At 44.4% G+C, this 56,072-nt stretch carries 58 protein-coding genes and 5 pseudogenes (1 of these 63 running past the window's edge); 33 read left to right on the forward strand and 30 right to left on the reverse strand.

What is annotated here, in order from left to right:
• From LGZ99_RS13305 to LGZ99_RS13330, 6 genes are all read left to right on the forward strand, one after another.
• Positions 1 to 313 (forward strand): RNA-guided endonuclease InsQ/TnpB family protein (locus LGZ99_RS13305; RefSeq protein ID WP_262979190.1); only part of this gene is annotated, 313 nt, incomplete at its 5' end.
• 155 nt (positions 314 to 468) lie between these two features.
• Entirely contained in the window at positions 469 to 1,791 is a 1,323-nt protein-coding gene (ftsY, locus tag LGZ99_RS13310) for a signal recognition particle-docking protein FtsY (RefSeq protein WP_036837464.1), read from the forward strand.
• Positions 1,792 to 1,796: 5 nt separating this feature from the next.
• Positions 1,797 to 2,462 carry a cell division ATP-binding protein FtsE gene (gene ftsE / locus LGZ99_RS13315; RefSeq protein WP_021324319.1) on the forward strand — a complete coding sequence of 222 codons (666 nt, stop codon included), beginning with the start codon at positions 1,797 to 1,799 and terminating at the stop codon, positions 2,460 to 2,462.
• Positions 2,455 to 3,429 carry a permease-like cell division protein FtsX gene (ftsX, locus tag LGZ99_RS13320; protein WP_036837465.1) on the forward strand — a complete coding sequence of 325 codons (975 nt, stop codon included), beginning with the start codon at positions 2,455 to 2,457 and terminating at the stop codon, positions 3,427 to 3,429. The genes ftsE and ftsX overlap by 8 nt, the downstream gene beginning before the upstream one ends.
• A 247-nt stretch (positions 3,430 to 3,676) precedes the next feature.
• A complete protein-coding gene (gene rpoH, locus LGZ99_RS13325) occupies positions 3,677 to 4,534 on the forward strand; it encodes an RNA polymerase sigma factor RpoH (protein WP_021324317.1) in 858 nt (285 codons plus the stop codon).
• Between the two features lie 108 nt (positions 4,535 to 4,642).
• The gene (locus tag LGZ99_RS13330) at positions 4,643 to 5,782 is read left to right on the forward strand and encodes a glycerate kinase (protein WP_262979191.1); all 1,140 of its coding nucleotides are present in this window, start codon (positions 4,643 to 4,645) and stop codon (positions 5,780 to 5,782) included.
• On the opposite strand, the gene panM is transcribed toward LGZ99_RS13330, so the two are convergent.
• A complete protein-coding gene (gene panM, locus LGZ99_RS13335; RefSeq protein WP_036837466.1) occupies positions 5,770 to 6,168 on the reverse strand; it encodes an aspartate 1-decarboxylase autocleavage activator PanM in 399 nt (132 codons plus the stop codon). The two genes, LGZ99_RS13330 and panM, sit on opposite strands and share 13 nt — an antisense overlap.
• 389 nt (positions 6,169 to 6,557) lie before the next feature.
• Here panM and LGZ99_RS13340 point away from each other — a divergent pair, with 389 nt between their 5' ends.
• From LGZ99_RS13340 to livF, 5 genes are all read left to right on the forward strand, one after another.
• Positions 6,558 to 7,670, forward strand: coding sequence for a branched-chain amino acid ABC transporter substrate-binding protein (locus LGZ99_RS13340; RefSeq protein WP_036837467.1), 1,113 nt, complete (start codon positions 6,558 to 6,560; stop codon positions 7,668 to 7,670).
• Positions 7,671 to 7,731: 61 nt separating this feature from the next.
• Positions 7,732 to 8,658: a high-affinity branched-chain amino acid ABC transporter permease LivH gene (gene livH / locus LGZ99_RS13345; RefSeq protein WP_021324313.1), complete on the forward strand. Its 927-nt coding sequence runs from the start codon at positions 7,732 to 7,734 to the stop codon at positions 8,656 to 8,658.
• Positions 8,655 to 9,941: a high-affinity branched-chain amino acid ABC transporter permease LivM gene (locus tag LGZ99_RS13350; RefSeq protein WP_036837468.1), complete on the forward strand. Its 1,287-nt coding sequence runs from the start codon at positions 8,655 to 8,657 to the stop codon at positions 9,939 to 9,941. The genes livH and LGZ99_RS13350 overlap by 4 nt, the downstream gene beginning before the upstream one ends.
• Complete coding sequence (gene livG, locus LGZ99_RS13355; RefSeq protein WP_036837469.1) at positions 9,938 to 10,711, forward strand: high-affinity branched-chain amino acid ABC transporter ATP-binding protein LivG; 774 nt, start codon at positions 9,938 to 9,940, stop codon at positions 10,709 to 10,711. The genes LGZ99_RS13350 and livG overlap by 4 nt, the downstream gene beginning before the upstream one ends.
• 2 nt (positions 10,712 to 10,713) lie before the next feature.
• Positions 10,714 to 11,415: a high-affinity branched-chain amino acid ABC transporter ATP-binding protein LivF gene (livF, locus tag LGZ99_RS13360; protein ID WP_031280519.1), complete on the forward strand. Its 702-nt coding sequence runs from the start codon at positions 10,714 to 10,716 to the stop codon at positions 11,413 to 11,415.
• Positions 11,416 to 11,760: 345 nt separating this feature from the next.
• Here livF and LGZ99_RS13365 read toward each other — a convergent pair whose 3' ends face one another.
• Complete coding sequence (locus LGZ99_RS13365; protein ID WP_021324308.1) at positions 11,761 to 12,240, reverse strand: helix-turn-helix domain-containing protein; 480 nt, start codon at positions 12,238 to 12,240, stop codon at positions 11,761 to 11,763.
• Between the two features lie 131 nt (positions 12,241 to 12,371).
• The gene (locus tag LGZ99_RS13370; protein ID WP_036837474.1) at positions 12,372 to 13,151 is read right to left on the reverse strand and encodes an AraC family transcriptional regulator; all 780 of its coding nucleotides are present in this window, start codon (positions 13,149 to 13,151) and stop codon (positions 12,372 to 12,374) included.
• A gap of 104 nt (positions 13,152 to 13,255) precedes the next feature.
• Between LGZ99_RS13370 and LGZ99_RS13375 the strand changes: the two genes are divergently transcribed.
• Both LGZ99_RS13375 and LGZ99_RS13380 read left to right on the forward strand, forming a co-directional pair.
• Positions 13,256 to 14,419: a multidrug effflux MFS transporter gene (locus LGZ99_RS13375; RefSeq protein ID WP_036837526.1), complete on the forward strand. Its 1,164-nt coding sequence runs from the start codon at positions 13,256 to 13,258 to the stop codon at positions 14,417 to 14,419.
• A 530-nt stretch (positions 14,420 to 14,949) separates the two neighbouring features.
• Positions 14,950 to 15,177, forward strand: coding sequence for a hypothetical protein (locus tag LGZ99_RS13380; protein ID WP_023043560.1), 228 nt, complete (start codon positions 14,950 to 14,952; stop codon positions 15,175 to 15,177).
• Between the two features lie 118 nt (positions 15,178 to 15,295).
• Here LGZ99_RS13380 and fis read toward each other — a convergent pair whose 3' ends face one another.
• The 7 genes and pseudogenes from fis to LGZ99_RS13415 all read right to left on the reverse strand — a co-directional run.
• Positions 15,296 to 15,592, reverse strand: coding sequence for a DNA-binding transcriptional regulator Fis (gene fis / locus LGZ99_RS13385; protein WP_010847912.1), 297 nt, complete (start codon positions 15,590 to 15,592; stop codon positions 15,296 to 15,298).
• Between the two features lie 25 nt (positions 15,593 to 15,617).
• Positions 15,618 to 16,583, reverse strand: coding sequence for a tRNA dihydrouridine synthase DusB (gene dusB / locus LGZ99_RS13390; RefSeq protein ID WP_036837529.1), 966 nt, complete (start codon positions 16,581 to 16,583; stop codon positions 15,618 to 15,620).
• A gap of 283 nt (positions 16,584 to 16,866) precedes the next feature.
• Complete coding sequence (gene prmA, locus LGZ99_RS13395; protein WP_036837476.1) at positions 16,867 to 17,757, reverse strand: 50S ribosomal protein L11 methyltransferase; 891 nt, start codon at positions 17,755 to 17,757, stop codon at positions 16,867 to 16,869.
• A gap of 40 nt (positions 17,758 to 17,797) precedes the next feature.
• Positions 17,798 to 19,243, reverse strand: coding sequence for a sodium/pantothenate symporter (panF, locus tag LGZ99_RS13400; protein WP_036837478.1), 1,446 nt, complete (start codon positions 19,241 to 19,243; stop codon positions 17,798 to 17,800).
• Positions 19,233 to 19,475, reverse strand: a complete 243-nt coding sequence (locus tag LGZ99_RS13405; RefSeq protein WP_021324300.1) for a YhdT family protein — start codon at positions 19,473 to 19,475, stop codon at positions 19,233 to 19,235. The genes panF and LGZ99_RS13405 overlap by 11 nt, the downstream gene beginning before the upstream one ends.
• Before the next feature lie 240 nt (positions 19,476 to 19,715).
• Positions 19,716 to 20,183, reverse strand: coding sequence for a nucleoside deaminase (locus tag LGZ99_RS13410; RefSeq protein WP_021324299.1), 468 nt, complete (start codon positions 20,181 to 20,183; stop codon positions 19,716 to 19,718).
• 186 nt (positions 20,184 to 20,369) lie between these two features.
• Positions 20,370 to 20,573, reverse strand: a pseudogene (locus LGZ99_RS13415) (cyanase); the annotation flags it as partial.
• A gap of 191 nt (positions 20,574 to 20,764) precedes the next feature.
• Here LGZ99_RS13415 and cynR point away from each other — a divergent pair.
• Positions 20,765 to 21,652: a transcriptional regulator CynR gene (gene cynR / locus LGZ99_RS13420; protein WP_023043555.1), complete on the forward strand. Its 888-nt coding sequence runs from the start codon at positions 20,765 to 20,767 to the stop codon at positions 21,650 to 21,652.
• Positions 21,653 to 21,656: 4 nt separating this feature from the next.
• Here cynR and LGZ99_RS13425 read toward each other — a convergent pair whose 3' ends face one another.
• Positions 21,657 to 21,848, reverse strand: coding sequence for a zinc ribbon domain-containing protein (locus LGZ99_RS13425; RefSeq protein ID WP_262979192.1), 192 nt, complete (start codon positions 21,846 to 21,848; stop codon positions 21,657 to 21,659).
• 424 nt (positions 21,849 to 22,272) lie between these two features.
• Between LGZ99_RS13425 and LGZ99_RS13430 the strand changes: the two genes are divergently transcribed.
• From LGZ99_RS13430 to LGZ99_RS13450, 5 genes and pseudogenes are all read left to right on the forward strand, one after another.
• The gene (locus LGZ99_RS13430; protein WP_021324296.1) at positions 22,273 to 22,398 is read left to right on the forward strand and encodes a hypothetical protein; all 126 of its coding nucleotides are present in this window, start codon (positions 22,273 to 22,275) and stop codon (positions 22,396 to 22,398) included.
• Between the two features lie 6 nt (positions 22,399 to 22,404).
• Complete coding sequence (locus LGZ99_RS13435; protein WP_262979193.1) at positions 22,405 to 23,196, forward strand: hypothetical protein; 792 nt, start codon at positions 22,405 to 22,407, stop codon at positions 23,194 to 23,196.
• Positions 23,197 to 23,279: 83 nt separating this feature from the next.
• Positions 23,280 to 23,798 (forward strand): annotated as a pseudogene (locus tag LGZ99_RS13440) (IS110 family transposase); the annotation flags it as partial.
• Between the two features lie 383 nt (positions 23,799 to 24,181).
• Positions 24,182 to 24,631, forward strand: coding sequence for an Ati1 family type III secretion system chaperone (gene ati1, locus LGZ99_RS13445; RefSeq protein WP_036837479.1), 450 nt, complete (start codon positions 24,182 to 24,184; stop codon positions 24,629 to 24,631).
• 42 nt (positions 24,632 to 24,673) lie between these two features.
• Positions 24,674 to 26,167, forward strand: a complete 1,494-nt coding sequence (locus tag LGZ99_RS13450; protein WP_262979194.1) for a VPA0450 family T3SS effector inositol phosphatase — start codon at positions 24,674 to 24,676, stop codon at positions 26,165 to 26,167.
• A gap of 111 nt (positions 26,168 to 26,278) precedes the next feature.
• On the opposite strand, the gene LGZ99_RS24845 is transcribed toward LGZ99_RS13450, so the two are convergent.
• Complete coding sequence (locus LGZ99_RS24845) at positions 26,279 to 26,482, reverse strand: hypothetical protein (RefSeq protein ID WP_390894015.1); 204 nt, start codon at positions 26,480 to 26,482, stop codon at positions 26,279 to 26,281.
• On the opposite strand from LGZ99_RS24845, the pseudogene LGZ99_RS13455 reads away from it, so the two are divergent.
• Positions 26,384 to 26,641 (forward strand): annotated as a pseudogene (locus tag LGZ99_RS13455) (IS1-like element transposase); the annotation flags it as partial. The gene LGZ99_RS24845 and the pseudogene LGZ99_RS13455 overlap by 99 nt on opposite strands.
• A gap of 182 nt (positions 26,642 to 26,823) precedes the next feature.
• Here the strand turns inward: LGZ99_RS13455 and LGZ99_RS13460 are convergent.
• Positions 26,824 to 27,015 (reverse strand): annotated as a pseudogene (locus LGZ99_RS13460) (hypothetical protein); the annotation flags it as partial.
• Between LGZ99_RS13460 and LGZ99_RS13465 the strand changes: the two are divergent.
• From LGZ99_RS13465 to LGZ99_RS13480, 4 genes and pseudogenes are all read left to right on the forward strand, one after another.
• Positions 26,952 to 27,227, forward strand: coding sequence for a toxin C-terminal domain-containing protein (locus LGZ99_RS13465; protein WP_262979195.1), 276 nt, complete (start codon positions 26,952 to 26,954; stop codon positions 27,225 to 27,227). The pseudogene LGZ99_RS13460 and the gene LGZ99_RS13465 sit on opposite strands and share 64 nt — an antisense overlap.
• Before the next feature lie 3 nt (positions 27,228 to 27,230).
• Positions 27,231 to 27,686: a hypothetical protein gene (locus tag LGZ99_RS13470; RefSeq protein ID WP_036837482.1), complete on the forward strand. Its 456-nt coding sequence runs from the start codon at positions 27,231 to 27,233 to the stop codon at positions 27,684 to 27,686.
• Between the two features lie 56 nt (positions 27,687 to 27,742).
• On the forward strand, positions 27,743 to 28,072 hold the full coding sequence (locus LGZ99_RS13475) for a hypothetical protein (protein WP_262979196.1): 330 nt from the start codon (positions 27,743 to 27,745) through the stop codon (positions 28,070 to 28,072).
• A gap of 366 nt (positions 28,073 to 28,438) precedes the next feature.
• Positions 28,439 to 28,636 (forward strand): annotated as a pseudogene (locus LGZ99_RS13480) (DUF2569 family protein); the annotation flags it as partial.
• Between the two features lie 1,481 nt (positions 28,637 to 30,117).
• On the opposite strand, the gene accC reads toward LGZ99_RS13480, so the two are convergent.
• From accC to acuI, 4 genes are all read right to left on the reverse strand, one after another.
• Positions 30,118 to 31,467 (reverse strand): acetyl-CoA carboxylase biotin carboxylase subunit, encoded by a 1,350-nt coding sequence (accC, locus tag LGZ99_RS13485; protein ID WP_046975268.1) that lies wholly within the window; start codon positions 31,465 to 31,467, stop codon positions 30,118 to 30,120.
• A 12-nt stretch (positions 31,468 to 31,479) separates the two neighbouring features.
• Positions 31,480 to 31,950 carry an acetyl-CoA carboxylase biotin carboxyl carrier protein gene (accB, locus tag LGZ99_RS13490; protein ID WP_023044069.1) on the reverse strand — a complete coding sequence of 157 codons (471 nt, stop codon included), beginning with the start codon at positions 31,948 to 31,950 and terminating at the stop codon, positions 31,480 to 31,482.
• 25 nt (positions 31,951 to 31,975) lie between these two features.
• Positions 31,976 to 32,431: a type II 3-dehydroquinate dehydratase gene (gene aroQ, locus LGZ99_RS13495; protein ID WP_021323548.1), complete on the reverse strand. Its 456-nt coding sequence runs from the start codon at positions 32,429 to 32,431 to the stop codon at positions 31,976 to 31,978.
• A 208-nt stretch (positions 32,432 to 32,639) separates the two neighbouring features.
• The gene (acuI, locus tag LGZ99_RS13500) at positions 32,640 to 33,617 is read right to left on the reverse strand and encodes an acrylyl-CoA reductase (NADPH) (protein WP_036837486.1); all 978 of its coding nucleotides are present in this window, start codon (positions 33,615 to 33,617) and stop codon (positions 32,640 to 32,642) included.
• 645 nt (positions 33,618 to 34,262) lie between these two features.
• Between acuI and mreB the strand changes: the two genes are divergently transcribed.
• From mreB to tldD, 8 genes are all read left to right on the forward strand, one after another.
• Positions 34,263 to 35,306: a rod shape-determining protein MreB gene (gene mreB, locus LGZ99_RS13505; RefSeq protein ID WP_021323550.1), complete on the forward strand. Its 1,044-nt coding sequence runs from the start codon at positions 34,263 to 34,265 to the stop codon at positions 35,304 to 35,306.
• A 110-nt stretch (positions 35,307 to 35,416) separates the two neighbouring features.
• Positions 35,417 to 36,451, forward strand: a complete 1,035-nt coding sequence (gene mreC, locus LGZ99_RS13510; RefSeq protein ID WP_036837535.1) for a rod shape-determining protein MreC — start codon at positions 35,417 to 35,419, stop codon at positions 36,449 to 36,451.
• Positions 36,451 to 36,939 carry a rod shape-determining protein MreD gene (gene mreD / locus LGZ99_RS13515; RefSeq protein WP_021323552.1) on the forward strand — a complete coding sequence of 163 codons (489 nt, stop codon included), beginning with the start codon at positions 36,451 to 36,453 and terminating at the stop codon, positions 36,937 to 36,939. Before mreC ends, mreD begins: the two co-directional genes overlap by 1 nt.
• Before the next feature lie 199 nt (positions 36,940 to 37,138).
• On the forward strand, positions 37,139 to 37,726 hold the full coding sequence (locus LGZ99_RS13520) for a Maf family protein (RefSeq protein ID WP_021323553.1): 588 nt from the start codon (positions 37,139 to 37,141) through the stop codon (positions 37,724 to 37,726).
• Positions 37,723 to 39,192: a ribonuclease G gene (gene rng / locus LGZ99_RS13525; protein ID WP_021323554.1), complete on the forward strand. Its 1,470-nt coding sequence runs from the start codon at positions 37,723 to 37,725 to the stop codon at positions 39,190 to 39,192. The genes LGZ99_RS13520 and rng overlap by 4 nt, the downstream gene beginning before the upstream one ends.
• Before the next feature lie 47 nt (positions 39,193 to 39,239).
• Entirely contained in the window at positions 39,240 to 43,046 is a 3,807-nt protein-coding gene (gene yhdP / locus LGZ99_RS13530) for an AsmA2 domain-containing protein YhdP (RefSeq protein WP_036837487.1), read from the forward strand.
• Positions 43,043 to 43,894 carry a deaminated glutathione amidase gene (gene nit1 / locus LGZ99_RS13535; protein ID WP_021323555.1) on the forward strand — a complete coding sequence of 284 codons (852 nt, stop codon included), beginning with the start codon at positions 43,043 to 43,045 and terminating at the stop codon, positions 43,892 to 43,894. Before yhdP ends, nit1 begins: the two co-directional genes overlap by 4 nt.
• A 12-nt stretch (positions 43,895 to 43,906) precedes the next feature.
• Positions 43,907 to 45,352, forward strand: coding sequence for a metalloprotease TldD (gene tldD, locus LGZ99_RS13540; protein ID WP_023044065.1), 1,446 nt, complete (start codon positions 43,907 to 43,909; stop codon positions 45,350 to 45,352).
• 110 nt (positions 45,353 to 45,462) lie between these two features.
• Here tldD and yjgA read toward each other — a convergent pair whose 3' ends face one another.
• A complete protein-coding gene (yjgA, locus tag LGZ99_RS13545; protein WP_021323556.1) occupies positions 45,463 to 46,002 on the reverse strand; it encodes a ribosome biogenesis factor YjgA in 540 nt (179 codons plus the stop codon).
• Positions 46,003 to 46,204: 202 nt separating this feature from the next.
• On the opposite strand from yjgA, the gene pmbA reads away from it, so the two are divergent.
• Positions 46,205 to 47,545 (forward strand): metalloprotease PmbA, encoded by a 1,341-nt coding sequence (gene pmbA, locus LGZ99_RS13550; protein ID WP_262979197.1) that lies wholly within the window; start codon positions 46,205 to 46,207, stop codon positions 47,543 to 47,545.
• Between the two features lie 54 nt (positions 47,546 to 47,599).
• Here the strand turns inward: pmbA and rnk are convergent, their stop codons facing one another.
• The 12 genes from rnk to LGZ99_RS13610 form a co-directional block, all read right to left on the reverse strand.
• Positions 47,600 to 48,010, reverse strand: coding sequence for a nucleoside diphosphate kinase regulator (gene rnk, locus LGZ99_RS13555; protein ID WP_021323558.1), 411 nt, complete (start codon positions 48,008 to 48,010; stop codon positions 47,600 to 47,602).
• A gap of 186 nt (positions 48,011 to 48,196) precedes the next feature.
• Positions 48,197 to 48,469, reverse strand: coding sequence for a PTS phosphocarrier protein NPr (gene npr, locus LGZ99_RS13560; RefSeq protein WP_021323559.1), 273 nt, complete (start codon positions 48,467 to 48,469; stop codon positions 48,197 to 48,199).
• The gene (gene rapZ / locus LGZ99_RS13565; RefSeq protein ID WP_021323560.1) at positions 48,469 to 49,320 is read right to left on the reverse strand and encodes an RNase adapter RapZ; all 852 of its coding nucleotides are present in this window, start codon (positions 49,318 to 49,320) and stop codon (positions 48,469 to 48,471) included. Before rapZ ends, npr begins: the two co-directional genes overlap by 1 nt.
• Before the next feature lie 77 nt (positions 49,321 to 49,397).
• A complete protein-coding gene (gene ptsN / locus LGZ99_RS13570; RefSeq protein WP_036837490.1) occupies positions 49,398 to 49,865 on the reverse strand; it encodes a PTS IIA-like nitrogen regulatory protein PtsN in 468 nt (155 codons plus the stop codon).
• A 124-nt stretch (positions 49,866 to 49,989) separates the two neighbouring features.
• Complete coding sequence (hpf, locus tag LGZ99_RS13575; RefSeq protein ID WP_015835763.1) at positions 49,990 to 50,277, reverse strand: ribosome hibernation promoting factor; 288 nt, start codon at positions 50,275 to 50,277, stop codon at positions 49,990 to 49,992.
• Between the two features lie 23 nt (positions 50,278 to 50,300).
• Positions 50,301 to 51,740, reverse strand: a complete 1,440-nt coding sequence (rpoN, locus tag LGZ99_RS13580; protein WP_036837491.1) for an RNA polymerase factor sigma-54 — start codon at positions 51,738 to 51,740, stop codon at positions 50,301 to 50,303.
• 27 nt (positions 51,741 to 51,767) lie between these two features.
• A complete protein-coding gene (lptB, locus tag LGZ99_RS13585; RefSeq protein WP_036837493.1) occupies positions 51,768 to 52,493 on the reverse strand; it encodes an LPS export ABC transporter ATP-binding protein in 726 nt (241 codons plus the stop codon).
• Between the two features lie 6 nt (positions 52,494 to 52,499).
• Complete coding sequence (gene lptA, locus LGZ99_RS13590) at positions 52,500 to 53,033, reverse strand: lipopolysaccharide ABC transporter substrate-binding protein LptA (protein WP_021323565.1); 534 nt, start codon at positions 53,031 to 53,033, stop codon at positions 52,500 to 52,502.
• Complete coding sequence (lptC, locus tag LGZ99_RS13595; protein ID WP_023044062.1) at positions 53,014 to 53,592, reverse strand: LPS export ABC transporter periplasmic protein LptC; 579 nt, start codon at positions 53,590 to 53,592, stop codon at positions 53,014 to 53,016. The genes lptA and lptC overlap by 20 nt, the downstream gene beginning before the upstream one ends.
• Before the next feature lie 20 nt (positions 53,593 to 53,612).
• Positions 53,613 to 54,176: a 3-deoxy-manno-octulosonate-8-phosphatase KdsC gene (gene kdsC, locus LGZ99_RS13600; RefSeq protein ID WP_021323566.1), complete on the reverse strand. Its 564-nt coding sequence runs from the start codon at positions 54,174 to 54,176 to the stop codon at positions 53,613 to 53,615.
• Positions 54,177 to 54,193: 17 nt separating this feature from the next.
• Positions 54,194 to 55,162: an arabinose-5-phosphate isomerase KdsD gene (kdsD, locus tag LGZ99_RS13605; protein ID WP_021323567.1), complete on the reverse strand. Its 969-nt coding sequence runs from the start codon at positions 55,160 to 55,162 to the stop codon at positions 54,194 to 54,196.
• A gap of 23 nt (positions 55,163 to 55,185) precedes the next feature.
• Positions 55,186 to 56,072, reverse strand: partial view of a calcium/sodium antiporter gene (locus tag LGZ99_RS13610; RefSeq protein ID WP_036837495.1) — the 3' portion only. It continues 88 nt past the right edge of the window; the window shows 887 of its 975 coding nt (coding positions 89-975); its start codon lies beyond the right edge, outside the window — the gene reads right to left on this strand; its stop codon occupies positions 55,186 to 55,188.

Below are 56,072 nucleotides of genomic sequence, written 5' to 3' on the forward strand. Positions count from 1 at the left end.
GGATCAGGGCTGGTATGAAATGCGCCGTCAGCTAGAATATAAGCAGCGCTGGCGCGGCGGTCAGGTACTGGCAGTCCCTCCGGCATACACCAGCCAGCGGTGCGCATGTTGTGGTCATACAGCAAAAGAGAACCGCTTGTCACAGAGTAAATTCGTGTGCCAGGTGTGTGGATATACCGCGAACGCCGATGTAAACGGCGCTCGTAACATTTTAGCGGCAGGACATGCCGTGCTTGCCTGTGGAGGGACGGTGCAGTCAGGCCGCCCGTCGAAGCAGGAACCAGACGCAGAGCGATCAGCCGTCGCCCACTAACGGGGATCCCCCTCTTGAGTCACGAAGTGCGAAAGTGGGGGAGGATGTCAAGATTGATATGTGTTGCGCTACTACGAAAATGTTAGACTGCGTCTAATTTCGTTATTATTCACTGTTATAACGCCATGATTTAACCTTGAGGAGTGTAGTGGCTAATGGCAAAAGAGAAAAAAAAAGGCTTTTTCTCCTGGTTCGGTCGTGGCCGTCAGGAAGAACAGCAAAAAGAAGAACAATTGGCAGCAGAGCAGGCGGAGCAACAACGTCTTGTTGAAGAGGCTGCAAAATTAGCCGCGGAACAGGCGGAACAAAAACGCCTTGTTGAAGAAGCTGCAAGATTGGCGGCAAAGCAGGCGGAACAACAACGCCTTGTTGAAGAAGCAGCAAGATTGGCAACAGAGCAGGCAGAACAACAGCGTCTTGCTGAAGAGGCTGCAAGATTAGCCGCGGAACAGGCAGAACAAAAACTCCTTGTTGAAGAAGCCGCAAGATTAGCTGCACAACAGGTACAAACTGAACAGTCAAAGCCTGCTGTATCAAAAGAGCAAGAGCGTCCCACTAAAGAGGGCTTTTTCACTCGCTTGAAACGCAGTCTGGTTAAAACGCGTCAGAATCTGGGTTCCGGCTTTCTCAGCCTGTTCAGTGGTAAAAAGATCGACGATGATCTGTTTGATGAATTGGAAGAGCAGTTATTGATTGCTGATGTTGGTGTTGATACTACCCGCAAAATCATTGGCAGTCTGACGGAGCATGCCAGCCGTAAAGAGCTGAAAGATGCGGAAGCATTGTATGCCAAATTGAAAGAAGAGATGTCTGGCATTCTGGCTAAAGTTGATAAGCCGCTGGATATTGAAGGAAAAACACCGTATATCATTCTAATGGTTGGTGTTAATGGTGTTGGTAAAACGACAACAATTGGTAAGTTGGCACGTCAGTTTCAGGCGCAAGGTAAATCTGTCATGCTGGCGGCCGGGGATACTTTCCGTGCAGCCGCAGTTGAACAGTTACAGGTGTGGGGGGATCGCAACCATATTTCGGTGGTGGCGCAGCATACTGGCGCTGATCCCGCTTCCGTGATTTTCGATGCTATTCAATCAGCTAAAGCTAAAGGTGTAGATGTACTGATTGCCGATACCGCAGGTCGTTTGCAAAATAAATCTCACCTAATGGAAGAATTGAAGAAAATTGTCCGGGTGATGAAAAAACTGGACGAAGATGCGCCACATGAAATTATGCTGACATTGGATGCCAGCACCGGCCAGAATGCGATAAGTCAGGCTAAATTGTTCCATGAAGCTGTTGGGCTGACAGGTATCTCACTGACAAAACTGGATGGGACTGCCAAAGGCGGGGTGATTTTCGCCATTGCTGATCAGTTTGAAATTCCTATCCGTTATATTGGTGTCGGTGAAGGAATTGAAGATCTACGACCATTTAAGGCAGACGATTTTATAGAGGCACTTTTTGCCCGAGAGGATTAATTACCATGATTCGCTTTGAACAGGTCAGTAAAGCTTATCTGGGGGGACGGCAAGCCCTACAAGGGGTGAACTTTCATTTGCGCCCTGCGGAAATGGCATTTCTAATTGGTCACTCAGGGGCAGGTAAAAGTACCTTGCTGAAACTCATCTGTGGCATTGAGCGACCTAGCGCCGGACATATCTGGTTTTCAGGTCATGATATCAGCCGGTTAAAGAGTCGTGAGGTGCCTTTCCTGCGTCGCCAGATTGGTATGATTTTCCAGGATCACCATCTGCTGTTGGATAGGACGGTATACGATAACGTGGCAATGCCACTGGTTATTTCAGGTGCGAGTACGGAAGATATCCGTCGCCGGACTTCTGCGGCATTGGATAAAGTGGGTCTGCTGGACAAAGCGAAAAATTTTCCGATTCAGCTTTCGGGTGGTGAACAGCAACGTGTCGGTATTGCCCGGGCAGTTGTGAATAAGCCAACTGTTTTGTTGGCGGATGAACCGACTGGTAATCTTGATGGTGAATTGTCAGAAGGCATTTTACGGCTGTTTGAAGAGTTTAACCGGGTAGGGGTGACGGTGCTGATGGCGACCCATGATATGTCACTGATTGAACGACGGAAATATCGTATTCTGACTCTGAGCCAGGGCCGTATGGCGGGAGAGCATCATGGTTAAAAATGTGCGTAAGGCAGCGGGGAAAGTAACAAGATCAAAAGGTAAAGCTCTGCAAGGGGGATGGCGTGAACAGTGGCGTTATGCCTGGATGAATGTGCTGACAGATATGCTGCGTCAGCCACTGGCAACTCTGCTGACGATTATGGTTATTGCGATATCTCTGACATTACCAAGCGTTTGTTACATTGTTTGGAAGAATGTCAGCCAGGCTGCGGAAAAATGGTATCCCACCCCTCAATTGACGGTGTATCTCGATAAATCACTGGATGATAACAGTGCTCAAAAATTAATAAGTGAGCTGAAAGCACTTGATGGTGTGGATAATGTTAATTATCTCTCACGTCAGGAAGCAATGACAGAGTTCCGCACTTGGTCTGGTTTTGGCAGTGCGCTGGATATGCTGGAAGAGAATCCACTACCCGGGGTTGCTATCATTACACCGAAAATCGATTTTCAAAGCTCACAGACGCTGACTACGTTGCGTGACCGGGTTTCTCAGGTCAAAGGTATTGAAGAAGTTCGGATGGATGATAGCTGGTTTGCCCGTTTGGCGGCGTTGACGGGGCTTGTCGGGCAAATTGCGGCAGTGATTGGTATTCTGATGGTCGTGGCGTTATTTTTGGTTATCGGTAACAGCGTGCGTCTCAGTATTTTCAGCCATCGTGACACGATTAACGTGATGAAGCTGATTGGTGCGACTGATGGTTTCATTTTGCGTCCATTCCTCAATGGCGGCGCTTTGTTAGGGGGGCTTGGTGCGATGTTATCATTGATATTCTCTGCCCTGTTGGTGTGGAAGCTCTCTGATGTTGTCACACAGGTTGCCAGCGTGTTTGGTACGACATTTAATTTGCATGGGCTTTCATGGGATGAATCCCTGTTGTTAGTTTTGATCTCCGCGATGATTGGTTGGGTAGCTGCCTGGTTGGCGACAACCCAGCATTTGCGCCACTTTACGCCAGAATAATTGAATTAATGCTTGTTATGGCTGGTACAAATAAAGTTACTTGCATAAATATAAAACAATCTGTTATTTTTTGCTCCGTGATTCCACGGTGGATGTTATCTATCCTGAAATTATTACAACCCCACGCATCTGTAACTTGAATATGCACATTCTGGTGATAGACTGTACCGCTGTATGTTGAGCATTGGTTTATAAACACTGATGTAATCTGTACTAACGATTTGAGCCTTAATTTGAGAGGATTTGAATGGCCAAAGAAATGCAAACCTTAGCGTTAGTTCCTCAAGGAAGTCTAGAGGGCTATATTCGCGCCTCTAATACCTACCCGATGCTGACAGCGGAGGAAGAGAAGGAACTGGCTGAAAGGCTGCATTACCAGGGAGATCTGGATGCAGCTAAGAAGCTGATTCTGTCTCATCTGCGCTTCGTTGTTCATGTCGCTCGCAGTTATGCTGGTTATGGCCTGCCCCAGGCGGATTTAATTCAGGAAGGGAACATTGGCTTGATGAAAGCAGTACGTCGTTTCAACCCGGAAGTGGGGGTGCGTCTGGTTTCTTTTGCTGTTCACTGGATTAAAGCTGAAATCCACGAATATGTACTGCGTAATTGGCGTATTGTTAAAGTTGCGACAACTAAAGCGCAGCGCAAGCTGTTCTTTAATCTGCGCAAAACTAAACAGCGTTTAGGTTGGTTTAATCAGGACGAAGTGGAAATGGTCGCCAAAGAACTTGGTGTGACCAGTAAAGATGTGCGTGAGATGGAATCTCGTATGTCAGCACAGGATATGGCGTTTGATATGTCTGCTGATGATGATAGTCAGGAAGGCTTGCCGATTGCCCCAGTTCTGTATCTTCAGGATAAAGCTTCTGATTTTGCAGACGGCATTGAAGAGGACAACTGGGAAAACCATGCCGCTGATAAATTGTCGGTAGCGATAGAAGGCTTAGATGAGCGCAGTCAGGATATTATCCGTTGCCGCTGGTTGGATGATGATAACAAATCTACCCTGCAAGAGCTGGCTGATAAATATGGTGTTTCTGCGGAGCGTGTACGTCAGCTTGAAAAGAATGCCATGAAAAAACTGCGTGTAGCAATTGAAGCATAAATAAAGTGATTTTGCGTTAACGCATTCACAATGAATAAGTTAAGAGGGCGATAATGATTTATCGCCCTTTTTGTTCCTTCTTTCAGAGTTTTCAACCAAACTAATCCGATGAAAATTGTTATTGCACCTGATTCATTTAAAGAGAGCCTTGGTGCCTTGCAGGTTGCTGAAGCGATAGAACAGGGATTTCGTGAAATCTATCCACGAGCTGAATACATTAAACTGCCGATGGCAGATGGTGGTGAAGGTACGGTTGAATCAATGGTAGCCGCCACCGATGGGCAAATTATCCACTTGTCTGTTACCGGCCCGTTAAATCAGCCGGTGGATAGTTTTTTCGGTGTACTGGGTGATGGAAAAACTGCGGTTATTGAAATGGCGGCGGCTTCTGGCTTACATCTGGTTCCGATGGAAAAACGTAATCCGCTGATAACCACGACGTATGGTACCGGAGAGCTGATACTGGCTGCTGTAGATAAAGGTGTCAGTAAGATAATCCTCGGTATTGGTGGTAGTGCGACTAATGATGGTGGTGCCGGTATGATGCAGGCATTGGGTGCTCGCCTGCTTGATGATTGTGGTGAAGAACTGAGGGCTGGCGGGGCCGCATTAAGTCAGCTTGCTGAAATCGATCTCTCTGGTTTGGATTCCCGTTTGGGTCAGACTGAAATTATCGTCGCCTGTGATGTATCTAACCCGTTATGTGGTGAGTTTGGTGCATCTGCTGTTTTCGGACCACAAAAAGGGGCGACCCCAGAGATGGTGAAAGAATTGGATGCTGCTTTACGCCATTACGGTGAAAAAATTGAATTCCTGACAAAAGTGAAGGTCATTGATGTACCGGGTACGGGAGCCGCAGGTGGTATGGGAGCGTCTTTACTTGGTTGGCTTAAAGCGAAATTAAAACCGGGAATTGATATTGTTATCTCCACGTTGGAATTGGAGAAAGTGGTACAAGGTGCTGATTTGGTTATTACTGGCGAAGGTCGGATGGATAGCCAGACTGTTTACGGTAAAACACCAATCGGCGTTGCCCGTGTCGCTAAAAAGTATGCTATTCCAACCATTGCATTGGTTGGTGGTATGAGTCAAGACTATAACGTCGTTCATGAGCATGGATTGGATGCTGTTTTCTCAATTATGCCCGGCGTTTGTTCTCTTTCGGATGCTCTTGCTTGTGGGCATCCGAATTTGCGGGTGACAGCCCGCAATGTGGCTGCCGTCTGGAAGATGAGTCAGCCCAAATAGTAGTTTGAAGTGGTATCATAACGAAAACCACAGGCATTCATAAAACCTTGTAACGCCGGTTCGTTAGCATCAGGGAAACCCGCGAGACTTAGCTTCCATTGTTTAACAGCAGGATGCCGGGTCTTTACTTCATTTATCAGATATAAACCCACCCCCCGGCGACGTGTTATTTCACGAACACATAAATCTTCAAGCAGGCCGGATTGATTACTGAGAGTGATTTTTACTGCGGCTAACAATCTGTCATTAAAACGGGCAGCAAACAGTTTCTTGCCGTTTTTTAGATGGATTTGCCATTGTTCTGGCGTTTGCTGAGGCCAGATTTTTCCCAAATCAATCATATCTTGTGCTGATAAAACAGTCAGTTGTTCGATAGTTAACTTCATGATTTTTCCATATCCATTGTAGATGAATAAACAGTCAGAATGTTGTGTGACTATTTTTATACGTTACTGGAAAAAATGTTTTTAACACGATCGATCTTTCGAGTTAAAGATTGCTTTACTAATATTTAACCAGAATATCACACCATGATTAGTCTAAATTACAACCATTTCTGGTGGTATTTTATTCTGTATTTGATGCTTTTTACTACCTTGCCAATTTGATTTTAAGCATGAAATGCTATTTTAATAACATGAAAAATAAAATCTTATTAATAAAAACCGCTTTATCTAATCATTAATCACAAACGGTCATGATTTCCAGCCAGATAATGAAAGATCTTAAAGGCAAATACAAGCAATCAGACCAATAACAACACGGGGATAAATAAATGAAAATCGTAACAGGTAAGGCATTATTAACCGGTTGTATTGCCATGGTAATGAGTTATTCACTGTGGGCAAAAGAGATTAAAGTAGCAATTGTGGGGGCGATGTCCGGCCCAGTTGCTCAGTATGGAGATATGGAATTTACTGGTGCACGTCAGGCGATTGCGGATATTAATGCCAAAGGCGGCATTAATGGCGATAAGCTGGTGGGTGTTGAATATGATGATGCCTGTGACCCAAAACAGGCTGTAGCAGTAGCTAACAAAGTGATTAATGACAACATTCGTTATGTTATCGGTCATCTTTGCTCTTCATCGACTCAGCCGGCATCTGATATCTATGAAGATGAAGGTGTCATTATGATTACGCCTGCGGCAACTAATGCTGATCTGACAACCCGTGGTTACCAAATGATTCTGCGTACTACTGGGCTGGATTCTGATCAGGGTCCAACGGCAGCGCAATATATTGTTGAAAAGATCAAACCTCAACGGCTGGCAATTGTTCACGATAAACAGCAGTACGGTGAAGGGTTGGCACGTTCTGTTCTCGATAAACTGAAAAAAATGGGAGTCAATACGGTATTGTTTGAAGGTGTTACTGCTGGTGATAAAGATTTCTCAGCACTAGTTGCCCGCTTGAAAAAAGAAAATGTGGATTTTGTCTATTTCGGTGGTTACTACCCTGAAATGGGACAAATTCTGCGCCAGGCTAAACAAGCGGGTTTGAATATCCGTTTTATGGGGCCGGAGGGTGTCGGTAACTCTTCGTTATCTAATATTGCCGGTGCTGCTTCTGAAGGAATGTTTGTAACATTGCCTAAACGATACGATCAAGCTCCGGCAAACAAAGCTATCGTTGATGCAATCAAAGCTAAGAAAGAGGATCCAACGGGCCCATTCGTCTGGACAACCTATGCCGCCCTGCAATCTCTGACAGCGGCAATGAGCCGTACCGGCAGCATGGAACCTGCTGATTTGGTGAAAGACCTGAAAACTAATCCGGTCGATACCGTGATGGGAACACTGAGCTGGAATCAGGCTGGCGACCTGAAAGGGTTTGAGTTCGGCATTTTTGAATGGCATGCAGACGGTTCTTCTACTTCTGTGAAGTAAAGCCATCCGAATGGCCGTCAGCCCCTGCTTGACAGGGGCTGCTATTCCAAGGGTACAGGATATGTCAGAGCAATTTCTCTATTTTTTACAACAGATGTTAAACGGGGTTACCCTGGGTAGCACTTATGCATTGATTGCCATTGGCTATACGATGGTTTACGGCATCATCGGGATGATTAACTTTGCTCATGGTGAAGTTTATATGATTGGCAGCTATGTCTCTTTTATTGTGATTGCTGCTCTGATGATGATGGGAATTGATCTGGGCTGGTTGCTGATTACTGCTGCTTTTTTAACATCAATTGTGATTGCCAGCGCTTATGGCTGGAGTATTGAACGGGTGGCTTACAAACCCGTTCGCCATTCCAAGCGCCTGATTGCGCTGATTTCTGCAATTGGGATGTCTATTTTCCTGCAAAATTATGTCAGCTTGTCACAGGGTTCCCGTGATCTGGCATTGCCGGGGTTGATTTCCGGGCAGTGGATATTGAGCGAAAGTGATGGATTTTCTGCCAGTATTACTGCGATGCAACTGATTATCTGGGTAGTGACATTCCTTGCCATGCTGGTACTGACGATGTTTATCCGCTATTCCCGTATGGGGCGTGCCTGCCGTGCCTGTGCGGAAGACCTGAAAATGGCCGGTTTGCTGGGGATCAATACTGACAAAGTTATTTCTTTGACCTTTGTTATCGGCGCGGCAATGGCAGCGGTAGCCGGTGTTTTACTGGGGCAGTTTTATGGTGTGATAAATCCATATATCGGTTTTATGGCAGGAATGAAAGCTTTCACCGCAGCTGTATTGGGAGGCATTGGCAGCATTCCGGGAGCAATGATTGGCGGCTTGATCCTGGGCGTTTCTGAAGCCCTGACTTCTGCTTATTTGAGCACAGAATATAAAGATGCGGTTTCCTTTGCTCTGCTTATCGTTGTGTTGTTGTTTATGCCTACCGGGATTTTAGGCCGTCCAGAGGTAGAAAAAGTATGAAACATGCCAATTGGATTAATGCCATTATCGCCTCAGCCGCTTTATTTGTTCTGGCTGTTTTTATGATGGGGATGCAGTTGTCACTGGATGGCACGAAGCTGGTCGTTTACCGTGCCGATGAAGTCCGATGGCTATGGATTGGCATCGGCTGTACGGTTGTTTTCTTGTTCCAGCTATTGCGTCCAATTGTTCAACAGACGATGAAGAAAGTGCCCGTTAAAAGCTGGACATTGCCGGATTTCGATGGTTCAACCAAAGGACAAAAACTACTGGCGGCATTGATTATTGTTGCCGCGATTGTCTGGCCATTTATTGTCTCCCGTGGCAGTGTCGATATTGCTACGCTGACATTAATTTATGTCATGTTGGGGCTGGGGTTGAATGTAGTTGTTGGTTTATCTGGGTTGCTGGTGCTTGGATATGCAGGTTTTTATGCTATCGGCGCTTATACCTATGCCTTACTAAGCCACTATTACGGGTTAGGATTTTGGCAGAGCTTGCCGTTGGCGGGATTAACGGCTGCTTTATCGGGGCTGTTGTTAGGTTTTCCGGTATTGCGATTGAGAGGTGACTATCTGGCAATTGTCACACTCGGTTTTGGCGAAATTGTTCGCATTCTGCTATTGAATAATACCGAAATAACGGGTGGCCCGAATGGTATCAGCCAGATACCAAAACCGACTTTCTTTGGGTTGGAATTTAACCGCAGCGTGAAAGAGGGCGGTTGGGATACTTTCCATAACTTCTTTGGTCTGAAATACGATCCAAGTGATCGGGTTATTTTCCTCTATCTGGTCGTATTGTTGTTGGTGATACTGACCGTATTTATTATCAATCGGTTACTGCGTATGCCATTAGGCCGCGCGTGGGAAGCACTGCGTGAAGATGAGATTGCTTGTCGTTCTCTTGGGCTGAGTCCAACCCGTATTAAACTGGCCGCGTTTACTATCAGTGCTGCATTTGCCGGTTTTGCCGGAACCTTGTTTGCTGCCCGGCAGGGTTTCATCAGCCCGGAATCCTTCACCTTTGTTGAATCTGCGTTCGTGCTGGCGATTGTAGTGCTGGGTGGAATGGGTTCGCAGACTGCGGTGATTCTTGCGGCCATTCTGTTGGTGGTTTCCCGTGAGATGATGCGTGATTTGAATGCCTATAGCATGTTGCTGCTGGGGGCCATGATGGTGCTGATGATGGTTTGGCGTCCGCAAGGATTGCTACCGATGAAACGCCATAATGTTAAATTTAAACGGCAGGAAAGCCAACCTCAGGGAGGAGAACAGGCATGAGTGCAACACCATTATTGCAGGTTTCCGATCTGACCATGCTCTTCGGTGGTTTGCTGGCGGTTAACAATGTTGCCCTGATATTAAATCAAAGCGAAATTGTCTCTCTTATTGGGCCTAATGGCGCAGGGAAAACCACGATCTTTAATTGCTTGACAGGATTTTACCGTCCGACCAGCGGCACAATAAAATTGCGGGAAAAACATCTGGAAGGGTTATCCGGGCAGGCTATTGCCCGTATGGGTGTTGTCAGGACATTTCAGCATGTGCGATTATTCCGTGAGATGACTGTGATTGAAAATCTATTAGTAGCGCAGCATCAGCATCTGAAAAGTGGTCTTTTCTCTGGGCTTTTCAAAATGCCGGCATTCCGCCGTGCGGAATCTGAGGCTGTAGATCGGGCCGTCGTTTGGCTGGAGCGGATTGGCTTGTTACCACTGGCAAACAGACCGGCGGGTAATTTGGCCTATGGTCAACAACGCCGTCTGGAGATTGCCCGCTGTATGGTAACACGCCCGGAAGTTTTGATGCTGGATGAGCCTGCTGCGGGCCTGAACCCGAAAGAGACAGCAGAACTTAATATCTTAATTGCTGAACTGAGAAAACATCATCAGGTTTCTGTGTTGCTGATTGAACACGATATGAAACTGGTGATGGGGATTTCTGATCGTATTTATGTGGTTAATCAGGGAACACCTTTGGCACAAGGGCGACCGGAAGAGATTCGTAACAACCCGGACGTTATTCGGGCATATTTGGGAGAGGTGTATTAATGATGTTGGAATTCAAACAGGTATCTGCCCACTATGGCGAAATTCAGGCGCTGCATCAGGTGAGTCTGAATATTCAACAGGGAGAAATTGTCACTCTGATAGGTGCAAATGGCGCAGGAAAAACGACGTTGCTCAATACGTTATGCAGTGAACCCCGAGCGACTGAGGGCTCTATTATTTTTCGCGGCAAAGATATCACGCAATGGCCGACTGCACGTATTATGCGTGAGGCCATTGCGATTGTTCCTGAAGGGCGCAGAGTCTTTGCCCGTATGACAGTGGAAGAAAATTTGGCGATGGGCGGCTTTTTTGCTGACAAAACTCAGTATCAGCAGCGTATTGAACGGGTTTATGATTTATTTCCCCGGTTACAGGAAAGGCGAAATCAGCGGGCTGGAACGATGTCCGGTGGTGAACAGCAAATGCTGGCAATTGGCCGCGCTTTGATGAGCCAGCCACAGTTATTATTGCTGGATGAACCTTCACTGGGATTGGCGCCGATAATTATCATACAGATTTTCGATACCATTCAGCAGTTGCGGGAAGAAGGGATGACAATCTTTCTGGTTGAGCAGAATGCAAATCAGGCGCTAAAACTGGCTGACCGGGGATATGTCTTGGAAAACGGTCAGATCGTACTGGAAGACAGTGGTGCGGCGTTATTGGCTAATGAAGCAGTGAGGAGTGCGTATTTGGGAGGGTAATATCTTTCTCAGCCTAAAGGAGAGTGTCATGTGCATTGGTAAGCAGTGCCGGAAAGGTTATTTCTCCCAAGGAGAGGGTGTCGTTAATTATATTATTTTCGACCTATGAATAACACTCCCTCCTAAAAATATGTTGTTAATACCTGAAAATGTAATTTAAAGCGAGTTAAAATGATATTCTCTGCTTGAATTGCATGTGATCTAATTTTTGTGTAAGAGAATGATTTTTCTACCAATAAATTATTTAATTCTTTGCTTGGATGTCAGTTAATTATTAAATAATATAGCCAGAAGAGTTTTTTTTCTTTTGGCTTTAAAGTTAAATTTGTTATTTTAATATAATGATTATTTATTGATTAATTTATTTGTTCTTTTGTTTTTCCATCGATTTATATATTTATGAATAAAGAAAGTTTTCAGCCAGCGATTAATGAGTAATACACCCAATATGAAAATAACAATACCAGACCATGAAATAGTATAATTAATTACCCAATTGATCAACAAAAGGATAATACTGGTAATAATAAACCTCACTAAATGACGATAAAATTTTGCTTCTAATGCAACTTGTTGCTGAATTTCATCTCGCTTTTTATCAATGGATTTAGCTTGTTCTTGGGTGATTTTGTCAGTTTCTGGGGAATAGAGGTCTGTCACTTTTATATTAAACGCGGACGCTATTGCGGCCAGCGTTTCTAAACTTGCTTTTTCGCCATTTTCCAGACGTTGTATGGTCCTGACACTTAAAGATGATAATTCAGCAAGTTGCTCCTGTGACCAGGCTCTGGATTGCCGTAATTCTTTGATTCGATATCCACTCATTTTTAATACCTTCTTTAGCATTCAAAAGTGAACTTATCATAAAAGAAGCATAACAACAGGAACACGACAGATACCTGACAGGAAGCTGACATTTGGCTGCCAGATGCCTATTTAGCATTATCGGTTTTACCTCAATCATTACCTTCCTTATAAGCAGACATATATTCTCTTGGTGGTTTCCCGGTCATTTTCTTGAAAAAGATTATAAAAGCGCTGTCACTGGAAAATTCTAACTCATTAGCGACAGATGATAAATTACCCTGTTTCGCCAGTAATTCTATAGATTTGATCAAACGCCACTGTTGTCGCCATTGTTGATAATTGAGACCTGTTTCCCGGCGAAATATCCGGCTGATAGTTTTCTCACTGGCGCCGATATTCATTGCCAGTATTTTGAGCGGTGGTGGAAGTGTCGTCATAGGGATGCAGGCCAAACGACGATCACAAGGGAGTGGCAATAATGTTGGCTCTCTCTTTGCCTGGCGGATTTCGTCAAGACAAACCGCTAATAGGTTAGTAGCAGGCCCATGTAACCAGTCTGTGCTGAAAGGTGACTGCGCTATTCGTTCCAATACTGCACGCAGCAAAGGTGTCACTTCCAGTACTTCAATATGTTCTGCCAGATACCCGATCTGATTGATATCCAGATAAATAGAGCGATATCCGACAGATTCTTTTATCTCTGCTCGATGAGAGATACGTGGTGGGATCCAGGCAACCCGGGTTGGTGGAAGTATGCATAAGTGATCCGCCAGGGTGATACTGATACATCCTTGCTGGGTAAATAATAATTGTCCCATCTCATGTTGATGAAACCCTGAATCATGCTGGCCTAGTTCAGCGGCGATCCCAACAACCGGTACTCCAAGGCTATCAGGATCAAAACTATCATCGCGGGAAAGCCATGCCATATTTATGTCCTATTTAATAAATAAATTGTCTTTATTATTGTAATGCGACAATTGAGATCATGCTAATTTATGCTTATCGTCTAATTGAATTAGGTAAAATCACAATGCAACGTAAACTTGGGCTTACGCTGGCAACAGCGTTAATGATGTTTCCACAAGTTGTAGAGACCATCTATAGCCCAGCATTAACCGATATTGCAAAGGGATTTAAGGTGAGTGCTGAACAGGCTGCTCAAACTTTATCTTTATATTTTTTCGCTTTTGCTATCGGCGTGGTTATTTGGGGGCGCATGTGTGATCTCATAGGCAGACGCCCAACGATATTAAGTGGGTTGCTGCTCTATAGTGGTGCTTCATTAGTGGCATTATTCAGCAGCCAATTTGAGTTATTACTGGTTGCCAGAATGTTATCCGCATTTGGTGCCGCAGTCGGTTCGATAGGAACTCAAACAATGATGAGAGATTCTTATCAGGGGAGCGAATTAGCACGGGTGTTTTCCGTCATGGGCATAGCTTTAGCGGTCAGTCCGGCTGTTGGCATGATGAGTGGTGCTGTTTTGGTCTATTTAGGGGGATATAAAATCGTCTTTTTCGGCTTGTCTCTGCTTGCGGTATTACTATCAGGCTGGTCTGCTATTTATCTGCCTGAAACCCGCCCGGCAGCAGTGGTGATAATGCCGCTAACAAGCACTTTAATTATGATGTTCAAGGACGTGGCAATTTGGCGTAATGCTCTGTTGATATCACTCTTTAACTTATGTTTGTTGAGTTATTATCAATTAGCTCCGTTCAATTTTGAACGGTTGGGATTCTCTTCTGAGATGTTTGGTTATACCGGATTGCTTTTGGCGCTAGGGTCAGGTATTGGCGCTTGGTTAAATAAATTCTTGTTAAACAAAAAATGGCGTTCATCAAATTCAGTATTACTTGCTGCTATTATCCTCCTGATCGGCGGAGGAATGATAATGGTTCTGGAAGCCACCTGGTTTTTTATCCTGCCGATGATTTTGATTGTTGTAGCCTACGGAATCGCTATTCCCAATATCTTGGCTTCTGCATTGATTGATTATACGGATAGATTGGGAACAGCAGGAGCATTGTTTGGTTTGCTGTATTATTTGATCTTGGGTGGGGGATTGGCGTTAGCAGGCTGGAACCAACGTCTTGGTGTTGTCTTGGTATTTTGTGGTTGTTTTATTCTATTTTTGGCGGTAATTAATTGTTTAATATTAATAAAATCAGAGATTAACACATCAATTACGGAATAATCTGATGCTGGAATAATTCTGTATTATCGGTAATTAGTTGACAGGTTAATAATATTTGAAAATTACAGATACAAAGTATATTTATAATAAGATCTTATTTAAAAAAATAGCCGTATTTTAAAAATACTGAAAAATTTCTTATTTGCAACAATGCATTCCCGCAATAGGATGATAAAATTATATGAAAGTATTAAGAAATTATATATGAAAAATACGTGGTTAAAAGAAATTTTTGCTATCAAGTCTGATTGAAAATAACAAATTAATCTCTTTCTGAAAGAAAAATATAGCTTGATTTGCGGTTTTTAAGTGAAAAAACATTTAAATATTTTGTGCTATACTTTCTAAGTGACAAATTGAAGTGAGAAAACTACTTAGCTCACTCATTAACAGTCTGGTCATTATCCTGAATTATCTGAATATTTAATGGATATTCGGCTAAATAAGAATTATGGAGAACTGATTATGTCACGTTCTAACGATGTGTGTGTAGCAAGTCGTGATTCAGATTCGAAAAATATCTTTCCGAAATGTTTATCTGGAAAGCATATCACTCCAATACCGTTGGGGAATTTGGGCTCTTCATCAGGGTCTATCATTTTTTTAGTGATGCCGTTATTCCAACGAAACCAACACCAGCGGATCTGGCTGGTATGAGATTGTATGATGAGGAGGAGATAATAAAGCTGCTTCATATTGCCGCAAAAAAGGCAAAAGAAAGACTTGATGCAGATGATTCAGAATTGCTAGGCAACTAAATAATCTGCATTTTGTCGCGTAAGGCCCCCAAAGTTCGGCATTACTTTTCTTGATTTGGCAAAAAAGGTACTTTACCGAAAGGTAAAGTACCTTTTTTAGTGAACTAATTGATAGCTATTAGTTCATGCCATATTTTTTCAATTTCTTACGCAGTGTGCCACGGTTGATGCCCATCATCAGGGCAGCACGTGTTTGGTTGCCACGGGTGTATTGCATCACCATGTCCAACAATGGCTGCTCCACCTCAGCCAGTACCAACTCATACAGGTCATTAACATCTTGACCATTTAGTTGAGCAAAATAGTTCTTCAGTGCTTGTTTAACTGAGTCACGCAAAGGTTTTTGAGTAACCTGATCTTGTGAATTTACAGTAGCAACGGTTAGTACGTCAGAATTTACGCGTTGTTCGAACATAGTTCTGTCAGCTCTTTTCTTTATATTACGCAAAATTTTCGAAATATGCCTTCAACACCTCCAGCTGTTCGCTGGCATCCTCTATGGTGTTGAATGTGCGCCGGAACTGGTCATCAGGAGCATGTTCCCGGAGATACCAAGATACATGCTTACGTGCGATACGGGCTCCCTTGCCTGGACCATAAAAGTCGTGCAATTCCCGTATATGCTCGTTCATTAAATGCTGCACTTCGCCAATCGGCATCGGTGGCAGCAATTCTCCTGTTTCCAGATAATGCTGGATTTCCCGGAAGATCCAGGGTCTTCCCTGAGCAGCGCGGCCTATCATCAGAGCATCAGCCCCGGTGTATTCAAGCACTGCTCTGGCCTTAAGCGGGTCAGTTATGTCACCATTGGCAATAACCGGGATGGTAACAATCTGCTTAACTGTCCGAATATTGTCGTACTCTGCTTCTCCGTTAAACAAACAGGATCGCGTCCTGCCGTGAATCGTCAGAGCCTGAATACCACAACGCTCGGCCAATTGGGCAATCTTTACACAATTTCGTTCTTCTGGCGACCATCCAGTGCGGATTTTCAGCGTAACAGGAACATCTACTGCATTTACAACCGCGGACAGGATCTTTTCGACCAATTCCGGGTAACGCAATAAAGCTGAACCTGCCAGCTTACGATTCACTTTCTTGGCTGGGCACCCCATGTTGATATCAATGATCTGAGCACCATTAGCGACGTTAATCTTCGCTGCCGCTGCCATTTCATCAGGATCATTGCCGGCAATTTGCACGGAACGAATTCCCGGTTCGTCACTGTGAACCATACGTAGCCGGGATTTGTCTGTCTTCCAGACCTGTGGGTTGGAAGATAGCATTTCCGATACTGCCATACCTGCACCCATTTCGTAACATAGTGACCGAAACGGACGGTCAGTTATGCCAGCCATTGGGGCCGCAATAAGACAGTTTTTCAGCTGGTATTGTCCGATACGCATAGACGAAGAAAGAGTGGCCATACTGTGACTGCAAGGGCGCGTATATTACGCATTTTTCGCAAAATATGAAAGGCCAAACTTTGAGCAAATCGACATTTGTTACAACTTTTTTCCAGCTTTCCTTCTGAGGTAAATCTAATTTTTCATAAATAACATGGTGTTATATGTTATCGGTAAAGTTTATCACTCGGGATTTTTCTATCGGCCAGTTTGCCGATAGCACGGATTATCATCAGTGAGCGATCAAAAATTACTCTCGTCATCATAGCAAAATAAAATAATTCTAACTTGCTACTATTTTTACCCCAGATATCCGACACCATTCTTCCTGCTCCGCAACAGGATCGATCACGAATTTATCAGTATAGGCTTGAATAACACTTTCTGCCTGACTTGCCAAAATACCCGATAAACCCAACAAACCACCCGGTTTTGGCAATGCACCGATTATAGGTGCGAGTTCACGCAGAGGGCCTGCCAGAATATTAGCAATTACTACATCAGATTCAAGATCGTTTGGCTGATCTTTCGCCAAATATAGCGTTAAACGCCCCAAAACGCCGTTACGCTCTGCGTTATCGCGGCTGGCCTGAATGGCTTGCGGATCGATATCGATGCCGATAGCGTGTGCGGCACCGAGTTTTAGCGCTGCAATTGCCAATATGCCGGAGCCACAACCGAAATCAATGATGGTTTTACCTTCCAGATTGAGGCTGTCCAGCCATTGCAGGCATAACGATGTGGTTGGGTGGGTGCCTGTACCAAAAGCCAGCCCAGGGTCCAGCATGACGTTTACGGCATCTGGATCAGGAACGTCACGCCAGCTTGGGCAGACCCACAAGCGGTTACCAAAACGCATTGGGTGGAAGTTATCCATCCATTCACGCTCCCAGTCTTTGTCTTCTAATTGCTCGATCTTATGGATAAATCCTTGACCTAACTGAGGAGCGTGTTCGAGTTGGCTGATAACGGCTTTCATATCCGTTTCAGCATCATAAAGTCCGATGACATCGGTATCTCCCCATAAACGGGTTTCGCCTGGCAGGGGCTCGAATACAGGGTTATCGTGGCTGTCCTGAAAGGTGACTGATACTGCTCCACTTTCCATTAGATTATCCCCCAGGGATTCTGCCAGCTGTCCTGTGGTATTTAATCGAAGTTGTATCCAAGGCATAAAAATTCTCTTTAATTAAAAATAGGTTAAAACGACCCGCTTAGTGAAGCTTGACCATCCGTTGCGGCAACCGGTGGCCGATGGTATTACCAATCCCGAAAGCCAACAGGCTGAATAGTAGTGATGGAACGATCGGATGAAAGTCTAATAGATAAATATCGAAACTGGCGAGCAGGGTGTAACTTGCTGCCCCTGTAATCATCGAACTGACAGCGCCATATGCATTGGCTTTTTCCCAGTACAGTCCCAGCACTAATGGCCATAGGAATACGGCCTGTAAGCCACCGAAAGCCAGTAGATTCAACCAGATAATCATCTCTGGTGGGCGCAAGGCGGCTAAAAGTAGTAACAAACCAAGAACCAGGGTTGAAAGACTGGAAATCCGGGCTAGTTTTTTCTCCTGTACGATTTGTTGTGGAAACCGGTTTAGATAGAGATCTTTCACGATTGTCGCAGAAGATTGCAACAGTTGTGCATTAATTGTTGACATAATTGCTGCCATCGGTGCGGCCAGAAAAATTCCGGCAGCGAATGGTGGCAAGACGGTGATCATCAATGTTGGGATGACTTGATCGGGAATGGCTAAATCAGGAATAATCGCCCGACCGAGTGCGCCTGCCAGGTGCATACCAAACATGAGGATTGCCATGACAATGGTGCCGATGATAATCCCACGATGGACAGCTTTGCTATCGCGGTAGGAGATACAACGAACGGCGGTATGAGGCAGCCCAATGACACCAAAACAGACCAATATCCAGAATGATGCCATGAAAGGCCCGCTGAGGATGTGGTCCGCGCCTTGTGGGGAAACGAGTTCAGGATTGATCGTCCGTAATGTGGCAACCGCTTCCGTCAGACCACCTGCCTTATAGATAATCGCTACCAACAGCAAAACGGTGCCTAACAGCATGACTAGCCCTTGCAGGGCATCATTGAGGACACTCGCTCTGAAGCCGCCAAATGCGGTATAGAGCGCGATAGAGACACCGAAAATCATTAATCCGGTACCATAAGGGATACCCGCGGCAGTTTCCAACAGGCGTGCACCGCCAATAAACTGAACGGTCATTGCGCCAACAAAAGCGACTAAAAGACTCAGGCTGGCAAACCAAACCAGAAGGCGACTGCCATAACGGGCATACAGCATGTCATTGAGGGTGACGGCATTATAGCGACGAGCGAGAATGGCAAATTTCTTACCCAGCACACCAAGGGAAAGCCATATTGCCGGTAACTGAATCAGCGACAGCAATACCCATCCCAGACCATATTTATAGGCTGCTCCTGGCCCGCCAATAAATGAGCTGGCACTGATATAGGTGGCGGTAATGGTCATTGCCAGTACAAAACCGCCCATTGAACGGTTACCCAGGAAATACTCAGTCAGGAAAGCGCCTTTTTGGCGGCGCCGGTAAGCGTAGACTGACAGAAGAAATACCAGCGCAAGGTAACCTAGCAGAGGTAAGATAACGTCACTTTGCATTCTCATCCTCCAGCGGGACTTCTTTGAAAATAAACTTCACCATTAACCAGCAGAGGATGATAAATACTACGGGTAGTAGCAGACATGCCATTTCAAACCAACGAGGTAAGCCAGTGACACCCGGGGTATCACTGGGTAAATAGGCTGTTATCAACCAGCCAATGAGATAAGCAAGTGTCAGGAACACAGCCCAGCGTGCTTCTTTATGGGATTGAACAAATCGTCTGTCCATTCGTTCTTCCGGTAATTAAATAAATAAGATGGGAAGAGCGGAATTGTACGGCAAGATGCGGATTTATTCAGGAAAAATGTGATATGTAGTCAATAGCCTGAGTTTTGTTTAGAAATAGCAACGGACAAAATAAAGAGAGAATCTGTTTACACAGACTCTCTTGGTTAATGAGTTAAAAACTGGTGAAGGCTAAATATCGCGTTTTATAGCTTCTCTTCCACTGGACCTGATGCGCGAGAATCACTTCTTGTTCAGCGTTTGCCAACGCTGGTACACCTTGATAGCGCTTTCGTCCTTCTTCTGGATCATGGGCAGGCGGCGTTCCTCGATGGGCTTCGCGTACTCTGCGTAGAACGTATCCAGCTCGAAATACTTGCGATCATCCTTGTAGAATGGTGCGTAGTCTTCGCGTGTGGTGATGTAGATGACCTGTTTCGGACTACAGTAGTAGAGCGAGCCTAGGCACATAGGGCAGGGGCTGGCGAGAATGTAGATATCGCAGTCGGTTAGGTGCTCAGTCCCGAGCTTCTTGCACGCTTCCCGTACGGCCAGGATTTCCGCGTGTGCGGTCGGATCGCTGGTCTGTGCTACTAGGTTCGGGCTTTCAGCGATGATGTCGCCATCACGTACGATCACGGTGGCGAACGGCCGGCCCCCTTCCTCCACATTTTTCATCGCAAGGTCGATGGTGCGTTTCACAAAATTCATGGAAAAAACCTCATTGGAAATAGATTGAACCAAGGCGTGGTTGCCGACTCCGAGAGTTCGCGATGGAACGAGCCACCAATGACCACGCCGCGTTACTCATTGCCAAGGTTACCCGATTGCGGTGATGGGCAATGATTTCTGGCAACAGCCAGTGGGTTAGAACGGCTTGGTCGGCAGATACTTGCCGTCCAGGGCCAGCTTATTGCCTACCACCTTGGCAGCGTCGGCCGGTAGCGCGTGCTGACCGAGCAGCGCCGCAGTGACGAAAGCCTCGTTTAGGCCAGTGCCTTCGGTGATCTGGGCGAAGGAGAGATCCTTCTTGGCTTTGGCAATGAGAATGACTTCCGACAGGGCATGACGGGCGTTCTTGCTGATTTGAGACTGGATCATAGTGATACCTCTTTTATATTAGAAGTTGCAGGTCAAACAGCTGTAAGGCGCTGGATGGGATTGGCGCGGACTTCAGGGTTGATCTTCTGTGTCGTGTAATGAATCGATTGATTGAAGATTACTTCCGGATATCCATAAGGTAAAAGACTGATTTATTATGCACCCCATAGGCATACCTTATGGAGATCCACATGCTTTTACGACATATCAACTACTTTCTTGCCGTGGCCGAGCACCACAGCTTCACGCGCGCCGCTACAGCCTTGCATGTGTCTCAGCCGGCACTGTCCCAGCAGATTAAGCAGCTCGAGGAAACCCTTGGGGCGCAGTTGTTTGATCGAACCGGACGTACCACGCGGTTGACGGATGCTGGCGAGGTCTATTTCCGCTACGCACGATGGGCATTGCAGGACTTGGAGGAAGGAAAGCGGGCGATCCACGATGTTGGTGACCTGAGTCGCGGTTCTCTGCGCGTTGCTGTTACGCCGACGTTCACGACTTACCTTATCGGCCCCTTGATCGAGTCGTTCCACAATCTCTATCCCAACGTCACGTTGACGGTTCGGGAGATGTCGCAGGAGCGCATTGAAGAGCTTTTGGTCGATGATGAACTTGATGTTGGGGTTGCGTTTGATGAGATCCTCTCGCCTGACATCTACGCACAACGACTTCTGGTGGAGACGTTAGCGCTGGTCGTCGGTAAGGGCCATCCCCTTGCAAAGTGTCGAACGATGAGTCTGAAAGCCCTGAACAACGAGTCTCTGGTTCTCCTCACGTCCGAGTTTGCTACACGGAAGCAGATCGATCGTTATTGCAGGCAGAACGACATTCGTCCCCGCGTTTTGATGGAGGCCAATTCGCTGAGTGCTGTCATTGAGATCATCCGACATACAAGCCTTGCCACGTTGCTGCCGGCAAAGATTGCCAGTGACCGGGAGGAATTGGTTTCGATTGTTCTAACCCCTTCACTGCTGCAAAGAACGGCAGTTCTCATGCAGCGAAAAGGAGCGTACCAGACGGCTGCGGCGCGGGCATTTATCGAGCTTGCACTGGAGTATGGAACAGCTAAGTGCGTGTAGATACCTATGACCTGAAAGGAAGGGGCTTCCCGCGAAAAGCATGGTGAGGATATTCTAAACGATGTTTGTTACGTCTACCGATACAATCGCAGCGGGAATAGGTTTTACTCTTGTAAGCCGGGTTAACATATTTAACCTGAATGCCTGCCGCCTGGGCCTGGTACTCCACATAACCGCGCTGGAATGATATAAACATGTGTCCATTCTTGTATTGGGCACTGAGTTTCTGTAAAAAAGCAATCAAACACTGTTTTTTGATAATTTCATCCTTTCAATACTTCGTGATATTTAGGCGGTTTTCAGGTCTTCGGTGTTTGTTAATGAGCGTAATAGAATAGGCTTAATTATCTGGGTGGTTTCAGGCTTGAGACTCACCCTGATGGAATGGAAGGAAATGGATAAAATCGGTAGTCATATTAGATGATATCAGTTTGTATAAAAAATAAGCTTAACGTGGGATATTTTACGTTTTCCAAGCGACCCCCAAAGTAAAGATTTTCGCAGGGCTTACTTTGAAAAAGAACTAAAAATATTAGGTGTATTAAATAAAAGGTGGGAATTAATAGCCAAGAAAAAAATTGAGGAAATATTAGAAAGATCGCCGTACATAGACAATAGTGGTGGAGAATAACTATCTGAGCGCAGATCAGATAGATAATTTTGCGGCGAGAGCCAAAGGCTGTGAGGCGCGTGGCGATTGCAAACAGATCGTGAAAGAAATGGAAGATCTGAGCCTTAAGCAGTAAAAAGAAATGATCGCAGTGTGTTCTTCCAATCCCGCAGCTTGCAAGGAAAAATACGGCGATATCCCGGCTAACGGTATGCTGGTACGTCAAGCCATCGATCGCGTACTGGGTGACGATGTGCCATCGAAGATGAAGAATGATATGTCTTCATTGTTAGCACAGCAGATTGAAGCCGAAGGCGTGGTCTCCAGCACGGAATTTGCCAGCCAGTTACAGAGCCGCTACGGTATCGACAAGCAGCAGGCAGAGATTTTAGCGAGTGCCGCATTAGGGGCTGTAACTGGCGGCATGAGCAACAAAGGGGCTAAGTTTTCAAAAGTTGTAACAGATAACAAAGACAGCAACTGGAGCGCAGGCAAAGGTCAATATAGTCCGAAGGATCAGGGCACGGTGACAAATGTTGAGCATCCGACGGGTAGGTTTGACGCGAGGTCACTACCTAATGCCAATAAAGGAGCTAAACCGGAGACAATAGGAAAAACCACAAGCGGTGCGGAAAATGCAGCGACTTACCCGAAGTTAAAAGAAGATTTAGTGCAACGAAACCTTAGTCATATTGCTTTGCAAGGCCCAAGGTTGGCAGCTGTAGTTAAAGGTGATAATGGTAAGCTCAATTATGGCATTGGTACCGGAACCAGAGCAGAAGCGGATAGATTAGGCAAAGTCTGGGTAGGAGATGGAGCCAAGAAGACTACTGGAAATGGCTGGGTTAGTGCGGATGGTACGAGAGGTTATAGACCTCTATCAGAGAAACCTAGTACTACAGCCGTAGATACCAGAAAGTTGCATTTTCCTTGATGCTCACAACTCTGAGAAACCGCATGAATTAAGCTTTTCTATGAGTGTCTTTTCTGTTGAAAAAAGTAAGTACGGCTGTAGTATTAGTGTTGGCAGAACACGAACTCCCAGATTATCTGGTTCGATTATTGATGCAATTACACGCCCATTATCACTATATTGTTGAACAAATAGCCGGGTTGGAAGCTGAACTAAAACACACAATCACAACGGATGACACCGCCCAGCGTTTTATGACCATCCCGGGTGTGGGTCCAATCACAGCCAGCTTACTTTCTTCACAGTTGGGAGACGGCCAACAATATGCCAAAAGTCGTGATTTTGCCGCCTCAACGGGATTAGTCCCCAGGCAATACAGCACGGGAGGAAAAAATACCCTGCTGGGTATCAGCAAACGAGGCAATAAGAACTTGCGCAGATTACTGGTGCAATGTGCACGAGTATTTATGCAGCGATTGGATAATTATTCAGGAAAACTGGCTGACTGGGTCAGGCAGCAGCTTGAACGAAAACACGCCAATGTCGTGACTTGTGCACTGGCGAATAAATTAGCCCGGATAGCTTGGGCCATCACGACACAGCACACGGTATTTGACGCCTGATTCTGCGTCATTATGAATAAATTTAAACGTTACCTCACTGGTTTTGCGAAGACTGATAATTGATGACATGAACGGCCTATCGGCCTGATGAGAAACCTAAAGGTTAAGATGGCTTATTAAAGCCGAGTGGTTTTTTAGGAACATCAGGCGCGGAACTCATCGAGGCGCGGGCATCCTTGCCTATAGTGACGCCGGATAGATTTAAGCAAGCCCAAAATTCATCAAAATTAGTGTTGCAAAAACGAGGGTGACCATAGATTTAACCTTTCATATGGAAGAATAAAAAAATCCGCCTGTACTTAATATCATACAGTTCCCTCGTCTTTATAATCCTTCTTACTAAGAAGAATAACCATCAAAAAATAATATATAGAAGGAACACAATGGATATCTATCAGGAAAGTATCAGCTTTTTAGGTAACGGTGCCGATTTCGATGAAAATGGATTATTTCAATGTGAGTTATCATTCGATACTAATGACCATGGTGAGGCGCTTTTCTTAACCATATTTAAGAATGAAACAACCATTAATTTACACATATCTCTGACCAGTCCAGTTGAATTACCAACGCCTCTTCCAGAAGCGATTGCAGTCGCGATCGGTGAACACGCGCTAGAACCTTTTAGAGGTGGCTTTGGTATTGGCTTAATGCCTGATAGCCGTAGATTAACGATTTATAAGATTATTTCTCTATCAAATAAGCCTCAAAATTATGTGCAAAACATCTTTCAGCAACTGTTAGAAAAAATGGAGCAATGGCACCATTTTATTGAACAAACGAATAACGCAGAAACGATCCCAGAAAAACTACCTGTCGGGATTTTTATTTAATCCCTGCAGCGAACTCCCCTATTTATAATATGAGGTTAATTTATGTCAACAATTCAAATTAATAGTCAGCACAGAGGTAGTTTAGACTTCGCGGATATTCAAAATATCAAAACCAATGCGAAAGAAGGTGATACGGTTAAGTTTGGCTCTGTATTTGGTAAAGAATACAGCGTTACTAAAAACAGTGATGGTGAAGTTAGCCTAAAACAAAAAGAGAATCGCAGATTTTTTAACCGCTTCTTTAGCAATACAGATTCATCGAAAAACAGTGATTTAAAACTGAATCTGATGAACCAACAGCTGCACAAAAAAGAGAACAGCGGCAACGTTAAGGTCTTAACATTAACCTACAACCAGGCTAACCAAAAGATGCCGGAAGAGACTAAGAACTACTTCCAGAATCTGATCCAAAAAGGTGATTATGATGTGGTCTTGTTTGCTGAACAAGAGTCTAAATTGCTTGCTAACGATCTAGAACTCGATGGCATGAACCTCCTTAGCCAAAACAAAATGAAAGTAATGACCAAAGGTCTTGGTGAAGGTGTTAGTTATACTTCTATGTCTGTTTTTGCTAAAGATGGCGTCGATATTAACGTGAAAAAAGAGTCTGAGTATCGTCACGGTATCGGTGGACGAAACATGGCATTCTTCATGGGTATCACTGGTAACAAAGGCGGGGTGAAAACCGCTTTAGAGATCAATGGCCAAGCTTTAAACGTGATTTCCGCGCACTTGGATTCTAACAAAGAAGTAAAGCGTGAATTCGAAGGAAACAAGTTGATGGAGGGGATCAAACCGAATGAAGAGGTTCTGATCACCGGCGATCTCAATGAACGTGAGAAGCGTGTTGCTGAAGGCTCTGATGTGCTGTACGACCCAATTGCACACGATGATACGCATTTAGCAAAACATGGCTTTAAGTTCAAACCACTCGATAGCCATACTTACATGCAGCTTGATAAGCACACTGGCAATATTAAACAGAAAGAAGGTCGAGATCGTCCTGATTTCGGTGAGCTCGATAATACTGGTTTAACCAACAAAACGGGTAACTTACAGAACCATGAAACCAGTGTGATCACTGATGGATTTGTGAATGTCAGTGACCACAAACCAGTGCAGTCTATGTTTGAGGTAAGAAGTTTCTCTCAAAAACTCATAGAAAACGCGATGACTCAAAATGCTGGTGACTTCAAAAATGACGCGGCGTACCTAAAGCCTGGTACTGATCCAGCTAACGCGACGTTTGACGATGTCACTTCCGCTAACCAGGCACGTCTGGGTTTAGAAAGCTTAAGTCCCAATGAACAAGAGTTCGTAAAAGAGAACTTTTCGAGTTTTATTATCGGTAAAGATGCACTCTTCAGTCAGTTAACTAGCGGCTTTATGGAAGAGATGGGTCAACTTCACGCATCTGATCTTGTTAAAAACCCAGCTCAACTACAAACGCAGCAAATTGCATTGAGTGAAAAGTACGAACTTCTCAGTGATAAAGTGAATGCTGAATTTAATAAACAATTCGTTGCCAACCTCTAATAGCAATCTAACAATTGCTCTCTGTTAGATATTAAAAGCAAAGAGTGGTCAGTTTTTGAAAGGGCGTTTATCCCGAAAAAAGTATGCTAAATTGAAAAATTGGCATACTAATCAGCTCGAACATAACGAAGGCGATTCTACCTTAATCGGGTGATGCCTCTGATCGGTTGAAGCGGTATGATGGGTGCTTTTGAGACTCAGCACTTCATAGCATCCATCACCGTTCACTGTCCTCGTTGCCACTCTGACCGCGCATATCGCCACGGTAAGACCCCTGCCGGTCACGTTCGCTATCGTTGCCCAGCCTGTCCCCATGTTTTTCAGCTCACCTACACCTATGAAGCTCGCAAACTTGGCGTCAAAGAGAAGATTGTCGATATAGCGTTCAACGGCTCGGGTGTCCGTGATACCGCTCGTGTCCTCAAGATTGGCATTAACACCGTCCTGCGCGCCCTAAAAAAATCGCACCAAGGCAAGTAACTACCGATTGGAATGAAGATTTTACGGGCAGCTTTGAGCGATAAAATTTCTATGAATAACATACATCAAACAGCAAATAAGACCAGCTTTATGCTGGTCTCAGACCGCAGACAAACCTCATTGAAAAGAACGAGGTTTGTTTTTTTCATAATGAAAAATGTTATCCATTTTCCTCATTAAGCCCATGTGATCGTCCTCCAAGGCACCATTTTTGCCTCTGCCGTACCACATGCCCCCTTTATCCAGCAATAAAAATAACAAAACGTGGCGACTAGCAACGCTATCTTCTTGATATTTTGGGCTGTTGCCGCCAGCAGACACTGTATCTGAACTTTCAGTAACCCACGGAAACGGGCATAACGATGCCCAAGAAGCAGCAGGAAAATTAGGCTTTGATCGGAGAATAGCTCCTCCTAAAGCACCATTTAACTCACATGGGCAACCTGTATTTTTTGATGGAAAAACCTATATTACTCCCGATGTTGATAGCCATAATGTTACTAATGGCTGGAAAATGTTTGACCGTAGAGGTAAGCGAATGGGGACTTACGATAGTGATCTGAACAGAGTTAAGGACTAATTGATGTTTGGTATATTTCCCAGTGATGCACCCATCAGAGAAAACAATGAGCTAATTCTGCCTGCAACAATTATTATTGATACATTTACAGAAGCAGTTCACATACCTTTATCTTATTGGAGCTTTGAGGATTACAAACGAAGCTGGCGAGCTTCTCTTGAGGAGGGTATACACAGTAAAAAACCTGTGGCGCTAGCTGTATCAATGTATGAACCTGATTATACAAATTTTGTATTTGTTTGGGGCATATATTTCGCAGGTGAGGAAGTTTTCTTGCAAAATAGCATCCTCTTTTTAGATGAGTGTCCAGGTTTTACTCCAGAAAAGATAAATAACTTCATAGAGTCGCGTACTACGTACAATGAAGACGGAATGAAAATATCTGAATGGAATACTGATCTAAATAGCATTATAGATTTTTATAACAGTCTTAAAATTAATACAGAATCCCAGTCTTGAGTTAGGGTTTTTACTTTATTGTCCACTAAATTATAGTGGACAATAATGCCCTTAGCATGGGAAGTTTGTTTGGTTCCGAAGGCGCTAAACATTTTGAAGGCGCAGGTTCACTGGCTCAAAAAATGGCCCAATCTGGGGCAATACCGGAAGAAATAAATGCTGCCTTGACTCACTACCTGAAAGGGCAAGTTCCTGATGGTCAGGATCCGGCAAAAGGTCTGATTATTGTGTGGGGTAACTTCTTTGGTGTTCCGTTGGATGTCGTGTTATCAAATGAGCAGGTGACTCTACAGAAAGCTGCGGAAATTGTTGCCGGTGGCATACCTACCGGTAGAAGCGAAGCTGATACAGTTTGTGGCAGCAAAGGCATATCTGTCTTTGAGTAAATACGCTACATATATTACCTCTAGGACAAATGCTATAGGTAAATGAAATAGGTAAATGAATAACTGGCAACTGGAGCCCGAAATTAATCTTGGTTTACTTAAATATACAGAGGTCAAAGGAGATTTTGCTTTTACTCAAGAACTTCTTGCTTTGTTTAAAAGTAGGAACGATGAGAGTGACTATGGGTGGTATAGAATTCTGGTTCATATACTACCGCCAGTACAACTCACGTAAATGAAATTAATATCCAGTTTTTGGATTGCTATTTGGAGAAATTTTATGAAATGTATTCAGTGTGAAAACCCGGCATTACATGAATCAGATTTTTGTGCCACATGTGAAGAGAAAGCGCTGAAAAAGAAAAAACACCTTTATTTTACATTATCCTTTTAGTTTTTACTTTGTTATTTGTAATCGCTGACTTAATGTTGGGTTATTACATATATGGGATAAAACTGGATTATAATAATCTTTCTCTACTTTTTAGAAATGTGTTTTGTGCATGCATATGGATACCTTACTTTATTGTATCTATTCGGGTTAAAAGAACATTTATAAGATAATTATTGGGAATAGGTTATTTTTTAAATAATTTACAACCAATATTCATTCAAAAAAGAAGTTATCTTTGTGGAGAATAACGGATTGGCGAATGCAGGGCGAGATCTCATTTTGCGAAAAATGGAATCCTGCCCTGCGTTTTTTATCTTCATAAATCAGTCTCTTATATAAAACATTTAATCTCTCTGTATTCGCGTTTTTAAATGGTCAGTAAGTAAAATAAGCGAAGGAGAGTATTGCCGATAAATGAATTAAACATAGCAGAGAATAGGCCGTTTTTAGTCACTCTGTACCTTTTTTAAATCTGGCATTAATGGGAGGTATTGTTTTAACCCTATAGTTGACGAATAGCGAAGTTAATCACCGATAAAAAGGCGCTTTCGATTGCCAAAAAAGAAAAATATACGTGAAGAGAAAAAATTAACCATGTTAAAAAGGTGATCGTGAGTAAAACAATTCTCATTTAATAAATAGTTTTCACTGAGCCGTTTTTTTAAATCTAATGGTTTTTTCTATTTTATAATCCATAGTTAATTTCACCATTTTCATTAAACTGATACTGAGTTTTTTCTTTTTTCTTTTTTCTTTTTTCTTTTTTCTTTTTTCTTGTATTTAATTTTCTAGGTTTAAAATCGGAGAGAGTAACAGGTATGCTAACGATATTAAGATTAACACCCATTTTTTTAATTATTTTTAATGTGACTAAATAAACTTTTTTATTCTTTTTTCGTTGTTAATCCAATTAGCTTAAATGTTTATCGGTTTCCTTTAATGGTTATCTCTGATTTTACGTAAATTTTTTACAGCCATGCAAAATCGTTTATTTGAGAAAATTTGCTTAATGCGGTTAATCCTGTTAAATGTTTTGATATAATCTCATATCCTTGTTATTGGATTAATGCTGTCGTTTTACCACCTAAAACCCATTTTTACGGTGTTTTCTCTTTCAATGTTAATAATAGCATCGAGTTTTTTACTCGCTTTAAAAAATCCTTAATCATTTATTTTTATTTTTATTTTTATTTTTATTTTTATTGATTAAAGTTTTCACCTGTTTTTTATAATACGCTTGCCCTTTTTCCAGATTTTAAAACCACACGGACAGATAAAAACGGTTTTTCTTAACTGATATTTAATCACTTTCAGATCAGGCATATTTAATCTTACATGAATGAGTAAAAGTTTTTATAATCCTTTGTTTTTAGATGGCATGAAAAAAGATAATCCACATGATTTAACCTAAATGAGTCGGGCTTTGCGGAGTCAATAAAAAGTAATAAACCTCAAGGTTAAAAGACAGTAAAAATAGCGTTAAAATCCATCCGGTAATAATAAAATGCGATGAAAAGGCGTTTAATGCCCATGCAAACTGCCAGTATAAACTTTTTCGTTTTATTATTGATGAAAACCCGACACTAAAAATCAGCAATTTAAGGAGCGTTTAAACGCTCCTTAAAGATATGTTGATGTTATTAAACCAGTTTTACGTTTCCTGTAATCCCAGTTTTTTCTCCAGATAGTGAATATTGGTGCCACCATTCTGGAAGTTTTCATCATTCATAATCGTCTGTTGCAGCTCGATATTTGTCTTGATGCCATCAATGATCAGTTCTGCCAATGCATTTTTCATGCGGGCAATGGCGTTATCACGATTTTCACCGTAAGTAATCAGCTTACCAATCATGGAATCATAGTAAGGTGGTACGGTGTAGCCGGCATAAATATGCGATTCCCAACGTACGCCAAATCCACCCGCTGAGTGGAAGCGGGTAATTTTACCTGGGCTTGGCAGGAAAGTGTGCGGATCTTCGGCGTTGATGCGACACTCAATGGCGTGACCACGAACAACAACGTCTTTCTGCTTAATTGAAAGTGGCATACCGGCGGCAATCCGCAATTGTTCTTTAATCAGATCAACACCGGTAATCATTTCTGTCACTGGATGCTCAACCTGAATACGGGTGTTCATTTCAATGAAATAGAATTCGCCGTTTTCATACAGGAATTCGAAAGTACCGGCGCCGCGATAGCCAATTTCAATACATGCGTTGGAGCAGCGTTCACCAATGCTGCGGCGCATTTCTGGCGTGATGCCTGGTGCAGGAGCTTCTTCAACCACTTTCTGGTGACGGCGTTGCATAGAGCAATCACGTTCAGCCAAATAAATTGCTTGACCCTGACCATCGGCCAGTACCTGGATTTCAATATGACGCGGGTTTTCAAGGAATTTTTCCATGTAAACCATATCGTTGTTGAAAGCAGCTTTTGCTTCCGCACGGGTCATATTGATTGATTGTTCCAGATCTTTATCACTGCGGACGACGCGCATACCGCGACCACCGCCGCCACCGGATGCTTTAATGATCACTGGATAGCCGATGCGTTTAACAATGGCTTTGTTTTTCTCTGTATCATCAGATAACGGACCATCAGAGCCAGGTACACAAGGAACGCCTGCTTTTTTCATCGCATTAATAGCGGAAACTTTATCACCCATCAGGCGGATCGTTTCTGCTCTTGGGCCAATAAAAATAAAGCCGGAACGTTCAACTTGTTCAGCAAAATCTGCGTTTTCAGACAAGAAACCGTAGCCGGGGTGAATGGCTACTGCACCGGTGATTTCTGCCGCAGAAATAATCGCTGGGATATTCAGATAGCTTTTTGCAGAAGCTGCCGGGCCAATACAGATAGTTTCGTCTGCCAACAGCACGTGTTTTAAGTCACGATCCGCAGATGAATGTACCGCAACGGTTTTAATCCCCAACTCTTTACAAGCTCGCAGGATACGCAGGGCGATTTCACCACGGTTAGCAATTACAATTTTATCAAGCATGGGAACGCCTCGTTATTCGATGACGACCAATGGCTCGTCAAATTCAACGGCTTGACCGTTTTCCATAAGAATTGCTTTAACTACACCCGCTTTGTCAGCTTCAATCTGGTTCATCATTTTCATGGCTTCAACGATGCAGAGGGTATCACCTACATTGACACGGTCGCCGATGTTGATAAATGGTTTCGCATCCGGGCTAGGCGTACGATAGAAGGTACCTACCATTGGGGAACGAACAACATGACCGTCGATTGCAGCCGATCTGTCGCTGATCGTTTCTGGCAGAGCCTGAGAAGGAGCAACTGCGTTAGCCAGAGCAGGTTGTTGAGCTTGAACGGGAATATATTGTTGAGCTGCCGGAAAACTCTGGGGGGCTAATGCGCGGCTGATGCGCACTGACTCTTCCCCTTCAGAAATTTCCAGTTCAGAAATGCCAGATTCTTCAACCAGCTCGATCAGTTTTTTTATCTTACGAATATCCATGAGTGTGATTCCGTACTCTTCTGTTTCATTTAGTTGAGTTTTGCAAGCGGTTTACCGCTGCCTGTAATGCAAAGCTATAGCCATCTACCCCTAAACCGCAGATTACACCAACAGCAAGATCTGAAAGATATGAGTGATGACGAAATGGCTCGCGCGCGTGAACATTGGAGAGGTGGATCTCAATAAATGGGATCTTCACTGTCAGCAATGCATCACGCAGTGCCACGCTGGTATGCGTGAATGCAGCAGGGTTAATCAAGATAAAATCAGTATTACCCTGCGCAGAATGAATTCTATTTATCAGCTCAAACTCTGCGTTGGATTGCAGGTGACTGAATCTAACTTCTGATTGATGGGCCTCTTCAGATAATTTGCTGACGATATCGTCGAGCGTTAAGTTGCCATAGATATCAGGCTCCCTGGTTCCTAACATATTCAGGTTAGGGCCGTTAAGGAGTAAAATGTGAAATTTGTCTGCCATTGTGCTGGTATCTCCGGCAATTTGTCAACAATTGCCCAACATAATCCTATATTAACGATTTGTCATCTTTTTAAAACAGCCACAAGTTCATTTCGGCGATAAAGCCCGACATTATAATGATATCGTAGCATTTAGCAGCTAAATACTGGTCTTATCAGAGAAAATGTCAAGAATAAAACCGCCGTACTTTAGAGGCTAGTCACAATTCTTAACGAACTCTTACCAATGTACGTCCTGTAACCTGGTTAGCTATCAATTTATTTGCGTATTCCACGGTTTGGTCCAGTGTTATCTCAGTCGCTGCCTGTTGGTAAAAAGAAGCGGGTAGCAGTTTTTGCAAGCGTTGCCACACCGCAGATCGCTTGGTGGATGGAACCGTGACAGATTCTACGCCTTGCAAACGTACGTTCCGTAAAATAAATGGCATGACTGTTGTTGGCAGATCGGCACTACCGGCAAGCCCACAGGCTGCAACGGTACCGTTATAGTGAGTTTGAGCCAGTATTGTTGCCAGTAAATTACCGCCTACAGTATCAATTGCTCCAGCCCAAAGTTGTTTTTCTAATGGGCGGGGTGGTTGGCTAAGTTCATTACGTGGCAAAACTTTTTTTGCGCCAAGGGATAACAAATATTCGTGATTTTCCTGTCTGCCGCTAACGGCAACAACAGAATAGCCAAGTTGTGAAAGAAGCACTATCGCAGTACTTCCTACGCCGCCGCTGGCGCCGGTTACAATAACATCACCACTTTCTGGTTTAACGCCGCCTTGTTCCAGCGCGATAACACACAGCATTGCGGTAAAGCCGGCAGTACCAATGATCATTGCCTGCCTGCTATTCAAACCGGTTGGTAAAGGTGTCAGCCATTCTCCTGAAACTCTGGCTTGTTCTGCCAGGCCACCCCAATGATTTTCTCCTACACCCCAGCCAGTTAACAGTACATGCTGGCCGATATGAAAACGGGGATCTTCTGTACTGTGCACAATCCCAGAGAAATCAATACCCGGTATCATTGGGAATTGGCGGATAATTTTCCCTTGACCTGTGATTGCTAATGCATCTTTATAGTTTAGGGTTGACCAGTGAATATCGACGGTAACGTCTCCCACGGGAAGGTGAGAAGCATCAACTTCTTCTATGGACGCTGATAGTTGATTCTGTTGTTGCTTAAGTAGCAGAGCTTTCATTAGATGGTTCCGTTCTCTGTAAGTCATTTTGTTATTAAATAAGAATAGATAAAAATTGGCAGTTTACATAAAGAGTATAAGAAAAAATAAAGTGTTGATGGATTATCAAGCAGAATCTGTTCGGCATTTTTCCTGTGATGTCAGTGTTAGGTTTCAGTATCAGTATATGGCAAGCTATTTTAGAAAGTTCTGTTTTTTATTATTTTTCAGCAGGAGATACTGTATTTTGGTCGAAATTTATTACATTATTATCTTGTTCGCTACACAGACTGATACTTACAGTTAACTATCGGAAATAGTGAGCAGAAGAGTCGATGATATGTGAACTTACAGGAATAGCTACTGGTCAAAATAGAGATCAGTGGATCGGCTACGACAGTAACGGTAGCGCTATAACGCTGAATTATGCAAAACCGGGTGGTTCCTGCACTTCGTTATGGAACAATTGGTAAAATTAACCCATTTTTATGCAGTTTTTTTCTGCTCCGTTTGGAAAAAGTAACGTAGAATATTGCGTTGTTGATATGAATAACGTAGCCACTTTTTTATTGAAGCAGGTGCTTATGCGCCTTGTCCCTGCTTCATGTGGTTGGTAGAGTAGACGGGTTTTGTTCCGTCCCCAGCTTGCAGGATTATCCTTTCGCTATGTTTAAAAAATTTCGTGGCATGTTTTCCAACGACTTGTCTATTGACTTGGGTACCGCCAATACCCTTATTTATGTCAAAGGTCAGGGTATTGTATTGAATGAACCTTCTGTAGTCGCAATCCGTCAGGACCGTGCCGGCTCATCGAAAAGTGTTGCTGCCGTTGGGCAGGAAGCAAAGCAAATGCTGGGTCGTACACCGGGTAATATCGCGGCGATTCGTCCGATGAAAGATGGCGTGATTGCTGATTTTTATGTTACAGAGAAAATGCTGCAACACTTTATTAAACAAGTTCATAGCAACAGTTTTATGCGCCCAAGCCCACGAGTTTTGGTTTGTGTGCCAGTCGGTGCAACTCAGGTTGAACGCCGGGCAATTCGTGAATCCGCGCTCAGTGCCGGAGCCCGCGAAGTGTTTTTGATTGAAGAGCCTATGGCGGCGGCTATCGGCGCCGGCCTGCCTGTTTCTGAAGCAACAGGTTCTATGGTTGTGGATATCGGCGGCGGTACTACAGAAGTCGCGGTTATCTCTCTGAATGGCGTTGTTTATTCATCATCTGTACGCATTGGTGGTGACCGGTTTGATGAGGCTATTATCAACTATGTCCGCCGTAATTATGGTGCGCTGATTGGTGAAGCGACTGCTGAACGTATTAAACATACTATCGGTTCAGCCTATCCTGGCGATGAAATGCTCGAGATTGAAGTTCGTGGCCGTAATTTGGCTGAAGGCGTACCGCGTGGTTTTACCCTTAACTCCAACGAAATTCTTGAAGCTTTGCAAGAGCCGTTAACGGGTATTGTCAGTGCTGTCATGGTCGCTCTTGAACAGTGCCCGCCAGAATTGGCTTCCGATATTTCAGAACGTGGCATGATCCTGACTGGTGGTGGCGCACTACTGCGTAATCTTGATCGCTTACTGATAGAGGAAACCGGTATTCCGGTCATTGTTGCGGAGGATCCGTTGACATGTGTTGCCCGTGGTGGTGGAAAAGCGCTTGAAATGATCGACATGCATGGTGGTGAGCTCTTCAGCGAGGAGTGAGTATTAACTTGCAAGTGAGGGAGGAATGACAGGTAGATCAGACCTCCTTGCTATTGCTGTCTGGGAATTCCATTGTTTATGAAACAGCACAGTTTGGAATAGCGCAGCTTATGAAGCCAATTTTTAGCAGGGGGCCTTCCCTGCAATTACGACTTTTCTTTGCTGTTATTGTTGCCATTACTCTGGTTGTGGCAGACAGCCGCCTTGATGCTCTCAGTAAAGTCCGTAACTATATGGATACGGTGGTCAGTCCATTTTATTTTCTTGCCAATGGCCCGCGTCAAGTACTTGATGGTGTGTCCGAAACGCTTGCCTCCCGTGAACAACTGCAATTGGAAAATCGTGCCTTACGCCAAGAATTATTGATTAAAAACAGTGAGATGCTGCTATTAGGGCAACTTAAACAGGAAAATTCCCGCTTGCGTGAACTGTTGGGATCACCTTTGCGTCAAGATGAACACATGATGGTGACACAGGTGATTTCCGGTAAGGCTAATCCTTATAGTGATCAGGTGGTCATTGATAAGGGCTCAAGAGAAGGCGTTTATGAAGGGCAACCTGTTATCAGTGATAAAGGCATTGTTGGTCAGGTTGTTGCTGTCAGTCAGTTTACCAGCCGGGTATTACTGATTTGTGATACGACCCATGCTTTGCCAATCCAGGTTTTACGTAATGATATCAGGGCTATTGTTGCGGGTGCAGGCTGTGCTGATGATTTGCAATTTGAGTCATTACCAAGCAATACCGATATTCGGGTTGGGGATGTGCTGGTCACTTCTGGGTTAGGTGGCCGTTTCCCAGAGGGTTATCCGGTAGCTGTGGTATCGTCGGTTAAAGTCGATAATCAGCGGGCCTATACTGTAATTCAAGCTCGGCCAACCGCAGAATTACAGCGTTTGCGTTATTTGCTGTTATTGTGGGGGGCGGACAATAACCCATCCGAACCATTGCCTCCATCAGAAGTTTATCGTGTAGCTAACGAGCGTTTAATGCAGATGATGCCTCAGGTATTGCCGCATGCAAATGAAATGGGGCCGCCAGCACCGTCTTCTGTTTCTGATGAAATAACCCAAGCGACAGGAAAAGTGAAAGATTCTGAACCGGCAATATCATCTGATAAATTTATAAATGCGGGAAATCGTTAATGAATCAATACCGGAGTCATGGGCGTTGGATCATTTGGTTATCTTTCTTGATTGCGATGGTGCTGCAAATTATGCCGTGGCCGGAGCAAATTTATATGTACCGGCCTACCTGGTCAGCACTATTACTCATTTACTGGGTGATGGCATTACCTCACAGGGTTAGTGTTGGTACGGGCTTTGTATTGGGGATCATCATAGACCTGATTCAGGGAGCAACACTGGGTGTTAACGCCTTAGCTTATAGTCTTGTTAGCTATTTGGTGTCATTTAAGTTTCAATTATTCCGTAATATGGCACTTTGGCAGCAGGCTTTGGTCGTCGTTGCTTTATCGGTGCTGGTGGATCTCAGTGTTTTTTGGGCAGAGTTTTTGTTATCAAATGTTGCTTTTCATCCAGAAATATTCTGGAACAGTTTGGTCAACGGTATTCTTTGGCCGTGGTTATTCCTGTTAATGCGAAAAATCCGTCGTCAATTTAATGTGCATTAGTGGTTGGATCCGGACAGCATACATAACCTGAAACGTACATATAGTCTGTGAGGATGATTCGTTTCGCTCGCCCTTAGGGCTGCACTGAAATGCGTTCAAAAGCGACGGCTTTTGTTTGAGTTTTGCCTTGGTGCGCCCTTTATTACAAGAACGGCAAATAAAAAGCCCTAATAAGATAAGTAGTAAGGACAATATCATCATGAAAACCCTCTATCTGGCTTCCGGCTCACCAAGGCGGCGTGAGCTGGTTGAATTATTGGACTTTAAATTTGAAATTCTTTCTCCTCAGGTAAAGGAGCAATGGCAAGAGGGTGAAACTCCGCGTCAGTATGTCAGCCGATTAGCAAAAGATAAATCTCTGGCGGGGGTTGTTATTGCGCCAGAGGATTTTCCCGTGTTGGGAGCGGATACTATTGTTATATTGAATGATAGGATTTTGGAAAAACCCCGTAGTGAACAACATGCCGTTGAAATGCTCAGTGCACTTTCCGGGCAGTGTCATCAGGTAATTACAGCTATTGCTTTATCAGATAGTCAGAGTACTTTAAGTGATATAGTCGTTACAGATGTGACCTTTCGCCAATTATCTACGCAGGAAATTTTGGATTATGTAGCGACCGGTGAGCCAATGGATAAAGCGGGCGCTTATGGTATTCAGGGAAAAGCAGGTTGCTTTGTTAAAACGCTGAATGGTAGTTATCACTCAGTAGTTGGTCTGCCATTAGTGGAAACGCATGAATTAATCACAAAGTTTTTCGCGTTGGTTGATGGAAAGAGGAACACATGACAGCAGAGTTATTAGTCAATATAACACCATCAGAAACACGCGTTGCCTACATTGATGGTGGGATTTTGCAGGAAATCCATGTCGAAAGGGAAGCCAAAAGGGGCATTGTCGGCAATATTTACAAAGGTCGTGTAAGCCGGGTGTTACCAGGGATGCAGGCGGCCTTTGTTGATATTGGGCTGGAAAAAGCGGCTTTTCTTCACGCTTCAGACATTATGCCCCACACGGAATGTATTGCCGGCGAAGAACGCAAGAACTTCCATGTCAGAGATATTGCTGAATTGGTTCGCCAGGGGCAGGATTTGATGGTTCAGGTAGTGAAAGATCCACTTGGCACCAAAGGAGCCCGGTTAACTACGGATATTACATTACCTTCCCGCTATCTGGTATTTATGCCCGGTGCTTCTCATGTTGGGGTTTCGCAACGTATCGAAAGTGAAGAAGAGCGTAATCGCCTGAAAAATATTGTTGCTGACTATTGTGATGAGCATGGTGGTTTCATTATCAGAACTGCTGCCGAGGGCGTTGGCGACGAAGAGTTAGCTCAGGATGCGGCTTTCTTGAAACGATTGTGGAGTAAGGTGATCGAGCGTAAAAAGCGTAATGTCACTAAAAATAAACTTTATGGCGAATTGGCTCTGGCTCATCGTATTTTGCGCGATTTCGCCGGAGCGGCTCTTGATCGTATTCGAGTGGATTCTCGTCTGACGTTTAATCAGTTACAGGAGTTTATTAGTGAATATATTCCTAAAATGACAGCCAGATTGGAACTTTATAGTGGCAATCAACCTATTTTTGATCTGTTTGATGTAGAAAATGAGATCCAACGGGCACTCGATCGTAAAGTTGAATTGAAATCAGGTGGTTATCTGATTATTGACCAAACAGAAGCGATGACCACAATTGATATTAATACTGGCGCATTTGTCGGGCACCGTAATCTGGAAGAGACTATCTTTAATACTAATATCGAAGCGACGCAGGCTATTGCCAGACAATTAAGGTTACGTAATTTGGGGGGTATTATCATTATTGATTTTATTGATATGAATAGTGAAGATCACCGCCGACGGGTACTGGCTTCTCTTGAACAGGCTCTGAGTAAAGATCGTGTTAAAACAACGATTAATGGTTTTTCACAACTCGGGCTGGTGGAGATGACGCGTAAGCGAACCCGTGAAAGTATCGAGCATATACTCTGTGACGACTGTCCTACCTGTCATGGAAGGGGGACCGTAAAATCTGTTGAAACTGTCTGTTATGAAATTATGCGTGAAATTGTGCGTGTTCACCGGGCAGTTGATGCAGATCGCTTCCTTATTTATGCCTCACCGGCCGTGGTCGAAGCGCTGAGAGGGGAAGAATCCCATGCACTGGCAGAAGTGGAAATTTTTGTTGGTAAGCAGGTAAAAGTTCAGACAGAGCAGCTCTACAGTCAGGAGCAGTTCGACGTCGTTATGATGTAATTATCTGGTTTGCTGGCATAACAGCGCTGGCAACCAAGGAGATGCGTGTGAGGCGACTGCCGGGAGTATTATTAGCGACAGCCGCAATAGTCATTATTATTATGGCTTTGCTTGTCAGTGGGTTACGTTTTCTACTGCCGCATATTAATGGCTATCGCCCGCAATTGCTCGCTACAGTTGAGTCAATTGCGGGTGTACCTGTTGATGTTGGATATATTGCTGGAAAATGGGAATCTTTTGGGCCTGTTCTTGAATTACGTGATATCAATGTGAAAACTGCCAGTGCAGATGTGAAGGCAAAAAAAATCACGGTTGCATTGGATATCTGGTTATCTTTGCTGAGAATGCGCTGGGATTTTCGCGATCTGACTTTTTATCAATTGCAGGTGGATTACCATCAACCGTTGTTTAATGATCAACGCGGTAATATGTTTTCCCAATCAGATACGTTTTCTAATCTGTTTCTCGAACAATTTGATCATTTTAATCTGCAAGATAGCCGTCTTACTTTTCTTACCCCCTCTGGTGAACGGGTTGATCTGTTGTTACCACAATTAACCTGGCTGAATAAAAATAACTATCATCGTGCTCAAGGGGAAGTCAGCCTTTCTTCTATTAATAATCAGCATGGGAATGTACAGGTTAAATTTGATTTGCGTGACACTAACGGTGTATTGGATAACGGCACTGTTTATTTGCAGGCAGATAATGTTGATATGCATCCGTGGTTGAGTCGTTGGTTGCAGGATAATACTGGGCTGAAAGATGCTGAATTTAGTTTGTCTAGCTGGATTACGCTCAAAGATGGGCGAATTGATGGTGGTCAACTGCAATTACGTCAGGGAGAAGCTAACTGGAAAGTTGCTGACAAATCCCACCGTCTTTCTGTCAGTGATCTGGTATTACGGATGCGCCGTCAGGATAATGGTTGGTTGTTTGATGCGCCTGAATTGGCAAGCCTGGCCACTGACAGTCAGCAATGGCCGTCAGGCAAGGCGTCTGTGCTCTATCTGCCGGAAGCTAAGAAGTATGATGGTAAAGATCACTGGCGTATCCGGGCGAAGAATATTCAACTTGAACGGTTGAGCAGTATTTTACCCACTTTCTCTTTTTTAACCCCTGATGTTGTCAGAGATTGGGAACGTCGCCAGCCGCAAGGATTGGTAAATCATCTCGCTCTCGATATAACACCGGAAATTGCAGACGATTTCCGAATGAGTATGCAATGGCAGGATGTGAGTTGGCAGCGCTGGCGGGGGCTGCCTTCTATTGATAATTTCTCTGGTTCTCTCAACGGTAGCTTGCAGCAAGGCGAACTTAGCTTTGCATTGAAAGATAGCGTAGCTGATTATCGCGATATGTTCCTGGCACCGTTTGAGATATCCCAAAGTCATGGAGAAATATTCTGGCGGCAGGATAAGCGAGGTTTACAACTTTGGAGTCAGGGGCTGGATTTGCAGGCGAAATCATTGTGGGTCAGTGGTGATTTTCGTTATCAACAACCAAAAGAGCAGCCGCCGGCGCTGAGTATTCTGGCGGGAGTACGGGTTTATGATGCGGGTGATGCTTGGAGGTATTTTCCTGAGCCTTTGATGGGAACATCTCTGACTGACTATCTGACCGCTTCAATTATTAAAGGGCAAATAGAAAACGCAACGTTTGTTTTTCAAGGCAATCCCAAAGATTTCCCATTTGTAAAGAATGAGGGTCAGTTTCAGGTTTTCGCCCCACTGCGTCATGCTACTTTCCAGTATCAACCAGATTGGCCGGCGCTGCTGGATCTTAATATTGATCTTAATTTCCATAATAACGGTTTGTGGATGCTGGCTGCGCAAACTGCGCTTGGCAAAGTGAAAGCGAATAATATTTCAGCAGTAATTTCTGATTATAGTAGAAAGAAATTGTTAATCGACGCTAATATTCTGGGGGATGGTAAAGATATTCATGAATATTTTACCCGTAGCCCGTTAGCGGATTCTGTTGGTGAAACGCTTAATACATTACAGATTGGTGGTCAGGTTGCGGGTAATTTGCATTTGGATATTCCACTCAATGGCGGCAATGTGGATGCCAGTGGTGAGGTCACTTTAAAAAATAACCATTTGTTGATTAAGCCGCTGGGCAGTGAAATGAAAAATGTCAGTGGCCGGTTCCGTTTTGATAATGGTAATTTACAAAGTGACAAATTATCAGTGCAATGGTTTGGACAGCCTGTTACTGTTGATTTCTCTACCAAGAACTTATCAAAAAACTATCGGGTAGATGTTGGTCTGAATGCTCATTGGGCTGCTGCGAAATTACCTGAACTACCACCAGCAGTTGCCAAAACGCTTTCTGGTTCTGTTGATTGGCAAGGGAACGTGGGTATTAGTTTACCGTTTCAGGGTAAGGCCCAATATGATGTGAAAATCGACGCTGACTTGTCACAAGTAGATAGCCATTTATCTGTCTTGAAAGCAGATGAACTGCGTAAACTGAAAGTGCTTCATATTCTGGCTGATGGTGATATGGATCAGCTGCGGGTAACAGGGACGTTAGGTAAGCAGTATGCGTTTAATACTCAATGGAGTTTGGCAGAGAAAAGTACTCAACTGTCACGGGGAATTTTACAAAGTAACAGTGACAAAATTCCTGACTTACCTGAAAAATCGTTATTGGAATTGAATCTTCCGGCAATTGAGGGTGAAGAGTGGTTAGGGCTAATTGCGCCTTTGACTTCAAGTTCTTCATTGGCAGGAAGAGCACTGTTGCCACAACATCTGCATGTGTCGCTTCCGTCACTGGATGTGGGGGGACAACGTTGGAATCAGTTATCGTTAGATGTAGAACAACAGTCCTGGGGAACACAGGTTAGTGCTGATAGTCAGGAAATCAATGGTAAGCTTAATATTCGTAATAGTGGCCCGTGGCAGCTGAATTTGAGCCATCTTTACTATAACCCTCTGCAATATAACTCTCAGCAACCTGAATCAGATTTATCTAAGCAATCTCAAACAGGTACAACTCAGCGTTATTCGCTGAACCAATGGCCTTCATTAGATATTGTCTGCTCTGAGTGCTGGATTATGGGGTTGAAACTTGGGAAAGTGTCTGGCTCCCTGATACCAGAAGGTAATTCGCTTGTATTAAGAGATGGAATGGTAGACAACAGCGCCAGTAAACTAAATTTGGCTGGTCGTTGGCAAGAAAGTGCCGGAGAGAATAATACTCATCTTATGGGGCAATTCTCCGGTGAAAAGTTTGATGAGATGGCATCTTACCTTGGTATCGTCGTGCCAATTGTTAAATCGCCGTTTAACTTCCGTTTTGATTTTAACTGGTTGGATACACCGTGGAAACCCGATTTACGGACACTGAATGGCAATCTTAAAAGCGATTTAGGTAAAGGTGCTATCGAGAAACTGGGCGGGGGAAGTGCCGGTCAGTTGCTAAAACTGGTCAGTTTTGATGCTTTGTTGCGTAAATTGCAGCTCGATTTCAGTGATACTTTTAGCCAGGATTTTGAATTTGATTCAATCCGTGGTGATGTTTCAGTAAAAAATGGGATACTCAAGACTAAAAATTTACGGATCGATGGACTGATTGCTGATGTGATAACGAAAGGAGAGATTGATCTTGTGCGCCAACAGATCAATATAGAAGCCATCGTCACGCCGGAAATTTCTGCTACTGTCGGTGTAGCAACGGCTTTTGTTATCAATCCGGTAGCTGGTGCCGCATTATTCGCGGCAACCAAGGTCTTGGGGCCGTTATGGAATAAGATATCGGTTATTCGTTACCGGATTACCGGTAATCTTGAACAACCGAAAATTGATGAAGTCCTGCGTCAACTTAAGGAGAATAGAGGAACATGAGAAACGTCAATGTTGCACTCTTACAGTTATGTAGCGGTGAGAATATCAAACATAATTTAGCGCAAATTGAACAACAAATTAAGCCGTTGCCGGATACGATCAAGCTTGTGATGACCCCGGAAAATGCATTGTTGTTTGCTAATGCTGTCAGCTATCGTCATCATGCAGAACCGCAGGGAAAAGGGCCTTTGCAGCAAGCTGTCAGTGAAATCGCACGTCGTTATGGTGTCTGGTTATTAATTGGTTCTATGCCGCTTATCAGCCGTGAAAATCCGGAACGGATCACCAGCAGCAGTCTGTTGTTTGATGATCAGGGTGAGATCCGCGCCCGTTACGATAAAATCCATATGTTTGACGTCAATATTGATGATGAACATGGAGCATATAACGAATCGTCTGTTTTCCAGCGTGGGGAACATATTACTGTCGTGGATACACCTGTTGGTCGTCTTGGTATGACCATATGTTATGATCTGCGTTTCCCAGGGCTGTTTCAGGCTTTGCGTGAGCAAGGCGCTGAGTTGATATCTGTGCCTGCGGCATTTACCCGTTTAACAGGAAAAGCACATTGGGAGCCACTGTTACGGGCCCGCGCTATTGAAAACCAGTGTATTCTGTTGGCACCCGCTCAGGTTGGTGTACATGGAACCCGTCAAACATGGGGCCACTCAATGGTTGTAGACGGCTGGGGGAAAGTGATTAAGAAAAACCCAGATGCAGTCAGTGCATTACAACTGAATGTCAGGGCGGATAGCCTGAAGATTATGCGTGAGCAGATGAAAGTGGTGAAACATAACCGCTTCCGGCCACAGTTGACTTCCCTGATTGAAAAGAATACAGCAAATTAAAGAGTATCAATTATGAGTTTAACTTCTGTCAGTGAACATTTACTGGCTGCAAATAAATTAAGCCATCAAGATCTGTTTTCAGTACTTGGTCAACTGGCTGAACGTCGGCTGGATTATGCCGATCTCTATTTTCAGTCCAGCTATCATGAATCTTGGGTGTTGGAAGATCGGATTATTAAGGATGGTTCCTATAATATTGATCAGGGTGTTGGTGTTAGGGCTATCAGTGGTGAAAAAACCGGTTTTGCTTATGCAGACCAGATCACATTGAATGCATTGCAACAAAGCGCACAGGCTGCCCGTAGCATCGTCCATGAAACAGGAAATGGTAACATCCATACCTTTGGCGAAGTGGCTTACTCTCAGCTTTATGCGGCAATCGATCCGCTGCGAAGTTTCTCCCGTGAAGAGAAAATTGCGTTATTGCACCGAGTGGATCAGGTCGCTCGTGCCGAAGATCCGAGAGTGCAGGAAGTGAATGCCAGCCTGACAGGGGTCTACGAACAGGTATTGGTTGCGGCAACCGATGGGACTTTAGCGGCTGATATTCGTCCTCTGGTTCGCTTATCTGTCACGGTGCTGGTGGAAGATAACGGCAAACGTGAACATGGCACCAGCGGCGGTGGCGGCCGTTATGGTTATGAATATTTTCTGGAAATGGTGAGTGGTCAGATCCGTGCAGAACAATTTGCGCGTGAGGCTGTTCGTATGGCGCTGGTAAATCTTTCCGCTGTTGCTGCACCTGCTGGTACTATGCCGGTTGTTCTGGGAGCGGGTTGGCCGGGCGTGTTGCTGCATGAAGCTGTTGGTCATGGGTTGGAAGGCGATTTTAACCGCCGTGGTACCTCCGTATTCTCGGGTCAGATTGGAAAGAAAGTCGCTTCTGAACTTTGTACGGTGGTTGACGATGGCACGATAAAAGGTCGCCGTGGCTCATTGGCAATTGATGATGAAGGTGTTCCTGGGCAATACAATGTATTGATTGAGAATGGCATTCTCAAAGGTTACATGCAGGACAAAATGAATGCACGTTTGATGGGGGTTGCGCCGACGGGCAATGGCCGCCGTGAATCGTATGCCCATCTGCCTATGCCTCGTATGACTAACACCTATTTGCTGGCGGGTCATTCCACACCGGAAGAGATCATCGGTAGTGTAGAAAATGGTTTATATGCGCCAAATTTTGGTGGCGGCCAAGTGGATATCACTTCCGGTAAATTCGTGTTCTCGACATCTGAAGCTTATCTGATTGAGAACGGCAAGATTACCAAGCCAGTGAAAGGTGCGACCCTTATTGGTTCCGGTATTGAGGCTATGCAACAGATCTCTATGGTAGGAAACGATCTTGAACTGGATAAAGGTGTTGGGGTTTGTGGCAAAGAGGGCCAGAGCGTACCTGTTGGTGTTGGTCAGCCTACTTTGAAACTGGACAACTTGACCGTTGGAGGGACAGCCTGATTTTTGGCTGATTAATACTCTTGTTTGAAGACGCGCAAGAGGAACTGGAAGGGGAACTTAGTTTTAAAATTTTCCCCTAACAGAATTGGCGTCTTGTCTGTTTTAGATAGTTAGGTTGATTCGGCCATATCTTTAAGATACTGGAAAATCTGACGATAAGATTTAGGGGGCTTATTAGCCTCCTTTTCTTTTTTAGCATTGCGGATCAGTGTGCGCAATTGCTGGCGATCGGTTTGAGGGAATAATTCCACAACTTCATCGATAACATCATCATTGCCATCAATCAATTTATCACGTAATTGTTCCAACTTATGGAACAGAACGGTTTGTTGATTGTGACGATTTTTCAGTTTATCAATTGCAGTGGTAATGGGCTCAACATCTCGGGCACGCAGCATTTTACCAATTAATTGTAACTGGCGACGGCGTCCTTCTCTTTTTATCTTCTGTGCAAGTTCAATGGCTGCCAGCAGATCCTCATCCAACGGAATGCGTTCAAGCGCATTTTTGCTGAGATCAACCAATTCTGCGCCCAGCTTTTTCAATGCCTCGGCATCACGTTTAATTTCGCTTTTACTGACCCAAATTATCTCTTCTTCTTCCTCTTCAGCAGGATAATCATTGAGCCAATCTTCAGGCTGCTTTGCCATGGTGGTTTTCCTTTTAAAAAGGCCGGATCTGACAGGTTGATTTTTGGAGCATGACCTGTAGCCCGGTGGGTGTTAACATCCTAATATTGGGTATTGTAACTGGGAAAAACGCCTGATTACCACTCGGCATTACTTTATGTGGATAAAATGGTTCTGTTTTCCTGACAGATTTTCCCTTTATTCATCAAATTACGGGTAATTAATGAAAATCACTGATCAAATCGCGGAACAACGCAAGCAACTGGAAAATGCAGTTTCACAGGCATTAGAATTGGCAACAGCGGGTTGTGATGCCGCGGAAGTTGCTGTTAATAAAACAACGGGTATTGGTGTCAGTACCCGCTTTGGTGAAATAGAAAATGTAGAATTTAATAGTGATGGTGCGCTAGGGATCACCGTATACCATCAGCAACGTAAAGGGAGTGCATCATCAACAGATTTAAGTCCGGATGCTATTGCCCGTACTGTTCAGGCTGCAATTGATATTGCCCGTTATACTTCTCAGGATCCCTGTGCTGGTCCGGCGGATAAAGAGTTACTGGCGTTTGATGCGCCGGATCTTGATTTGTTCCACCCAACAGAATTGGATACTGATAAAGCAATTGAACTGGCTGCCCGCGCGGAACAAACGGCATTACAGGTAGATAAACGTATTACCAATACTGAGGGCGGTAGTTTTAACAGCCATTATGGTATCCGGGTGTTTGGCAACAGTCACGGTATGTTGCAAAGCTATTGCTCTAGCCGTCATTCGATGTCGAGTTGTGTGATTGCTGAATTTAATGGCGATATGGAACGGGATTATGCGTATACCATTAGTCGTCGTATTGAAGATTTAAAATCGCCGGAGTGGGTTGGGCATGAGTGTGCCCGCCGTGTGTTATCCCGTTTATCTCCACGTAAATTACCGACTATGAGAGCGCCTGTGCTGTTTGCTGCGGAAGTTGCAACGGGTCTTTTCGGTCATTTGGTTGGTGCTATTAGTGGTAGCAGTATTTATCGTAAATCTTCTTTCCTGCTTGATCATCTGGGCAAACAAATTCTGCCATCATGGCTGACGATTGAAGAGCGCCCACATTTGCTAGCAGGGTTGGCATCTTCTCCATTTGATAGCGAAGGTGTGTGCACCAGTAACAGGGATATTATTAAAGATGGCGTATTACAGACTTGGCTTCTGACAAATTATTCTGCCCGTAAGTTGGGGATGGCAAGTACAGGCCATGCTGGTGGGATCCATAACTGGTGCATTGCAGGGCAAGGTGAGGATTTTGCTGGTTTACTGCGTCAGATGGGAACGGGATTAGTGGTTACTGAATTGATGGGGCAGGGAGTCAGTGCAGTAACCGGTGACTATTCCCGTGGCGCTGCTGGTTTCTGGGTAGAAAATGGTGAGATTCAGTATCCTGTTAGCGAGATCACTATTGCGGGCAATCTGAAAGATATGTGGGCCAATATGGTCACTATTGGGAATGATATTGAAACTCGCAGTAATATCCAATGTGGTTCGGTATTACTGCCAGAAATGAGTATCGCTGGTCAATAAGAGATACTCAGATTCGGTTACAGTGGCCAGCCCTGTTGAAATGGGCTGGCTGAATTAACGGTGGAGCTCACCGGCAGCTTCTGGTTGGTAAAGTAATTCTAATACTTTGACCCGGGTTTCTTCGCCGTTTGGCAATTTCCAACTGATTTCGTCGCCAATACGAAGGCCCAATAATGCCGCTCCCAAAGGAGCCATAACAGAAAGCTGGTCTGAACTGTCTTGCAGTGATGCAGGGTAAACCAGAGTGCGCACCCGCTCTTCACTGCTTGTCAGATCAAGGAAGCGAACCCGGCTATTCATAGTCACAACATCAGATGGAATTTCTGCTGGAGGTACAATCTCTGCACGATCCAGCTCCTCATTCAAAGCGTCAGCGATACTAGTATCTGCAAACGCTGGCTGTTCCAACAGGGAATCTAAACGTTCTGCGTCTAATTCGTTGATGATAATTGCTGGTTTAGTCATACCACACTCCAAATGGAATCCAACACAAAATAACACCCCGCACCGTGAGGAGGGGGGTGTTATTTAAAATGATTAACCTGATAGTAGGCTGTTCTTACTGGAAAAGAAAGAGATCGTGATCACGAACTGTTTTGTGCTGCTAATGAAAGCAGTTAAGAACATGATAAGTCAGATTAGTGGGTGGCGTTATTCTTCGTCAAATCCTGAATCAAATAGATTAATGATAGCGGCAAGAGCCTGTTCTTCATCTGGGCCACTGGCTTCAACTTCAATATAGCTGCCTTTTTCTGAATCCAGCATCAGCATAGCAATCACGCTGCTGGCTTCAGCTTCAACATGGCTATCATTGCGCAAGACAACATGAGATTCAAAGAGCTGTACCAGATCATACAGCTTCATTGCTGGCCGGGCGTGCATTCCCAGCCGGTTTTTGATTTCAAGTTTCTGCTTGACAGTCATTATTTTCGCTTTTCGAGAGTACGGTGGCGCGACTGTACGTTTTTGCCACGGGAGCGGAAATAGTCAGCTAACTGCTCTGCCACATAAACAGAACGGTGTTTACCACCGGTGCAGCCAATCGCCACGGTCAGATAACTGCGGTTATTGGTTTCAAGCATGGGTAGCCAGAGTTCAAGATAACTGCGGGTCTGATAGATGAAGTTATGCACTTCCGTATGGCGGTCGAGAAAAGCGGCTACGGGACGATCAAGACCTGTCATTGGCCGCAGCTTTGGGTCCCAGTGTGGGTTTGGCAGGAAACGTACGTCAAAAACATAGTCGGCATCAATTGGAATGCCATGTTTGAAGCCGAAAGATTCAAAGACCATTGTCAGCTCACGTTCCCGTTTGCCCAGCAGACGGGTCCTTAACATCTCAGCCAGTTCATGGACTGACATTTCGGAAGTGTCGATAATCAGATCTGCTCTTGAACGAAGTGGCTCCAGCAGATCGCTTTCTTGATCAATCGCGCTTTCCAGAGAAAGGTTTTTGCTTGATAGTGGATGCAGACGGCGGGTATCGCTGTAACGACGGATTAGCGTATTACGGTCAGCATCAAGAAACAGTAATTGCGGTGAGAAACTGGCTGGTAGTTTAGTCAGGGCTTCTTCGAAAACTTCGGGGGATTCCGGCATGTTTCTTACATCAATACTGACAGCAGCAGAAATATCGCGGTCAGCCAGCGTATTGGCTAATTCCGGCAGCAACACTACCGGCAAGTTGTCTACACAATAAAAACCCATATCTTCCAGTGCGCGCAAGGCAACGGATTTACCCGAACCGGAACGGCCACTGACTATCATCAGCACCATGAGGCGACTCCCCTTAATTTCTCAGTGGTTATTATTATGAGCCACTGTTATCTGTTGCTCTCCATTCATTGCAACAGCTATTCAGTGATAATTGCGTAAAGTTCTTCATCACTTTGTGCCGATCTCAAACGACGGCAGAGATTTTTATCTGCAAGGCGTTTGGCAATCAATGACAGTGTGTGCAAGTGTGTTTGGCATTGATCGTTTGGAACCAATAAAGCAAACAGCAAATCGACTGGTTGATTATCAATGGCATCGAAAGCAATGGGTTGTTCCAGATTGAGGAAAACGCCAACAGCTTGATCTGAGCTTTCTTCATCCAGCTTACCGTGAGGGATAGCAATACCACTGCCAATTCCAGTAGTGCCTACTTTTTCTCTGGTCAATATTGCTTCGAATACAATATTCTCGGGTAATTTAAGCCGCTTAGATGCCAGCTCACTGATAATCTCTAAAGCCCGTTTTTTGCTCGAACAATGTACATTATTGCGCGTACATTCGAGGGAAAGAACAGAGCTTAGTAGTAAATCTGCTTGGTTATTCATTTTTCTATTCGCTTAGGTGCTTAATTGATACCGGATGCCATAGATTATCTGTGGCATCCGGTATTTGTGCACTGTTTTACAGCAAGACTCCGCTGTTTTTACTACAGCTATTGTTAAATAACTGTTAATGTTGTCTCAGTTTATCTTTATGTTTGGTTAACTGACGAGCCAGCTTATCAACTAGTCCATCAATTGCTGCATACATATCTTCATGTTCTGAGGATGCGTGCAACTCGCCTCCGTTAATATGTACCGTGGCTTCGGCGATTTGTTGTACCTTCTCCACACGGAGGATTACCTGAGTCAGGTTGATCCTGTCGAAATATTGATCCAGCTTGCTGCATTTTGCAGTGATAATGTCGCGTAATGCATCAGTAATTTCAATATTGTGGCCAGTTATTTTGAGTTGCATATTGTCTTCCTTCTCTGTTCATTTCAAACCAGACGCTTACGTTGGTTTGATGGCGGAATGGATAACGACTCTCGATATTTTGCGACAGTCCGTCGGGCAACTATAATGCCTTGATCGGCTAGCATGCTCGTCAGTTTGCTGTCACTTAATGGTTTGGCGGAGTTCTCCGCTGCTACCAGTTTTTTCACCAAAGCCCGTATTGCAGTTGAAGAGGCTTCGCCTCCACTTTCTGTATTAACATGGCTGGAGAAAAAATACTTCAATTCAAAAATGCCACGTGGGCTGTGCAGGAATTTTTGGGTAGTCACCCTGGAAATGGTAGATTCATGCATATCGACCTGGAAGGCAATATCTGCCAAAACCATGGGCTTCATATGTTCTTCGCCATGTTCAAAAAACTCCTGTTGCTGCTCTACAATGCAGCGCGTAACTTTCAGCAGAGTATCATTTCGGCTTTCCAGGCTTTTGATAAGCCATTTAGCTTCCTGTAGGTTATTGCGGATAAACTGGCTGTCACTTTCATTGTGTGTATGTTGCCCAAGTTCCGCATAATGCTGATTAATGTGTAAACGGGGAATGCTATCTGTATTTAATTCTACTTGCCAGTGTTCACCCTCTTTTCGAACCAGCACATCAGGGATGACATACTCTGATTCACCTGTGTTTACCGCCAAGCCAGGTCTTGGTTCAAGTGACTGAATTAAATCAATCACTTCTTTCAGTGTATCTTCTTTCAAGCGACTTAAGCGGATTAAATTGCGGAAATCCCGATTACCCAGTAACTCCAGATGTTCGCAGACGATCAGTTTCGCCTCTTTCAGATAAGGTGTTTCTGGTGGGAACATTGATAGCTGGATCAGTAGACAATCTTTTAGATTACGGGCAGCGACACCGATAGGATCGAAATGTTGCACTCGTTTGAGCACGGCTTCCACTTCTGTCAGAGTCAGTTGATCGTCGCCAATGCTAGCAAGGATATCCTCCAGTGGTACAGTAAGGTAGCCTGTATCATCTACGGCATCAATGATTGATGTAGCAATTGCTGCATCTGTTTCCGTGAAAGGGGTCAGTCCTGCCTGCCACATTAAATAGTCTTGCAGGGTTTGGACTGTTTCACCTTGGTAAAGCGGCAGGTCGTCATCACTATAGTCATTACGTGTACCGGAAGGTGTACCAGCTGTATAAATTTCATCCCAGCTGGCATCCAGTGGCAACTCATCCGGTATATCCTTTTGTTGCAGGGCATCAAGCGTATCCATAACGTCAGTTTCGTTGTCGGGAGATTCTTGATTACTGATTTCTTGATGATCTTCATCCTGCTCAAGCAAAGGGTTCATTTCTAACGCTTGCTGTATTTCCTGTTGAAGTTCAAGCGTAGAAAGTTGCAACAAACGAATGGCTTGTTGGAGCTGTGGTGTCATAGCCAGTTGCTGACTGAGCCTGAGTTGCAAACTTTGCTTCATAGCGTTAAATCAATTCTCCTGGCTGAATTAGAGCCGGAAACCTTCGCCTAAATAAACGCGCTTCACCTGTTCATTATTAAGGATATCACTCGGTGTGCCGTGAGCAATCAACTGCCCTTGGCTGACGATATAAGCACGCTCACAGACATCCAATGTTTCACGGACGTTATGGTCTGTGATCAGGACGCCTAGCCCGTAATCCCTCAAATGCTGAATAATTTTTTTGATATCGATTACTGAGATTGGATCTACGCCGGCGAAAGGTTCATCCAGCAAAATAAATTTAGGATTGGCGGCCAGTGCGCGGGCAATCTCTACGCGGCGACGCTCACCCCCGGAAAGGGATTGACCCAGATTGTCCCGTAGGTGGCTGATATGGAACTCCTCCATCAGCTCTTCGGCACGTTCCTTTCGTTGTTCCTGTGTCAGATCCTGACGGATCTCCAATACGGCCATCAGATTGTCGAAGACGCTCAGACGGCGGAAAATAGAAGCTTCCTGAGGCAAGTAGCCAATACCACGGCGCGCCCGTTCGTGAAGTGGCAGTAGGCTGATATCTTCGCCATCAATGGTAATTGTCCCGGCATCCCGTGAAACAATGCCTACGACCATATAAAAAGTCGTGGTTTTCCCTGCGCCGTTAGGGCCAAGCAGACCAACAATTTCACCGGAGTTCACGTTTAAGCTGACATTTTCAACGACCTTACGGCCTTTGTAAGCTTTTGCCAGGTTTTCTGCGTTTAGTATTGCCATATCTCGTTATTTACTCTTGTTGTTAACCGCAGGGCTTTCTTCTTGTAACTGAGAAGGTAACAGAACAGTTGTCACTCGTTTACCTTTGTCACTGAACGCTTCCATTTGCTGGGTTGGGACCAGGTAAGTGATACGGTCGCCTTTTATATTGCTGTCTAATTGTTCCAGATAGGCGTTGCCAGTCAGTGTAACCAGCTCCTTATCCATTTCGTAACGCATTTTGGCGCCGCGGCCTTTGATGGGTTTGCCGTTGTCCTGTAGCTGATAGAAAGTGACCGGATTACCAAATGCCTCAACAACCATTTTTTTAGAATCGCCATCTGGGCGGGTCACAACAACTTTGTCAGCGTGGATATCAATAGAGCCCTGTTTAACGATCACGTTTTCTGTAAATGTGGCAGTGTTCCCGGTCATGTCAAGGGATTGCTTGGCAGAATCAATAGAAATTGGTTTCTGTGTGTCATCTTTCAGTGCCAGAGCCGGAAGACTGACTGTAAAAATGGCACTGGCAATAAGAGCATTACGGATTCTGTTGTTCATGTTGGATTTCATAGTAGGTGTTAACCTTTTCAATCAGTTCAGCGGTTTTGTTCCGCAGATTGCCACGCATTTTCATACCGACGGACTTCAATCCTACGCCAATCAGTGTGACCTGATCGTCGGATGAAACATCCTGAGTTACCAGATTGACGATAGCATTTTCTGTGGTAATACGCTGTAATTGTGTCGTATCAGTCAGGCTGTCAACCTGCACATCTCCGTAAAGATAGAGCATTCTGTCGTTGGTCAGTTTGGCTTTGTTCGCACGAACTGTCCATGTAGCAATGGCATTTGAGTCATATGTCGTTAATACCGGCTTGGTAAACCAGGTAAGTTTTGACTCAGCATAATTCTGGACGTCATCAGCGACCAGTTTGTACGTCAGCTTACCCGTAGGATCATAAACAAAGGTTATGGTTTCCTGGCTTTGGTATGTTGGCTGACTGTTATCTGTATCAGAAGATGAGTTAGTCTCGTCTGAATCAGATAAGTTCCAGCCAATTAACGCCAGGGTGATTAATGCCAGTATTATAGCCAGCCAGGATTTGATTTTATCCATTCTCGTTTCGCTTCAACCTACTATATTGATAATCCTTTGGCCTCTTCCAGTTTATTCTGAGCGAAAAGCACCAAATCACAAAGTTCTCTTACTGCACCGCGCCCCCCAGCAATCCGGGTGACATAATGTGCTTTTGGTAATAGCAGTGGATGCGCGTCTGCCACAGCGACAGATAAGCCCACTTGTTCCATGACCGGCCAGTCAATCAGATCATCACCGATGTAAGCAACCTGTTCTGGTGTTAGTCCCAGTTTATCTAACAGTTCTCTATACGCCAAAACCTTATCACTTTGTCCTTGGTAAAGATGTGTAATGCCCAGTGTATTTGCTCGATCTTCCAGCAATTTTGCCCGACGGCCGGTAATAATAGCGACTTCGATTCCTGAAGTAATCAGGCAACGAATTCCGTAGCCATCACGAACGTTAAACGTTTTCAATTCTTCGCCGTTATTGCCCATATATATCAGGCCATCAGACATCACACCGTCAACGTCGCAAATCAGCAGACGGATTCTACCGGCTTTTTCAATAATGTCTTTATTAACTGGACCATAACAGGTATCCAGATAAACTAATTGGCTCATTAAGACGTTCTCTCAGGTTAAACTACGCCAGCTTGTAGCAGGTCATGCATATGTAATACACCAAGTAATTTATTTTCCTCGGTAACCAGTAAGGAAGTGATATGGCGTGATTGCATTAAGTTTAATGCATCAACGGCAAGAGCATTCGGTTTGATACGGATACCGCCAGTTGTCATAACAGCTGAAATTTTGACATTGTACAAATCAATTCCCATATCAAACACTCGCCGCAAGTCACCATCGGTAAAAATACCATCAATATACATATTTTCATCGCAAACGACGGTCATACCCAGTTTTTGGCGGGTGATTTCGACGAGAGCTTCACGTAAAGAGGCATCGCGATTCACTCTTGGGATATCATCACCTGTATTCATTAAATCACTCACCAGCAGCAGAAGCTTGCGCCCAAGTGTGCCGCCTGGATGTGATAGTGCGAAGTCTTCAGCGGTAAAACCACGTGCCTGGAGTAATGCAACCGCTAAAGCATCACCCATAACCAATGTTGCAGTCGTGCTGGTTGTTGGCGCTAAACCTAACGGACAGGCTTCCTGTGGGACTTTGATACACAAGTGAATGTCTGCGGCTTTGCCCATACTGCTGTTGTAATTGTTAGTCATGCAGATAAGCGGAATTTTTTGACGTTTCAATGCGGGGATCAATGACAGAATTTCATTGGATTCACCCGAGTTTGAGATGGCTAAAACGATATCTTTAGGTGTAACCATACCGAGATCGCCGTGGCTGGCTTCTCCCGGATGAACGAAAAAGGAGGAGGTACCCGTACTGGCGAAAGTTGCAGCAATTTTACACCCGATGTGGCCGGATTTGCCCATCCCCATGACAATAACCTTACCTTCACAGTTGAACATTAGTTCACAGGTGCGGGCAAAATCTTCATTGATATAGTGTTCAAGTTCTGCCAACCCATCACGTTCTATCTGTAAAACTTTCTTACCCGCTTGCTGAAAATCAATCTTAGGCATTTCTTTTTCCTACTAATTTGTGTTTATTCAATACTGTAATTGCAAATAAACAGCACGATAAAATAAGCGATAAAGCAGCTTAATAACAGGACACCTTTAAATCGGTTTAACCGGTGTTTACGACCCAGACAAAATGCAGCAAATATTGTGCTGGCTACCATCATCACCCAAAAATCACGGTGGAAAGATGCCGGGGAAATGGTTGCTGGTGAGAGTAATGCGGGAAGGCCCAAAACAATTGATATATTGAATATATTCGAACCTATAATATTCCCGAATGCAATATCATCTTCTCCTTTGAATGCGGCTGCAATAGAGGTTGCTAATTCTGGCAGGCTGGTACCGACCGCAAGCACAGTAAGCCCGATAACTAATTCACTAATACCATAAATGCGGGCAATAACCGTTGCATTATCAATAACCATGCGGGTTGCCATAGGTAAAATAATCAACCCTAATAGTATCCAAAGCAGGGCAATGCGTTTATTGCCTTCCCGCGGTAATTCAGAAACCTGCTCTTGTGTGTAAATATCAGTTTCGGCACAGCGTGGCAGAGCCGCCATTTTTATCATCAGTAATATATACGCAATGGCAGAAGCCAGTAATACTAACCCGTCCATTCGACTGAGATAGTTATCACTCATCAAATAACCACAGAAAGCGGTGATCAGCAGCATTAAGGGCAGTTCTTGCCGCAGCATTTCTGATTTTACTTCCAGTGGGCGAATAAATGCAGCAGCGCCGGTTATCAGCAGCAGATTGGTAATGTTGGAGCCAATAACATTACCAACCGCCATATCAGGTTGGCCGTCTAGCATGGCAGTGGCTGAAACCATTAATTCGGGCAGAGATGTTCCGATGCCAACAATGGTAGTACCAATAATAAAAGGAGGCAGTCCCAGAGTACGGG

The sequence above is a fragment of the Photorhabdus temperata genome (genome assembly GCF_025384845.1).
Lineage (GTDB): Bacteria > Pseudomonadota > Gammaproteobacteria > Enterobacterales > Enterobacteriaceae > Photorhabdus > Photorhabdus temperata.

What these genes read in the sequence shown, in the direction of transcription:
- rapZ (WP_021323560.1), bottom strand. Translation starts at nt 49,320, where the DNA reads ATGGTGCTGATGATAGTCAGTGGCCGTTCCGGTTCGGGTAAATCCGTT.
- prmA (WP_036837476.1), bottom strand. Translation starts at nt 17,757, where the DNA reads ATGCCTTGGATACAACTTCGATTAAATACCACAGGACAGCTGGCAGAA.
- LGZ99_RS13435 (WP_262979193.1), top strand. Translation starts at nt 22,405, where the DNA reads ATGATCGCAGTGTGTTCTTCCAATCCCGCAGCTTGCAAGGAAAAATAC.
- LGZ99_RS13410 (WP_021324299.1), bottom strand. Translation starts at nt 20,183, where the DNA reads ATGAATTTTGTGAAACGCACCATCGACCTTGCGATGAAAAATGTGGAG.
- fis (WP_010847912.1), bottom strand. Translation starts at nt 15,592, where the DNA reads ATGTTCGAACAACGCGTAAATTCTGACGTACTAACCGTTGCTACTGTA.
- LGZ99_RS13405 (WP_021324300.1), bottom strand. Translation starts at nt 19,475, where the DNA reads ATGGACAGACGATTTGTTCAATCCCATAAAGAAGCACGCTGGGCTGTG.
- acuI (WP_036837486.1), bottom strand. Translation starts at nt 33,617, where the DNA reads ATGAAAGCTCTGCTACTTAAGCAACAACAGAATCAACTATCAGCGTCC.
- panF (WP_036837478.1), bottom strand. Translation starts at nt 19,243, where the DNA reads ATGCAAAGTGACGTTATCTTACCTCTGCTAGGTTACCTTGCGCTGGTA.
- yjgA (WP_021323556.1), bottom strand. Translation starts at nt 46,002, where the DNA reads ATGGCAAAGCAGCCTGAAGATTGGCTCAATGATTATCCTGCTGAAGAG.
- livG (WP_036837469.1), top strand. Translation starts at nt 9,938, where the DNA reads ATGAGTGCAACACCATTATTGCAGGTTTCCGATCTGACCATGCTCTTC.
- LGZ99_RS13365 (WP_021324308.1), bottom strand. Translation starts at nt 12,240, where the DNA reads ATGAGTGGATATCGAATCAAAGAATTACGGCAATCCAGAGCCTGGTCA.
- LGZ99_RS13425 (WP_262979192.1), bottom strand. Translation starts at nt 21,848, where the DNA reads ATGTTTATATCATTCCAGCGCGGTTATGTGGAGTACCAGGCCCAGGCG.
- LGZ99_RS13450 (WP_262979194.1), top strand. Translation starts at nt 24,674, where the DNA reads ATGTCAACAATTCAAATTAATAGTCAGCACAGAGGTAGTTTAGACTTC.
- LGZ99_RS13475 (WP_262979196.1), top strand. Translation starts at nt 27,743, where the DNA reads ATGGGAAGTTTGTTTGGTTCCGAAGGCGCTAAACATTTTGAAGGCGCA.
- lptA (WP_021323565.1), bottom strand. Translation starts at nt 53,033, where the DNA reads ATGAACAACAGAATCCGTAATGCTCTTATTGCCAGTGCCATTTTTACA.
- LGZ99_RS13340 (WP_036837467.1), top strand. Translation starts at nt 6,558, where the DNA reads ATGAAAATCGTAACAGGTAAGGCATTATTAACCGGTTGTATTGCCATG.
- LGZ99_RS13470 (WP_036837482.1), top strand. Translation starts at nt 27,231, where the DNA reads ATGTTTGGTATATTTCCCAGTGATGCACCCATCAGAGAAAACAATGAG.
- accC (WP_046975268.1), bottom strand. Translation starts at nt 31,467, where the DNA reads ATGCTTGATAAAATTGTAATTGCTAACCGTGGTGAAATCGCCCTGCGT.
- LGZ99_RS24845 (WP_390894015.1), bottom strand. Translation starts at nt 26,482, where the DNA reads ATGGGGACAGGCTGGGCAACGATAGCGAACGTGACCGGCAGGGGTCTT.
- ptsN (WP_036837490.1), bottom strand. Translation starts at nt 49,865, where the DNA reads ATGAATAACCAAGCAGATTTACTACTAAGCTCTGTTCTTTCCCTCGAA.
- ftsE (WP_021324319.1), top strand. Translation starts at nt 1,797, where the DNA reads ATGATTCGCTTTGAACAGGTCAGTAAAGCTTATCTGGGGGGACGGCAA.
- cynR (WP_023043555.1), top strand. Translation starts at nt 20,765, where the DNA reads ATGCTTTTACGACATATCAACTACTTTCTTGCCGTGGCCGAGCACCAC.
- mreB (WP_021323550.1), top strand. Translation starts at nt 34,263, where the DNA reads ATGTTTAAAAAATTTCGTGGCATGTTTTCCAACGACTTGTCTATTGAC.
- lptB (WP_036837493.1), bottom strand. Translation starts at nt 52,493, where the DNA reads ATGGCAATACTAAACGCAGAAAACCTGGCAAAAGCTTACAAAGGCCGT.
- rnk (WP_021323558.1), bottom strand. Translation starts at nt 48,010, where the DNA reads ATGACTAAACCAGCAATTATCATCAACGAATTAGACGCAGAACGTTTA.
- hpf (WP_015835763.1), bottom strand. Translation starts at nt 50,277, where the DNA reads ATGCAACTCAAAATAACTGGCCACAATATTGAAATTACTGATGCATTA.
- kdsD (WP_021323567.1), bottom strand. Translation starts at nt 55,162, where the DNA reads ATGCCTAAGATTGATTTTCAGCAAGCGGGTAAGAAAGTTTTACAGATA.
- pmbA (WP_262979197.1), top strand. Translation starts at nt 46,205, where the DNA reads ATGAAAATCACTGATCAAATCGCGGAACAACGCAAGCAACTGGAAAAT.
- dusB (WP_036837529.1), bottom strand. Translation starts at nt 16,583, where the DNA reads ATGCGTATCGGACAATACCAGCTGAAAAACTGTCTTATTGCGGCCCCA.
- livH (WP_021324313.1), top strand. Translation starts at nt 7,732, where the DNA reads ATGTCAGAGCAATTTCTCTATTTTTTACAACAGATGTTAAACGGGGTT.
- LGZ99_RS13330 (WP_262979191.1), top strand. Translation starts at nt 4,643, where the DNA reads ATGAAAATTGTTATTGCACCTGATTCATTTAAAGAGAGCCTTGGTGCC.
- LGZ99_RS13380 (WP_023043560.1), top strand. Translation starts at nt 14,950, where the DNA reads ATGTTTATCTGGAAAGCATATCACTCCAATACCGTTGGGGAATTTGGG.
- accB (WP_023044069.1), bottom strand. Translation starts at nt 31,950, where the DNA reads ATGGATATTCGTAAGATAAAAAAACTGATCGAGCTGGTTGAAGAATCT.
- mreD (WP_021323552.1), top strand. Translation starts at nt 36,451, where the DNA reads ATGAATCAATACCGGAGTCATGGGCGTTGGATCATTTGGTTATCTTTC.
- kdsC (WP_021323566.1), bottom strand. Translation starts at nt 54,176, where the DNA reads ATGAGCCAATTAGTTTATCTGGATACCTGTTATGGTCCAGTTAATAAA.
- nit1 (WP_021323555.1), top strand. Translation starts at nt 43,043, where the DNA reads ATGAGAAACGTCAATGTTGCACTCTTACAGTTATGTAGCGGTGAGAAT.
- lptC (WP_023044062.1), bottom strand. Translation starts at nt 53,592, where the DNA reads ATGGATAAAATCAAATCCTGGCTGGCTATAATACTGGCATTAATCACC.
- ftsY (WP_036837464.1), top strand. Translation starts at nt 469, where the DNA reads ATGGCAAAAGAGAAAAAAAAAGGCTTTTTCTCCTGGTTCGGTCGTGGC.
- LGZ99_RS13520 (WP_021323553.1), top strand. Translation starts at nt 37,139, where the DNA reads ATGAAAACCCTCTATCTGGCTTCCGGCTCACCAAGGCGGCGTGAGCTG.
- aroQ (WP_021323548.1), bottom strand. Translation starts at nt 32,431, where the DNA reads ATGGCAGACAAATTTCACATTTTACTCCTTAACGGCCCTAACCTGAAT.
- LGZ99_RS13350 (WP_036837468.1), top strand. Translation starts at nt 8,655, where the DNA reads ATGAAACATGCCAATTGGATTAATGCCATTATCGCCTCAGCCGCTTTA.
- livF (WP_031280519.1), top strand. Translation starts at nt 10,714, where the DNA reads ATGTTGGAATTCAAACAGGTATCTGCCCACTATGGCGAAATTCAGGCG.
- LGZ99_RS13370 (WP_036837474.1), bottom strand. Translation starts at nt 13,151, where the DNA reads ATGGCATGGCTTTCCCGCGATGATAGTTTTGATCCTGATAGCCTTGGA.
- ftsX (WP_036837465.1), top strand. Translation starts at nt 2,455, where the DNA reads ATGGTTAAAAATGTGCGTAAGGCAGCGGGGAAAGTAACAAGATCAAAA.
- rpoN (WP_036837491.1), bottom strand. Translation starts at nt 51,740, where the DNA reads ATGAAGCAAAGTTTGCAACTCAGGCTCAGTCAGCAACTGGCTATGACA.
- rpoH (WP_021324317.1), top strand. Translation starts at nt 3,677, where the DNA reads ATGGCCAAAGAAATGCAAACCTTAGCGTTAGTTCCTCAAGGAAGTCTA.
- panM (WP_036837466.1), bottom strand. Translation starts at nt 6,168, where the DNA reads ATGAAGTTAACTATCGAACAACTGACTGTTTTATCAGCACAAGATATG.
- npr (WP_021323559.1), bottom strand. Translation starts at nt 48,469, where the DNA reads ATGACTGTCAAGCAGAAACTTGAAATCAAAAACCGGCTGGGAATGCAC.
- mreC (WP_036837535.1), top strand. Translation starts at nt 35,417, where the DNA reads ATGAAGCCAATTTTTAGCAGGGGGCCTTCCCTGCAATTACGACTTTTC.
- ati1 (WP_036837479.1), top strand. Translation starts at nt 24,182, where the DNA reads ATGGATATCTATCAGGAAAGTATCAGCTTTTTAGGTAACGGTGCCGAT.
- rng (WP_021323554.1), top strand. Translation starts at nt 37,723, where the DNA reads ATGACAGCAGAGTTATTAGTCAATATAACACCATCAGAAACACGCGTT.
- LGZ99_RS13375 (WP_036837526.1), top strand. Translation starts at nt 13,256, where the DNA reads ATGCAACGTAAACTTGGGCTTACGCTGGCAACAGCGTTAATGATGTTT.
- tldD (WP_023044065.1), top strand. Translation starts at nt 43,907, where the DNA reads ATGAGTTTAACTTCTGTCAGTGAACATTTACTGGCTGCAAATAAATTA.